Origin of the sequence: Pseudomonas xantholysinigenes (assembly GCF_014268885.2) — a bacterium.
Taxonomy (GTDB): domain Bacteria; phylum Pseudomonadota; class Gammaproteobacteria; order Pseudomonadales; family Pseudomonadaceae; genus Aquipseudomonas; species Aquipseudomonas xantholysinigenes.
Map to the genome: position 1 here is coordinate 4,587,376 of NZ_CP077095.1, position 57,671 is coordinate 4,645,046.

34 protein-coding genes and 1 pseudogene (2 of these 35 only partly in view) are annotated in these 57,671 nt (G+C 65.1%); 15 read left to right on the forward strand and 20 right to left on the reverse strand.

The genetic code is table 11. The annotated features are described in order from the left end of the window. Positions 1-795, forward strand: partial view of a hypothetical protein gene (locus HU772_RS20560; RefSeq protein ID WP_186658817.1) — the 3' portion only. It extends 189 nt beyond the left edge of the window; 795 of the gene's 984 nt are visible here — the last part of the coding sequence; its start codon lies beyond the left edge, outside the window; the stop codon is at positions 793-795. Between the two features lie 1,384 nt (positions 796-2,179). Here HU772_RS20560 and HU772_RS20565 read toward each other — a convergent pair. The 10 genes from HU772_RS20565 to hmpA all read right to left on the reverse strand — a co-directional run bounded on the left by HU772_RS20565 (position 2,180) and on the right by hmpA (position 28,853). Continuing rightward, the gene (locus HU772_RS20565; protein WP_186658820.1) at positions 2,180-18,757 is read right to left on the reverse strand and encodes an autotransporter-associated beta strand repeat-containing protein; all 16,578 of its coding nucleotides are present in this window, start codon (positions 18,755-18,757) and stop codon (positions 2,180-2,182) included. Between the two features lie 297 nt (positions 18,758-19,054). Continuing rightward, entirely contained in the window at positions 19,055-19,438 is a 384-nt protein-coding gene (locus tag HU772_RS20570; protein WP_186658823.1) for a YkgJ family cysteine cluster protein, read from the reverse strand. A gap of 256 nt (positions 19,439-19,694) precedes the next feature. Then, a complete protein-coding gene (gene alaC / locus HU772_RS20575; RefSeq protein ID WP_186658826.1) occupies positions 19,695-20,903 on the reverse strand; it encodes an alanine transaminase in 1,209 nt (402 codons plus the stop codon). Between the two features lie 333 nt (positions 20,904-21,236). Beyond that, on the reverse strand, positions 21,237-22,124 hold the full coding sequence (gene cyoE, locus HU772_RS20580; protein ID WP_186658830.1) for a heme o synthase: 888 nt from the start codon (positions 22,122-22,124) through the stop codon (positions 21,237-21,239). A gap of 11 nt (positions 22,125-22,135) precedes the next feature. Continuing rightward, entirely contained in the window at positions 22,136-22,468 is a 333-nt protein-coding gene (cyoD, locus tag HU772_RS20585; protein ID WP_186658833.1) for a cytochrome o ubiquinol oxidase subunit IV, read from the reverse strand. Next, a complete protein-coding gene (gene cyoC, locus HU772_RS20590) occupies positions 22,468-23,091 on the reverse strand; it encodes a cytochrome o ubiquinol oxidase subunit III (protein ID WP_186658836.1) in 624 nt (207 codons plus the stop codon). The genes cyoD and cyoC overlap by 1 nt, the downstream gene beginning before the upstream one ends. Positions 23,092-23,094: 3 nt before the next feature. Next, positions 23,095-25,116 carry a cytochrome o ubiquinol oxidase subunit I gene (gene cyoB, locus HU772_RS20595; protein ID WP_186658838.1) on the reverse strand — a complete coding sequence of 674 codons (2,022 nt, stop codon included), beginning with the start codon at positions 25,114-25,116 and terminating at the stop codon, positions 23,095-23,097. Between the two features lie 3 nt (positions 25,117-25,119). Further along, entirely contained in the window at positions 25,120-26,064 is a 945-nt protein-coding gene (gene cyoA / locus HU772_RS20600) for a ubiquinol oxidase subunit II (protein WP_186658841.1), read from the reverse strand. 561 nt (positions 26,065-26,625) lie between these two features. Next, positions 26,626-27,132 (reverse strand): disulfide bond formation protein B, encoded by a 507-nt coding sequence (locus HU772_RS20605; RefSeq protein ID WP_186658843.1) that lies wholly within the window; start codon positions 27,130-27,132, stop codon positions 26,626-26,628. Positions 27,133-27,674: 542 nt separating this feature from the next. Further along, positions 27,675-28,853, reverse strand: coding sequence for an NO-inducible flavohemoprotein (gene hmpA, locus HU772_RS20610; RefSeq protein ID WP_186658846.1), 1,179 nt, complete (start codon positions 28,851-28,853; stop codon positions 27,675-27,677). A gap of 154 nt (positions 28,854-29,007) precedes the next feature. Here hmpA and norR point away from each other — a divergent pair, with 154 nt between their 5' ends. The 4 genes from norR (at position 29,008) to HU772_RS20630 (ending at position 32,828) form a co-directional block, all read left to right on the forward strand. Beyond that, positions 29,008-30,558: a nitric oxide reductase transcriptional regulator NorR gene (gene norR / locus HU772_RS20615; RefSeq protein WP_186658849.1), complete on the forward strand. Its 1,551-nt coding sequence runs from the start codon at positions 29,008-29,010 to the stop codon at positions 30,556-30,558. A 236-nt stretch (positions 30,559-30,794) separates the two neighbouring features. Continuing rightward, positions 30,795-31,694, forward strand: coding sequence for a chemotaxis protein (locus HU772_RS20620; protein ID WP_186658852.1), 900 nt, complete (start codon positions 30,795-30,797; stop codon positions 31,692-31,694). 88 nt (positions 31,695-31,782) lie between these two features. After that, on the forward strand, positions 31,783-32,097 hold the full coding sequence (locus HU772_RS20625; protein WP_186658855.1) for a hypothetical protein: 315 nt from the start codon (positions 31,783-31,785) through the stop codon (positions 32,095-32,097). Next, the gene (locus HU772_RS20630) at positions 32,094-32,828 is read left to right on the forward strand and encodes a YkgJ family cysteine cluster protein (protein ID WP_186658858.1); all 735 of its coding nucleotides are present in this window, start codon (positions 32,094-32,096) and stop codon (positions 32,826-32,828) included. Before HU772_RS20625 ends, HU772_RS20630 begins: the two co-directional genes overlap by 4 nt. Before the next feature lie 296 nt (positions 32,829-33,124). On the opposite strand, the gene HU772_RS20635 is transcribed toward HU772_RS20630, so the two are convergent. Next, a complete protein-coding gene (locus HU772_RS20635) occupies positions 33,125-34,708 on the reverse strand; it encodes a methyl-accepting chemotaxis protein (protein WP_186658861.1) in 1,584 nt (527 codons plus the stop codon). Between the two features lie 221 nt (positions 34,709-34,929). Here HU772_RS20635 and HU772_RS20640 point away from each other — a divergent pair, with 221 nt between their 5' ends. The 6 genes from HU772_RS20640 (at position 34,930) to HU772_RS20665 (ending at position 43,288) form a co-directional block, all read left to right on the forward strand. Continuing rightward, positions 34,930-36,093, forward strand: coding sequence for an efflux RND transporter periplasmic adaptor subunit (locus HU772_RS20640; protein WP_186658863.1), 1,164 nt, complete (start codon positions 34,930-34,932; stop codon positions 36,091-36,093). After that, positions 36,090-39,182: a multidrug efflux RND transporter permease subunit gene (locus tag HU772_RS20645; protein WP_186658866.1), complete on the forward strand. Its 3,093-nt coding sequence runs from the start codon at positions 36,090-36,092 to the stop codon at positions 39,180-39,182. Before HU772_RS20640 ends, HU772_RS20645 begins: the two co-directional genes overlap by 4 nt. A 9-nt stretch (positions 39,183-39,191) precedes the next feature. Further along, positions 39,192-39,866: a heavy metal response regulator transcription factor gene (locus HU772_RS20650; RefSeq protein ID WP_186658869.1), complete on the forward strand. Its 675-nt coding sequence runs from the start codon at positions 39,192-39,194 to the stop codon at positions 39,864-39,866. Between the two features lie 127 nt (positions 39,867-39,993). Beyond that, a complete protein-coding gene (locus HU772_RS20655; RefSeq protein WP_225923064.1) occupies positions 39,994-41,418 on the forward strand; it encodes a heavy metal sensor histidine kinase in 1,425 nt (474 codons plus the stop codon). 130 nt (positions 41,419-41,548) lie between these two features. Continuing rightward, positions 41,549-41,773, forward strand: coding sequence for a hypothetical protein (locus HU772_RS20660; RefSeq protein ID WP_186658872.1), 225 nt, complete (start codon positions 41,549-41,551; stop codon positions 41,771-41,773). A gap of 204 nt (positions 41,774-41,977) precedes the next feature. Further along, entirely contained in the window at positions 41,978-43,288 is a 1,311-nt protein-coding gene (locus HU772_RS20665; RefSeq protein WP_186658875.1) for an OprD family porin, read from the forward strand. Between the two features lie 145 nt (positions 43,289-43,433). On the opposite strand, the gene HU772_RS20670 is transcribed toward HU772_RS20665, so the two are convergent. The 3 genes from HU772_RS20670 to HU772_RS20680 form a co-directional block, all read right to left on the reverse strand. After that, entirely contained in the window at positions 43,434-43,685 is a 252-nt protein-coding gene (locus HU772_RS20670) for a DUF3077 domain-containing protein (RefSeq protein WP_186658878.1), read from the reverse strand. Continuing rightward, positions 43,682-43,921 carry a hypothetical protein gene (locus tag HU772_RS20675; RefSeq protein ID WP_062575113.1) on the reverse strand — a complete coding sequence of 80 codons (240 nt, stop codon included), beginning with the start codon at positions 43,919-43,921 and terminating at the stop codon, positions 43,682-43,684. The genes HU772_RS20670 and HU772_RS20675 overlap by 4 nt, the downstream gene beginning before the upstream one ends. A 379-nt stretch (positions 43,922-44,300) precedes the next feature. Beyond that, positions 44,301-45,104 (reverse strand): RHS repeat-associated core domain-containing protein, encoded by an 804-nt coding sequence (locus HU772_RS20680; RefSeq protein WP_225923065.1) that lies wholly within the window; start codon positions 45,102-45,104, stop codon positions 44,301-44,303. A 295-nt stretch (positions 45,105-45,399) separates the two neighbouring features. On the opposite strand from HU772_RS20680, the gene HU772_RS20685 reads away from it, so the two are divergent. After that, the gene (locus HU772_RS20685) at positions 45,400-46,896 is read left to right on the forward strand and encodes a GGDEF domain-containing protein (RefSeq protein WP_186659044.1); all 1,497 of its coding nucleotides are present in this window, start codon (positions 45,400-45,402) and stop codon (positions 46,894-46,896) included. Positions 46,897-47,040: 144 nt separating this feature from the next. Here the strand turns inward: HU772_RS20685 and HU772_RS20690 are convergent, their stop codons facing one another. Further along, entirely contained in the window at positions 47,041-47,517 is a 477-nt protein-coding gene (locus tag HU772_RS20690) for a ferritin-like domain-containing protein (protein ID WP_186658884.1), read from the reverse strand. A gap of 203 nt (positions 47,518-47,720) precedes the next feature. Here HU772_RS20690 and HU772_RS20695 point away from each other — a divergent pair, with 203 nt between their 5' ends. Then, entirely contained in the window at positions 47,721-47,942 is a 222-nt protein-coding gene (locus HU772_RS20695; RefSeq protein ID WP_186658886.1) for a DUF3820 family protein, read from the forward strand. A 156-nt stretch (positions 47,943-48,098) separates the two neighbouring features. Here the strand turns inward: HU772_RS20695 and HU772_RS20700 are convergent, their stop codons facing one another. From HU772_RS20700 to ptsP, 3 genes are read right to left on the reverse strand one after another with little or no spacing between them, the layout of a single operon-like run. Then, positions 48,099-49,820 carry a PTS fructose-like transporter subunit IIB gene (locus HU772_RS20700; RefSeq protein WP_186658889.1) on the reverse strand — a complete coding sequence of 574 codons (1,722 nt, stop codon included), beginning with the start codon at positions 49,818-49,820 and terminating at the stop codon, positions 48,099-48,101. Then, positions 49,820-50,764 carry a 1-phosphofructokinase gene (pfkB, locus tag HU772_RS20705; protein WP_186658893.1) on the reverse strand — a complete coding sequence of 315 codons (945 nt, stop codon included), beginning with the start codon at positions 50,762-50,764 and terminating at the stop codon, positions 49,820-49,822. The genes HU772_RS20700 and pfkB overlap by 1 nt, the downstream gene beginning before the upstream one ends. A 1-nt stretch (position 50,765) precedes the next feature. Continuing rightward, complete coding sequence (ptsP, locus tag HU772_RS20710) at positions 50,766-53,615, reverse strand: phosphoenolpyruvate--protein phosphotransferase (protein ID WP_186658897.1); 2,850 nt, start codon at positions 53,613-53,615, stop codon at positions 50,766-50,768. A gap of 297 nt (positions 53,616-53,912) precedes the next feature. On the opposite strand from ptsP, the gene cra reads away from it, so the two are divergent. After that, positions 53,913-54,908, forward strand: coding sequence for a catabolite repressor/activator (cra, locus tag HU772_RS20715; protein WP_186658900.1), 996 nt, complete (start codon positions 53,913-53,915; stop codon positions 54,906-54,908). A 2-nt stretch (positions 54,909-54,910) separates the two neighbouring features. After that, positions 54,911-55,687: a TatD family hydrolase gene (locus HU772_RS20720; protein ID WP_186658903.1), complete on the forward strand. Its 777-nt coding sequence runs from the start codon at positions 54,911-54,913 to the stop codon at positions 55,685-55,687. A gap of 35 nt (positions 55,688-55,722) precedes the next feature. Here HU772_RS20720 and HU772_RS25330 read toward each other — a convergent pair whose 3' ends face one another. Both HU772_RS25330 and HU772_RS25335 read right to left on the reverse strand, forming a co-directional pair. Continuing rightward, a complete protein-coding gene (locus HU772_RS25330) occupies positions 55,723-56,652 on the reverse strand; it encodes a methyl-accepting chemotaxis protein (RefSeq protein WP_437182453.1) in 930 nt (309 codons plus the stop codon). Continuing rightward, positions 56,629-57,671: pseudogene (locus HU772_RS25335) on the reverse strand (methyl-accepting chemotaxis protein) (its annotated part continues 31 nt past the right edge of the window); the annotation flags it as partial. The gene HU772_RS25330 and the pseudogene HU772_RS25335, both read right to left, overlap by 24 nt.

The window sequence follows — 57,671 nt, forward strand, 5'->3', positions numbered from 1 at the left end:
CTAGACCCCGAACACAAAAAGCATCTCGTACAATGGCCTGACATCTTCAACGGTCTCAAGATCGAACTGGAAAATGATCTCGCAAAAGCTGTAGTGGGCGGGAGCGCGGTAATTGACTATGAAATCGCACCTAACCTCAAGTCCTATCCACTGGACATCACTGTGATCGATGGCACACCCGAACCAGAACTCAACGCCCCTGAAGTCATAGAAGCCATTGGCTCAGTTTTGAGTCCGGACCGAGTGAAAGAAGACGGGGCGACCGTAATGATCAAGACAGTAGCACCTATCGTGGAGGGTGATGAAATCCTGCTGACCGTCGTCGCAACCGATGGTACTGGAGCGCCTATTGAACTTAAACCAATGGCTGAAGCGGGAGCACAACATACAGCATTCAGCATTGCCAAGGGCCTGGTCGAAGCGATCGTCGGAGGCTCGCTAACACTCCGCTATACAATAAAAGGAGAAACCTCACCGACTTTGGAATTAAGCGTTGACTACGGAATCATTCCTCCAAAACTTGAAGGTGAACTACATCCACCGCAAGGCGCTCCCGTCAAGATAATCGTGCCCAAATACACGGGTATGAAGGGAGACAAGATAGCGATATCTATTGATCTGCCACACTTGAGCTATCGTTCATCGCAAAAAGAAGCCAGCAAGCTGGAAGATCAGGCATTTGAGATACCCTTTGGTGTTTTCATAGCCCCCCTGAGCACGACTGCAATCGTTCATTACCATGTCTGCCGCCAGATAGATGAGAACAATAAAAGACGTGGACCTCACACCCACTGAATATACAGATAATTGGTCACCGCACAAATTTAGCACCGCCAGCCTACCTGTCATTCGCAGACACCGCCCCCAGATATAATTTGTCTTACCATGGCATTAGCGTAGGCAGTAAGGTTCAGGTCTACTGGCATGCAGAGGGTAGCGCGCCAAGACAAACAGAGCTTACGATAACCCCTGATGGAAAATATTACTATGTATCCATCCCCAAGAACTGGCTGACGGCAGATAAAGGTAGAACCGTCTGCAGTAGCTACTCCATTCTTCAGAATAAAGATACTTCAAGACAGTACTCGCCCGGCGTGATTTTCCAAGCATAAAATCAGGGGGCGCTTGATAATGGTTTCTAGAGCAACCACCAGCATCCTTCTCACAGACAAGGGTGGCAGCCGTACGCGAGGTGAGAAGACCGTGTCCTGACACCACGGCCAGACCGAAGTCTGCGCGCGCACGGCTGCCATAATAGGCAACCTGAATCTGGACATGGACGGGCTTCTCACACCCGGTCGCCAAATGTGACGACCCAGTGACGGTACCCCTGATGTATTTCCCGGCCAATTCAGAGCCTTCCGGCTAGCGCGCAGGATAGGGCCGGAGCACTGGCTGGCTGAAGAATTTAGTTTCAAATTCGGAAATATCTTACGGGGTTTGGGGCGAGTTTTTGATCGCGTTATGGCGACCAGGTGCTTGGCGATGGTCTTGCAGCGCCTACAAGATCGAGCGCCGCTCCCGCAACGACCCCGCTAGCTTTAGCAGTTGAGCAAGACAGCCGCTCCCACAGCGACCGCGCCAACCTTGGGGCATGCACCATACCTGTGGGAGCGGGTTTACCCGCGAAGCAAGCGAAGCGGTGCCTGGCACCGGCTGTGCCGGTGTTCGCGGGCAAGCCCGCTCCCACAGGGTTCGCGCTAGCTTTAGCAGTTGAGCAAGACAGTTGCTCCGACATTTGTTTCGGGCCAATTATTCCTGTGAATGAGGCGGCGCCCGCCTTGGTGCATGCCTCAAGTCGTGCGCAGCGGCAGTGGTGCCCATGCTGAAATTTCGTCGGACCAACAAGGCGGCCCAGGTCATGGCACAGGATTGACTGGCCCGAAACAGATGTAGGAGCGGCCTTGCGTCGCGATGCGCCGCGCGGGCGGCGCTCGATCTGATAAGCGCTACAAGATTTGCGGCGAACACCTGGTGGCCCTGATGCGGTCTCGCCCCCAAAGACCAAGAAAAGGCCGGGCTTGAGAATGCCAGGGGCGCTTTGCGCCCCTTTCCGGCCGATCCGACGCCTCGGCAAGGCCGCTCCTACAGATACAGCACAACCCTCAAGGGCATTGCTGTATCTGTAGGAGCGGCCTTGTGCCGCGAAAGGGCTGCAACGCAGCCCCGGCGATCTACCTCAGAACCCCATGCTGAAGCTCACCACTACCCCATGGTCGCGGTTCTCATTGGACAGCTGCCCAGAGTAGCCAACCCCAAGCTTGCCGCTCGCGCCCACCGACAGGTCGACCCCGGCCTCGACCACCGCCGCGTCCTTGGCAATCGGCACGCCCTCGGTGCTGAACCCGGCGCCACCGTCGATGAAGCGCAGGTCGGCATCGGGCTTGTCATCACCGAAGGCATGGCGCCAGCCCAGCGACACGCGCGGGGTGATCTGGCTGCCGTTGTCGAGGGTGATGCGCTTGCCGGCGCGCACGCCAAGGGTGGAGAAGGTCACATCCTGCTTGACCTTGCCCTGCAGGCGCCCTGCCCCACCCTTCTCATGGGCGGTGTCGCTGTCGTAGTTGACATAGGCCAACCCAGCGAATGGCTCCAGGGCGATACCGCCGGCGTCGATGGCATAGCCCACCTCGCCGAACACCTGGGCGCTGCGCGCCTTGTACTTGGCTTTCAGGCGGTCGCTGTAGCTGCCCACTTCGACATCGCGCTTGCTGTCGATGTCATGCCAGCTGTAGGCCACGCCCAGGCGAGCGGCGAAGGCATCCAGCTGGTAACCGAGGTAGGTGGTCAGGTGGTAGCTGTCCACCGTGGCGTCGGAACGGCGACGGTGCGCGTCGATGCTCGAGCGGGTGTAGCCAGCGGCGGCGCCGACTTTCCACTGGTCATCCAGGGCGCGGTCGGCGCCGAGCATGAAGCCGGACAGGTCGCGGTCGACACTGGCATGGCTGCTGCTGCCGTCGTAGGTACCCCAGCCGCCGATGGCGCGGATCCAGCCCACCGCCTGGCCTTGGCAGCCTTCGCTGGTGAGTTGCTGGTTGGCGGTCGGCGCCAGGGTCCGACGTGGGTCGTCCTGATTGCTGCAGTCAGCCTGGCGCAGACGGTCGTTGACCGCGTCGCGGACATAGCGCGAATCCTCGATCAGCACGGTCGCGGTACTGGCGTGGATCTCGCCGGACAAGCTGTCGAACGCGGCCTGGGCGCCCTGACGGTCAAGCGGCAGCAGGTTGTTGACCAGCGTCGTCGGTGCCCCGGCACTGCTCAGGGCATTGGCCACGCCGCGCTGGTTGCCGGTGGCGGCGACATCGGCGAACGAATTGCCGTTGCGGCTGACCGACAGGGTCACCTGGTTGGCGCCGTAGCCCAGCGAACTGTTGAGGAACGCCGAGTTGGCCAGGTTGGTGGTGGCGAAGGTGCCGTTCACCCCGCCTGCGGCATTGACCACGGTGTACTGGCCGTTGCCACTGGCGAGGTTGGCCACTTGCAGGCTGCCGCCCAGGTTGGCGGTACCGCCGACGTTCAGGTAGTTCACCGGCGAGGCGCCGAGGTCGACCACCAGGGTCCCGCTGGAACCATTGGTGAAGTTGCCCGACACGTTCAGGTTGCCGGCAGGCCCCGGCAGCACGGTACCGTTGTTGGTCAAGCTGGCGACGGTGCCGTTGCCGGTCAACGCGGCGCCATTGGCGACCGTTACCTGGGCACCGAGGTTACTGCCGGGGTGGGCCGCATCGCCGACCTGGAGCACGCCCTGGTTGACGTTGAAGGCGCCGCTGAACGGCTGGTTGCCGGTCAGCAACAGGCTGCCGCCACCTTGCTTGGTGGTGGTGCCGGTGCCGCTGAGGGTGCCGTTGAAGGTGCCGTTGCTGCCTTGGGCGAAGACCAGGCTGGCGTTGTTGGCGATGTTGCCCTGCAGGCTGGTGGTGTTGCCGACCAGAGTACCGCCGCTGACGGTGGTGCCACCGCTGTAGGTATTGGCACCGGCGAGCACCAGGGTACCGGCATCGAGTTTCTCGATACCACCGTTGCCCACCAGCGGCGCGCTGACCGTGGCGCTGGCGCCGGCATTGACCCGCACCGACGCCAGGCTGCCATCGGTGGCGTTGACCGGGGTCAGGCTGCCATCGGCAGCGGCGACCAGCTGGTAACCGTTGCTGAGGAACTGCAGCCCTTCGAAGGCCTGGTTGCCGGCCACCGTGACGGTGCCTGGCGCGCCGCCAAACACGGCGTACTCGCCGCTCCAACCTTCGGCCGTGGTGCCGGTGGCGTTGGTCCAGTTGCTGCCCGGGCCCCAAGTGCCGCTGCCGCCGGCGATGGTGCCGTCCGGGGTGGTCTTGCTGCCGTTCCAGAACTGCAAGGTCTCACCGTAGTTCTGCACCACCAGGTTGATCTGGTTGGCGATGGCGGTCTGCAGGCTGAGGTCGCCCAGCACCACGCTGCCTGGAATGGCGCCGAACACCAAGCCGTTGTCGGTCAGCGTGCCGCCGTAGTTGAACAGCTGGTAAACCCCGGTGCCGAAGCCGCCGGCATCGGTGATGTTCAGCGTGCCGTCGAGCACCAGGTTGCCGTTGACCTTGACCACGGTGGTAGAGGCCGCCGGAGCACCGAGGGTGAAGTCCAGGGCGCTGCCCGAGGCCAGGTCGAGGCTGCCGACGGTGAGTGGCGTGGCGCTCTGCCCGGCGGCCAGGGTAGCGCCATTGGCGATCTGCACCGCGCCGCCGTAGGTGCCGCTGCCGCCCAGGCGGGCACCGGTGGCGACCTGCACGCTGGCGCTGTCGAGGCGGCCGTTGACCAGCAGGCTGCCGGCGTTGACGCTGGTGGCGCCGGTCAGGCTGTTGACGCCGGTCAGCAGCAACTCGCCAGTGCCGTTCTTGGCCAGGGTACCGCTGCCGGACAGGTTGCCTGCGTAGGTGCCGTTGCTGTTCTGCTCGAAGCTCAGCGCTGCGTTGTTGACGATCGCTCCCTGCAGGCTGCCGGTGTTGCCCACCACGCTGCCGGCGTTGATCTGGGTGCCGCCGCTGTAGCTGTTGGTACCGCCGAGGGTCAGCAGGCCGGCACCGTTCTTGACTAGGCCACCGGCGCCGCTGATGGCGCCGTTGAGGGTCAGGGCGTTGCTGCCGGCGATGGCCAGGGCGCCGTTGAGCACGGCGTTGTTGGCCAGGGTCACCGCGGTGTTGCTGTCCAGGGTGGTGCCGGCGGCGGCGGTCAGGGTGCCGCTGCCCAGGGCGCTGTTGTTGCCGACCACCAGGGTGCCGCCGTTGAGGGCGGTGCCACCGCTGTAGCCGTTGGCGGCGTTGAGCACCAGGGTGCCGGCATCCTGCTTGGCCACGCTGCCGGTGCCGTTGAGAGCAACGTTGAGGGTGGCGGTGACGTTGGGGTCGACCCGCAGGTTGGTGGTGCCATTGCCGAGCAGTTCACCCGCGGCGCCAGCGTTGAGCACATAGCCATCGGTGACGAACTGCAGGCCGGTGATGGTATGGCTGCCGTCCACGGTGACGGTGCCAGCGGCGCCCTGGAACACCGCGAAGGTGTCGTTCCAGGTGCTGTTGAGCACACCGTTGGCGTCGGTCCAGTTGGTGTTGGTGGCATTCCAGGTGCCGCTGCCGCCGTCGATCAGGCCGTTGGCGACGCTTTGGCTGCCATCCCAGAACAGCACGTTGCTGGCCCCGCCGACCACCAGGTTGACCTGGTTGGCAATGGCGGTCTGCACGGTCAGGTCGCTGGCCGGCACCGGCGTGGTGCCGATGGTCATGCCATTGTTGACCAGGCTGCCGCCGTAGCTGATCAGGTTGTACACCCCGGCGCCGAAGCCGCCGATGTCGGTGACATTGAGGGTGCCGCCGAGGGTCAGGTTGTTGGCCACGTTCACCAGCGGGCCACCACCACTGCCCGGCGCGCCGAGCGAGGCGTTGAAGTTGGCGCCGTTGTCCAGCGTCAGGTTGCCGGCGCTGAGGGTGCTGCCAGAGATGACATTGAGGTTGCCGCCGCTGGCCACCGCTACCGTGCCGCCCAGGCTGCCGGCGCCGGCCAGGTTGGCGCCGCTGGCGACGTTGACCGTGTTGCTGGCCAGGCTGCCATCGACCTGCAGGCTGCCGGCCTGCACGTTGGTGATGCCGCTGTGGCTGTTGCTGGCGCTGAGCGCCAGCACGCCGCTGCCGAGCTTGTTGAGGGTGCCGCTGCCACCGATGTTGCCGGCAAAGTTGCCGCCTTCGACGTTGAGGCTGTTGCCGGCGGCGATGTCGATCGCGCCGTTGCCGCCGATGTCGCCGAGGGTGGTGTTGCCGTCGAGGTTGAGGGTGGCGCCGCTGCTCACGTTCAGCTCGCTCTGGCTACCCAGGGCGGTGGTGCCGATGGTGCTGAGGCTGCCGGACAGCAGGTTGAGGATACCGCTGAAGGTGTTGTTGCCCGACAGCGTCAGGTCGGCCAGGCCGCTCTTGTTCAGGGTGCCGCCGCCGCTGAGCACGCCGGCCAGGTGCAGGTCGTTGCTGCCCAGCACATTGAGCACGCCACTGACGTTCACCGGATTGGCCAGGGTAACCACGCCGCTGGTGTCGAGGTTGGCATTGCCGGTGACATCCAGGCCACCACTGCCAAGGGCAGCGTTGTTGCCGAGCATCAGCGTGCCGGCCTGCAGCTCGGTGCCACCGCTGTAGGTGTTGACGCCGTTGAGGGTCAGGCTGGCAGCGCCGGCCTTGATCAAGCGACCGGCACCGGCCAGGACGCCGTTGAGGGTCAGCGGGTTGCTGCCCAGCACGTTGAAGGCGCCGGCCAGGTTGACGTTGTTGGCCAGGGTCACGGCCTGGCTGCTGTCGAGGCTGGTCCCGGCAGCTGCGTTGAGCACGCCGGTGCCGAGCGCGGTGTTGGAACCCAGCACCAGGGTGCCGCCGTTGAGCGCGGTATTGCCGGCGAAGCTGTTGTTGCCGGACAGCGCCAGGCGCGCTGCGCCGGCCTTGACCAGGCCTCCGGCGCCACCGATGGCGCCACTCAGGGCCAGGTCATTGCTGCCGGCGATGTTCAGCGGGCCGGCCAGCGTGATGGCATTGCCCAGGGCGACAGCCTTGTTGGCGTCCAGCGTGGTGCCGGCAGCAGTGTCGAGCGCGCCGCTGCCCAGGGCGCTGTCGCTGCCCAGTACGATCGTGCCGCCGCTCAGGGTGGTGCCACCGCTGTAGCTGTTGCTGCCGTTGAGCACCAAGGTGCCGCTGTCGAGCTTGTTGAGCTTGCCGCTGCCGGTCAGGCCGACATCGAGGGTGGCGGTCACACCGGGGTCGACTCGCACGCTGGTATCGCCGCCACTGCCATTGACCAGGTCGAGCACGCCGCCGGTGCCGGCCAGCAGGCGATAGCCGTCGCTGACGAACTGCATGCCGTTGAGGGTCTGGCTGCCGTCGACGGTGACATCGCCCGCGGTGCCCTGGAACACCGCGAAGGTGCTGCCCCAGGTGCCGTTGGTCACGCCGTTGAGGTCGGTCCAGTTGGTGTTGCCGGCATTCCACACGCCGCTGCCGCCATCGACCTGGCCGTTGGGCACGGTCTGGCTGCCATCCCAGAACTGGATGTTCAGGCCCGCGGCACTGACCAGCAGGTTGACCTGGTTGGCCAGGGCGGTCTGCAGGCTCACGTCGCCCAGGCCCACGCCCAGCGGCAGGCTGCCGAAGTCCAGGCCGTTGTCGGTGAGCGTGCCGGCGTAGTCGAAGATCCGGTACACGCCGTTGCCGAAGCCGCCGATATTGCTGACGTTGAGGGTACCGTCGAGGGTCAGGTTGCCGCCGACGTTGAACACTGCGGTGGTGCCGGTGGACGGTGCGCCGAGGCCGACATCGACGATCGAGCCGCTGTTGAGCAGCAGGCTGCCGAGGCCCAGGGTGCTGCCGCTCTGCCCGGCCAGGTGGCCACCATTGTCGATGATCACCGAGGCGTTGGCATTGCCGCTGCCGGTCAGGGTGGCGCCGCTGGCCACTGTCAGCAGGTTGCTGCCCAGCGTGCCGTCGACCTTCAAGGTGCCAGCGTTGACCAGGGTGTTGTCGGCCAGGTTGCTGGTGCCGGTGAGGGTCAGGGTGCCGCTGCCGACCTTGGTCAGGCCGCCCAGGCCGTTGAGGCCACCGGCGAAGGTGCCGTCAAGGTTGTTGCTGCCCAGGCTCAGGGTACTGCCGATGCCGATATCGACCTGGCCGCTGCCGGTCAGGCTGCCGAGGCTGGCATTGCCGTTGAGGTTGAGCTGGCCGCTGGCGCCGACGTTGAGGGTGTCGACGTTGGCCAGTACACCGCTGCCCAGGGTGGTCAGGGAGCCGGCCTGGATATCGACGTTGCCGGTGAAGGTCTTGACGCCAACCAGGGTCAGGTCGTCGACGCCGGTCTTGACCAGGTTGCCGGTACCGCCGAGGTCGCCGCTGAGGATCAGCGCGTTGGCGGCTTCGACGGTCAGGTTGGCGCCGTTGCTCAGGGCAATGGTGTTGCCCAGGGCCATCGGCGCGGAGTTGGCCAAGGTGGCATCGGCGGTGACCGACAGGGTGCCGGTGCCCAGCGCGCCGCTGTTGCCCACGGTCAGGCGCCCGGCGTTGAGCTGGGTGCCGCCCTGGTAGCCGTTGTTGCCGTTGAGGGTCAGGTTGCCACTGCCGTTCTTGGTCAGGCCGGCGGTGCCATTGAGCACGCCATTGAGGGTCAGGTCGTTGACGCCATCGACGCTGAGACCAGCGTTGAGGGTGACGTTGTTGGCCAGGGTGACATTGCTGCCTGCGCTCAAGGTCGAGGCCCCGGCGACGGTCAGGGCGCCCTGCCCCAGTGCGTTGTCGTTGCCGACCACGAGCTGGCCAGCGCCGAGGGTAGTGCCGCCGAGATAGTTGTTGGCGCCGTTGAGGGTCAGCGTGGCGGCACCCGATTTGTTCAGGCCGCCGACGCCGTCGAGCACGCCATTGAGGGTGAGGTTGGCGCTGCCCGGCACGTTGAGCGTACCGCCCAGGTGCACGGCGTTGCCCAGGGTGACGCCCGCGCCGCTGGCATCGAGGCTGGTGTTGGCGCCGGTGCTCAGAGCGCCGGTGCCCAGGGCGGTATTGCTGCCCACCACCAGGGTGCCGCCGTTGAGGCTGGTGCCGCCGCTGTAGGTGTTGTTGCCGTTGAGGGTCAGGCTGGCGGCGCCGTTCTTGACCAGGCCGTTGTTGCCGGACACCACGCCGTCGAGGGTCAGCGCCTGGCTGCCGTCGAGAGTCAGGTTGCCACCGGCAAGGTTGATGGCATTGCTCAGCGCCAGCGCCAGGCTGGTATCGAGGCTGGCGGCGCCAGTGACGGTCAGCGCACCGCCGCCCAGGGCCCCGGCATTGCCCAGCAGCAAGCTGCCGGTCTGCAGCGAGGTACCGCCTGCGTAGGTGTTGTTGCCGTTGAGCACAAGTTGCCCGGTGCCCAGTTTGTTCAGCGCACCGGCGCCGCTGATCACACCGTCGAGGGTCAGTGCCTGGGTATTGTTCAGCGCCAGCGTGGCGTTCGTGCCAAGGCCGATGGCATTGGCCAACTGCAGTACGCCAAGGGTCGCCAAGGTGCTGTTACCGGTCACCGACAGGTTGCCGCTGCCCAGGGCGGTGTTGTTGCCCAGGGTCAGGGTGCCGGCGCCAAGGGCGGTGGTGCCCTGGTAGGTGTTGGCGGCGCCCAGGGTCAGGTTGCCGCTGCCGGTCTTGGTCAGGCCGCCGCTGCCGCTGATCACACCGTTGAGGGCCAGGTCGTTGTTGCCGGGCAGGCTCAGGGTGTCGTTCAGCGTCACCTGGTTGGCCAGGGTCAGGGGGCCGCTGGTGGCCAGGTTGCTGGCGCCGCCGACGGTCAGGGTACCGGTACCCAGCGCCTGGTTGTTGCCCAGGGTCAGGGTGCCGGCATTGAGAGTCACGCCGCCGGTCAGGGTGTTGGCACCGCTGAGCGTAAGATTGCTGGCACCGTTCTTGGTCAGGCTGCCGGCCCCGGTGACCAGCCCGCCCAGGCCCAGGTCGTTGCTGCCGGCGATGATGAGGTTGCCGCCCAGGTTGACGGTGTTGCCGATGCTCAGCGCGGTGTTGCTGTCCAGCGTGGTGCCGGCCGCCGCGTTGAGCTGGCCGAGACCGAGGGCGTTGGCGCTGCCGAGCACCAGGGTGCCGGCATTGAGGTTGGTGTTGCCCAGATTCCCATTGATGCCGTTCAGGGTCAGGGTGCCACTGCCGGTCTTGGTCAGGCCGCCGACACCGTTGACGTTGCCGCCCAGGGTCAGGTTCTGTGCCCCGGCGATGGTCAGGTTGCCGGCCAGGTTGAGCTGGTTGGCCAGGGTGACGTTGGCGTTGCTGCTCAGGGTGGTGCCACCTACGGCATTGAGCGCACCGCTGCCCAGCGCCGTGTTGCTGCCCACCACCAGGGTGCCGCCGTTGAGGCTGGTGGCGCCCTGCTGACTGTTGCTGCCGTTGAGGGTGAGCGTGCCGGTGCCGCCCTTGACCAGGCCAGCGGTGCCGCTGAGCGCGCCGTTGAGGGTAAGGTCATTGCTGCCCGGCAGGCTCAGGTTGGCGTTCAGGGCGATGGTGTTGCCCAGGGTCAGGTTGGCCGTGGTGTCCAGGCTGGCGGCGCCCGTCACGGCCAGGCCACCGCTGCCCAGGGCGGCGGCGTTGCCCAGGGTCAGGGTGCCGGCGCCCAGGGTGGTGCCGCCACTGTAGGTGTTGGCGTTGCCCAGGGTCAGGTTGGCGCCGCCGTTCTTGACCAGGCTGCCAGTGCCAGAGACCACGCCCGACAGGCCCAGGTCGGCGGAGCCAGCAACGCTCAGGGCCCCGGCCAAGGTGAAGGCGTTGCCGAGGGTGACCGCGGTGTTGCTGTCCAGCGTGGTGCCGTTGGCAGTGCTGACCGCGCCGCTGCCGAAGGCGGTGTTGTTGCCGACCACCACCGTGCCGCCGTTGAACAGGGTGCCACCGGTGTAGCTGTTGGCGCCATTGAGCACCAGGGTGCCGCTGTCGAGCTTGGCCAGCTGGCCGCTGCCCGAGAGGCCGACGTTGAGGGTCGCGGTGACGCCCGGGTCGACCCGCACGGCGAAGGCGCCGTTGCTGCCGTTGACCAGGTTCAGGCCGCCGCTGCCGATCAGGCGATAGCCGTTGCTGACGAACTGCAGGCCGGTGGCGGCCTGGGTGCCGACCACGGTGACATCGCCCGCTGTGCCCTGGAACACCGCGAAGTCGCTGGCCCAGCTGCCGTTGAGCACGCCGTTGACGTCCGTCCAGTTGGTGTTGGTCGAGTCCCAGGTGCCGGTGCCGCCGTCGATCACGCCGTTGGGCACGCTCTGCGCGCCGTCCCAGAACTGCACGGTGCCGGTGGCGCCACCGACCAGCAGGTTGATCTGACTGCCGATGGAGGTCTGCACCTGCAGGTCGCCAGGCAGCATGGTACCTGGCACGTTGCCGACCAGCACGCCGTTGTCGACCAGCGCGCCGGTGTAGTCGAACAACCGGTAGATACCGGTGCCGAAGCCGCCGATATCGGTGACGTTGAGGGTGCCGTCGAGGGTCAGGTTGCCGTTGACGTTGACCAGCGCGGTGCCGCCGGTGGCAGGCGAGCCCAGGCCGAAATCGAGGATCGAGCCGCTGTGCAGGGTCAGTGCCCCGGTGTTGAGGGTCGCGCCACTGTTGGCCAGCAAATGCGCGCCGTTGGCGATATCGACCGCGCCGAGCAGGCTGCCGGTGCCGCCCAGGCTGGCGCCACTGTTGACCTGCACGCCGGCACTGGCCAGGGTGCCGGTGACGTTGAGCAGGCCGCCATTGACCGTGGTGTTGCCCGCGAGCACGTTGACCCCGGACAGCTCGAGGCTGCCACTGCCTTGCTTGATCAGGCCGCCGCTGCCGGCCAGCACGCCGCTGAACACACCGTTGAGGTTGTTGCTGCCGACGCTCAGGTTGCTGCCGCCGGCCACGTTCACCGTGCCGGCGCCGGTCAGGCCGCCGATGCTGGCACTGGCGCCAAGATTGAGGCTGGCGCCGGCGCCGACATTGACCCCGGAGGTATTGCCCAGGGCCGTGCCACTAACGGTGGTCAGGCTGCCGCCGATCAGGTCGACAGCGCCGGTGAAGCTGTTGTTGCCGCTGAGTGTCAGGTCGGCCAGGCCATTCTTGATCAAGCCGCCGTTGCCGCTGATCACACCAGCGAGGGTCAGGTTGTTGCTGCCGCCGAGGGTCAGGTCGGCGCCCAGGTTGACGTTGTTGCCCAGGCTCAGCGCGGTGCTGTTGTCCAGGCTGCCGGGGCCGGCCACGTTCAAGGTGCCGGTGCCCAGCGCGGCGCCGTTGCCGACCACCAGCCCACCGGCATTGAGGGTGGTGCCGCCGCTGTAGGTGTTGACACCGTTGAGGGTCAGGGTGGTGCCGCCGTTCTTGATCAGCTGGCCCGTGCCGCTGACCACGCCACCGAGGGTCATGGCATTGCTGCCGGCCAGGGTGAGGTCGGCGTTCAAGGCGATGTTGTTGCCCAGGTTGACGGCGGCGCTGCTGTCCAGGCTCGCGGCACCACCGACGGTCAGGGCACCGCTGCCGATGGCACTGGCGTTGCCCAGCACCAGGCCACCGGCATTGAGCACGGTGCCGCCAGAATAGGTGTTCAGGCCGCTGAGGGTGACCGTGGCGCTGCCATTCTTGATCAGCCGGCCAGTGCCGTCGATCAGGCCGCCAAGGGTCAGGTCGTTGCTGCCGCCCAGGGTCAGGTCGGCGCCCAGGGTGATGGCATTGCCGACGCTCAGCGCGGCACTGGTGTCGAGGCTGCCGGCCCCGGCCACGGTGAGCTTGCCGGTACCCAGCGCGGCACCGTTGCCCAGCACCAGGCCGCCAGCGTTGAGGATGGTGCCGCCCACATAGACGTTGGGGCCGGACAGGGTCAGGGTCGCGTTGCCGTTCTTGATCAGGCTGCCGATGCCACTGACCAGCCCGCCGAGCCCAAGATCAGCGGTACCGCCGATGGTCAGCGCGCCGGCGAGGTTGACCGCGTTGCCCAGGTTGACCGCCGTGCTGGCATCGAGGCTGGTGCCGGCGGCGGCGTTCAGGGCGCCGCTGCCCAGTGCGGTGTTGCTGCCGACGACGATGCCGCCAGCATTGAGCGCGGTGTTGCCCAGGTAAGTGTTGGCACCGCTCAGGGTCAGGGTGGTGTTGCCGTTCTTGACCAGGCCGCCGACACCGGCGATGACGCCGCCGAGGGTCAGGTTGTTGCTGCCAGGCAGGCTCAGGTTGCCGCTCAGGTTGATCGCATTGCCGATGTTCAGGCCCGTGACACTGGTGTCCAGCGACGTGTTGGCGCTGGCATTGAGCGCGCCGGTGCCCAGCGCAGTGTTGCTGCCCAGCACCAGCGTACCGGCGTTGAGCGTGGTGTCGCCGCTCTGGGTGTTGTTGCCACTGAGGGTCAGGCTACCGGCGCCGTTCTTGATCAGGCCACCGGCACCGCTGACCGTGCCGGCCAGGTTGAGGTTGTTGGCACCGGCCAGCGTCAGGTTGTCGCCGAGGTTGACGGCGTTGTTCAAGGTCATCGCCGTGGCGTTGGACAAAGTCGACGCGCCACCGACATTCAATGCACCGCTGCCCAGCGCGGCGGCGCTGGCCAGGGTCAAGGTACCGGCGTTGAGGTTGAGCCCGCCGCTGAAGGTGTTGGCCCCCGACAGGGTCAAGTTGCTGCTGCCATTCTTGGTCAATGCGCCGGCGCCGCTGATTACGCCGCTGAGGGTAGTGGTGTTGCTGCCTGGCAAGGTCAGGGTGGCGCCAGCGGCGAGGTTGATGGCGTTGCCCAGGTTGAGCGAGGCGCTGGCGTCGAGGCTGGCGTTGCCACCCACGCTCAGGGCGCCGCTGCCGATGGCGTTGTTGTTGCCCAGGGTCAGCAGGCCGGCATTGAGGGTGGTGCCGCCGCTGTAGGTGTTGTTGCCGTTGAGGGTCAGGCCGGCGTTGCCATTTTTGACCAGGGCGCCGCTGCCGCTGATCAGGCCGCCAAGGGTGGTGGCGTTGCTGCCCAGCACGGTCAGGGTGTTGCCGCCCAGGTTGATGCCGTTGGTGACGGCGACCGCGGTGCTGGCATCGAGGTTGGCATTGCCACCCAGGGTCAGGGCGCCGAGGCCGAGCGCGGTGTTGCTGCCCAGGGTCAGGGTGCCGGCATTGAGCTGGGTGCCGTTGGTGTAGAGGTTGTTGCCACTCAGGGTCAGGTTGGCGTTGCCATTCTTGACCAGCGAGCCAATGCCGCTGACCACCCCGTTCAGGGCCAGGTCGGCGCTGCCGTCGAGGGTCAGTGGGCCGGCAATGGTCACATCGTTGGTCAGGCTGACGGCGGTGCTGGCGTCCAGGTGGGTGCCCGCCAGGGTATTTAGGGTGCCGGTGCCCAGCGCGGTGTTGCTGCCGACCACGATAGTGCCGGCGTTCAGACGGGTGATACCGCTGTTGCTGTTGTTGCCGGTGAGGGTCAGGGTGGTGGCGCCGTTCTTGGTGATGCCGCCGTTGCCGGCGATGGCGCCGCTGAGGGTCAGGTCGTTGCTGCCGGGCAGGATGAAGTTGCCGGCCAGGTTCAGGGCATTGGCAAGGTTCAGGCCGGCGGCGCTGGTGTCCAGGGTCGTGTTGTTGGCGGCGTTCAGCGCGCCGCTGCCCAGCGCGGTATTGCTGCCGACCACCAGGGTGCCGGCGTTGAGCGCGGTGGCGCCGCTGTGGGTGTTGTTGCCGGTCAGGGTCAGGGTGGCGCTGCCGTTCTTGACCAGGCCGCCGGTGCCGCTGAGCGTACCGGCCAGGGTCAGGTTGCTGGTAGTGGGCAGTGTCAGGTCAGCCGCGAGGTTGACCGCGTTGTTCAAGGTCATCGCCGCCGAGTTGGCCAGGGTCGCGGCACCGCCAACATTGAGCGCGCCGCTACCAAGGGCGGCGGCGCTGGCCAGGGTCAAGGTGCCGGCGTTGAGGTTCAGACCGCCGCTGAAGGTATTGGCGCCACTGAGGGTCAGGTTGGTGCTGCCATTCTTGGTCAGCGCGCCGGTACCGCTGATCACCCCGCTCAGGTTGGTGGTGTTGCTGCCTGCCAGGGTCAGGGTGTTGCCGGCCAGGTTGATGGCATTGCCCAGGTTGAGGGTGCCGCTAGAGTCAAGGCTGGCATTGCCGCCCAAGGTCAGGCCGCCGGTGCCCAGGGCGTTGCTGTTGCCCAGGGTCAGCAGGCCGGCATTGAGGGTGGTGCCGCCACTGAAAGTGTTGTTGCCGTTGAGGGTCAGGCCGGCGCTGCCGCTCTTGACCAGCGCACCGGTGCCACTGATTTGCCCGGTCAGGGTGGTGGCGTTGCTACCCAGCACGGTCAGGGTGTTGCCGCCCAGGCTGATGGTGTTGGTTGCGGCGACGGCGGTGCTGGTGTCGAGGTTGGCGTTGCCACCCAGGGCCAGGCCGCCGATCCCCAGCGCGGTATTGCTGCCCAGTACCAGGGTGCCGGCGTTGAGCTGGGTGCCGTTGCTGAAGATGTTGTTGCCGCTCAAGGTCAGGCTGGCGTTGCCGTTCTTGACCAGCGAACCAAGGCCGCTGAGCTGGCCGCTCAGGCCCAGGTTGGCGGTGCCATCGATAGTCAGCGGCCCGGCGATGATCACATCGTTGGCCAGGCTGACCGCGGTGCTGGCATCCAGGTGGGTGCCGGCAGCCGTGTTGAGGATGCCCGTGCCCAGCGCGGTGTTGCTGCCGACTACCAGGGTGCCGCCGTTGAGGAAGGTCGAACCGCTGTTGCTGTTGGCACCGCTCAAGGTCAGCGTGGTGTTGCCACTCTTGGTGATACCGCCGGTGCCGGCGATGGCACCACTCAAGGTCAGGTCGTTGCTGCCCGGCAGGTTGAGGTTGCCGCCCAGGTTCACGGCATTGGCGATGTTCAGGCCAGCGACGCTGGTGTCGAGGGTGGTGTTGGCGGCGGCGCTCAGCGCGCCGGTGCCCAGGGCGGTGTTGCTGCCCAGCACCAGTGTGCCGGCATTCAGCAGCGTGGCGCCGCTGTGGGTGTTGTTGCCGCCGAGCGTCAGGCTGGCGCTGCCGTTCTTGGTCAGGCCGCCGGTACCGCTGAGGTTGCCGGCCAGGTTGAGGTTGTTGGCCCCGCTCAGGGTCAGGGTAGCGCCCAGGTTGACGCCATTGGTCAGGGTCATCGCCACGCTGTTGGCCAGCGTCGCGGCGCCGCCCACGCTGAGCGCGCCCGTGCCCAGGGCCGCGGCACTGGCCAGGGTCAGGGTCCCGGCGTTGAGCGTCAGCCCACCGCTGAAGGTATTGCTGCCGCCCAGGGTGAGGTTGCTGCTGCCGTTCTTGATCAACGCACCGGTACCGCTGATCACACCGCCCAGGGTGGTGGCGCTGGTGCCCGGCAGGGTCAAGGTGTTGCCGCCCAGGTCGATGGCGTTGCCCAGGTTCACCGCCACGCCGGCATCGAGGCTGGCATTGCCGCCCAGGCTCAGTGCGCCGGTGCCCAGGGCATTGTTGTTGCCCACGGTCAGCACGCCACCGTTGAGGGTGGTGCCGCCGCTGAAGGTGTTGCTGCCATTGAGGGTCAGCCCGGCGCTGCCGTTCTTGACCAGTGCCCCGGTGCCGCTGATCACGCCACCGAGGGTGGTGGCGCTGGTGCCCAGCAGGTTGAGGGTGTTGGCCCCCAGGTTGATCGCATTGGCCAGGCTGACCGCGGTACTGGCATCGAGACTGGCATTGGCGCCCAGGGTCAGCGCGCCGGTCCCCAGGGCATTGCTGTGGCCAACGCTGAGCGCGCCGCCGTTGAGGGTGGTGCCGCCACTGAAGGTGCTGTTGCCATTGAGGGTGAGCGCGCCGGCGCCGTTCTTGATCAGCGCGCCGGTGCCGCTGATCACGCCTCCCAGCGTGGTGGCATTGTTGCCCGGCAGGGTCAGGGTGTTGCCGGCCAGGTTGATGGCGTTGCCCAGGCTCAGCGCGGCGCTGGCATCGAGGGTGCTGTTGCCCCCCAGGGTCAGCGCGCCGGTGCCCAGCGCGGCGCTGTTGCCGAGGGTGAGCTTGCCGCCGGCCAGGCTGGTGCCACCGCTGTAGGTGTTGACGCCATTGAGGGTGAGGTCGGCGCTGCCGTTCTTGGCCAGTGCCCCGGTGCCGCTGATCACACCGTTCAAGATGGCGGCGTTGGTGCCCGCCAGCGTGAGGGTATTGGCGCCCAGGTTGACGGCGTTGCTCAAGGTCAATGCCGCAGTGCTGTCCAGGCTGCCGTTGCCGGTCAGGGTCAGGGCGCCCGCGCCGAGCGCGCTGTCATTGCCCAGGGTGAGCGTGCCGCCGGCCAGGGAGGTGCCGCCGGAGTAGGTGTTAATACCGTTGAGGGTCAGGTTGCCGCTGCCGCTCTTGACCAGCGATCCGGTACCGCTGATCAGGCCACCAAGGGCCAGGGCATTGCTGCCGGGCAGGGTCAAGGCCGCATTCAGGGTGATGCCGTTGTTCAGCACCAATGGCCCGCTGCCTTGCAGGCTACCGGCGCCGCTGACGGTCAAGCCGCCACTGCCGAGCGCCGCCGCGCTGGTCAGGTTGAGGCCACCGGCCGTCAGGTTGGTGCCGCCGCTGTAGGTGTTGCTGCCGCCGAGGGTGAGCAGCCCGGTACCGGTCTTGGTCAGGCCACCGACACCCGAGACCACGCCGTTGAGGGCCATGTCGGTGGCCCCACCAACGCTCAGCCCGGCGTTGAGGATCAAGGCATTGGCCAGGCTCACCCCACCGACGGTTCCCGCCAGCCCGCCGCCGTTGACAGTGATGGCACCGGCGCCGAAGGCATTGGAGTTGTCGAAGTTGACCTGGCCACCGTTGAGGGTGGTCAGGGTGGTGCCGTTGAGCACCTGGCCAATCAGCGACCAAGTACCGCTGTCGACGATCAGGCGATTGAAGTTGATGTAGTTGTTGGCGTTGATCGTGCCGCTGCCACTGGTACCGCTACCGCCGCCGATGGTGTTCTGCAGGGCCAGGGTGTTGGTGCCACCGGCACCGCCGTCGATCTTGCCCGCCGCCGCATAGGCGAGGTTGGGGTTGCTGGTGACCAGCAGGGCCACGCCGATACCGAGCCCGGCACTGACGCTGGAACCGGTAATGGCGTTGAAACGGTTGCTGCTGTTGGCCCCCATCGACAGGCTGCCGGTGATGCTGCCGGCGTTAGTGAAGGTGTTGCCCGCCGTGGACGCCTCGAAGGCTGCCCGACCAAGGATGGTGCCGGTGTTGGTGAAGTCCACCTTGCTGCCGCCGGTGACGGCGATCACCGGGGTATCCTCGCTGACCAGGGTCAGGCTGGCCAGCGCCGAAGAGCCGATGCTGCCGGCGTTGCTGATGGTGGTAGTGCCGCTGCTGCCATTGCGGGCGTCCAGCGCCATGCCGGTCAGGTTCAGCAGGTTGGCGCCGAGCAAGGCGCCGGTACCCTTGATCACGCCCGTGGCATTGTTGTTGATGGTGAGCGTGCTGCCGGTACCGGTATTGCCGATCAGCACGGCGGAAGACTGGATGCTCAACAGCCCGAGCAAGGTCGGGTCGATGGTGCCGGAGTTGTTCAGGGTGTTGTTGTTGCCAGCCAGCGACAGCGAGGTGCCGCCCACGCCCAGCAAGGTGCCTAGGGAAGCGCCCGGGTTGACGTTCACGGTCAGGCCGCTGCCGCCATTGGTATAGCTCGGCGCCAAGGGGTTGGCCGCGCCGTTGCAGGTGATTATCGACCCGGCCGCGCTGCACACGGCAAGCGCCTGCTCACTGGTCAGACCTAGGGCCATGCCCCCCACCGCCAGACTGACGGCCAGGGACAATTGGGAGAAACGGGCAGGCAAGCGTGCGGCGACAATTCTGTCCACGGAGAGCTCCTTCGTGGATCAGGCGATTCGGTCCCTGAATGCGTGAACAGCGCTTGTTGCAGTGAATCTGAGCACGCGAACGGCGAAACACCTGACCATGGCTACAAATTTTCCTTTGCAGAAATGTGTAGCCGCTCGCAGCCGCGTGGCAGGGCGTTGGCGCCGGTCAAATGGTGTTAATACTTTGTCGAGGCGGCACGTGTTTCGCGGGTTTCAGCCCGGCACAGGTTGGATCCAACCGACGAACGGTCATGGCGAATGGCCAGAACCTGACAAGTTGCCGAGGGCTGAAGCCCCTCAGGCAACCTCAGCGCCCTCCTCTGGCCAATGTGGCTCGTTGGCCCCAGGCGGGGTCAATGGCGGCAAGCCATAGGCGGCCCGGGCATCGTCACAGCTGGGGTTGTGCACGCCGTTTTCCCACGAGGCCTCGAACTCGCGGCAGGGGCTGGAGCGATTCTCGTAGATGGAGCACGCCACTTGCGTGCCGATCTCGCCGCCGAGGCTCACGCAACGGCAAGGCTTGGCGTCGGTGCCGATCATCGCGACCCGGGTCGGGTTGATCTGTACCACCAGATCGTCGGGCACCACGCCGCCGGCGGACTGGCATTCACCCCAGAAGAAAGACACACGAAAGTAGCCGCAGCAGGCGCCGCAGGTCAGGCAAGGATTCTGTTCGGACATGATGGCCAGGAAGGGAGGTTGTTGTTATCCGGGCGAGCGCCCGCGGCGCTATTTGTAATCCAGGCGCGATCGGCTGAGAAGAGGGGCGATGAAAAAAAGACGGCCGCTGGTCGCGGCCTCAAGCTGTTAGCGGCAAGCGGCAAGCGGCAAGCGGCAAGCGGCAAGAAAAAGCTTTGCGTCTTCCCTGCCCCGCTCATATGGGAGGCCGCAAGACGACTGTATTGCACAGGTCAGCTTGCGGCTTGCGGCTTGCAGCTTACTTGCTGGTCAACCCATCGGCCCGGAACATCTGGCGAATGCCGCGAATGGCCTGGCGGATGCGGTCCTGGTTCTCGATCAGGGCGAAGCGCACGTGGTCATCGCCATAGTCACCAAAGCCAATCCCCGGCGACACACAGACCTTGGCCTCGGCCAGCAGCTTCTTGGAAAACTCCAGCGACCCCAGGTGCGCATACTGCTCGGGGATCTTGGCCCAGACGTACATCGACGCCTTGGGGTTCTCGACCATCCAGCCCAGTTCGTGCAGGCCCTTGACCAGCAGGTTGCGGCGCTGGCGGTACTGCTCGGCGATATCGCGCACGCACTGCTGGTCGCCTTCCAGCGCGGCAATCGCCGCCACCTGCAGCGGGGTGAAGGTGCCGTAGTCGTGGTAGCTCTTGATCCGCGCCAGGGCGCTGACCAGCTCGGGGTTGCCGACCATGAAACCGATCCGCCAGCCGGCCATGTTGTAGCTCTTGGACAGGGTGAAGAACTCCACCGCGATGTCCTTGGCGCCGGGCACCTGCATGATCGACGGCGCCTTCCAGCCGTCATAGACGATGTCGGCATAGGCCAGGTCGTGCACCACCAGCACATCGTACTGCTTGGCCAGAGCCACCACGCGCTCGAAGAAGTCCAGTTCGACGCACTGTGCGGTGGGGTTGGACGGGAAGCCGAGGATCATCATCTTCGGCTTGGGGATCGACTCGCGGATCGCCCGTTCCAGCTCGTTGAAGAAATCCACGCCCGGCACCAGCGGCACGGAACGCACCTGGGCACCGGCGATCACCGCGCCGTAGATGTGGATCGGGTAGCTGGGGTTGGGCACCAGCACCGTGTCGCCGTGATCGAGGGTGCCAAGCATCAGGTGCGCCAGGCCCTCTTTCGAGCCGATGGTGACGATGGCTTCGCTTTCCGGGTCGATGTCGACCTCGTAGCGTTCCTGGTACCAGTTGGAAATGGCCCGGCGCAGGCGCGGAATGCCGCGGGAGGTGGAGTAGCCATGAGTATCGTCGCGCTGGGCGACCTGCACCAGTTTATCGACGATGTGCGGCGGCGTGGCGCCGTCGGGGTTGCCCATACTCAAGTCGATGATGTCCTCGCCACGGCGGCGAGCGGCCATCTTGAGTTCGGCGGTGATGTTGAAGACGTAGGGGGGAAGACGATCGATGCGCGCGAAACGGCGCGGCGAACCTGGGTTGGCCATGGTTTCCTCTGAAGACGTAAGCGCCCGGAACCGTCCGAGCGACGTTGGCCGATGTGGCGGCCTGAATCAGAAGATAGTGCCGAAACACCATTAATGCAAAAGATAATTTCCTGTTTTTATAGATTTTTTAGATGTTTTTTTTGAAAATTTTAGATCCATGTTTGCAACACCGGCCTCTTCGCGGGCAAGCCCGCTCCCACAGGTACAGTGCACGCCTCAAAGGCTGCGAGAATCCTGTGGAAGCGGGCTTGCCCGCGAAGAGGCCGGTACTGGAAAACAGGCATAAAAAACCCCGGCACATGGCCGGGGTTCTTGGTGTAGCAGCCCGCTGTATCAGCGCGCGTAGGTCATCAGCACATCGGCCGCGGTCTGGCTGTCCACGCCCATCATCACGCTCAAGGCAGTGACGGTGAGGATGGAAAAACCGAATACCTTGCGCGCCCACTTGCTGTCATCCTCGGCCTTGTAGCCACCCCAGGCCATGTACAGCCAGTACAGGCCCATGGCAGCCGCCACGGCGAGGTAACCCAGACCGGCATAGCCGCCCAGGGTCAGCATCAGGGTCGCCAGCACGAAGGCCAGCACGTACAGGACGATCTGCTTCTTCGCCGCGAGGATACCGCGCGCCACCGGCAATACCGGAATGTTGGCGGCGCTGTAGTCCTTGAAGCGGAAGATGGCGATGGCGAAGCTGTGCGGCATCTGCCACAGGCTGAACATCACCAGCAGGGTCACCGCGGCCAGGTCGAAGCTGTTGCTCACGGCGCAGTAGCCGATCACCGGAGGCATGGCACCGGACAGGCTGCCAACCAAGGTGCCGTGCACCGATTTACGCTTGAGCCACAGGCTGTAGAAGCCGACGTAGACCACGAAGCCGACCAGGGCGCAGAACGCCGCGAGCGGATTGGCTTGCACATACAGCAGGCTGAAACCCGCCACCCCGAGCAGGGTGGCGTAGATCAGCGCGAGGGGCAGCGACATGCCACCCTGCACCATGACGCGGTTCTTGGTGCGCTCCATCTTGTGGTCGATGTCACGGTCGATGCAGTTGTTGAACACGCAACCGGACGCCACCACCAGGGAAGTACCTACCACCACCGCCAGGAACAGGGCGAAGTCCACATGGCCCTTCGCGGCAAGGAAGAAACCGCCTGCCACGGAAAGCACGTTACCGAAAATGATCCCCGGTTTGGTGATTTGGATAAAGTGCTTCACGGACATGCAGTCTTACCTCACTTGGCCAACATTTCGAAGTGGATGCTGAACATGATCCACAGCGACAGGCCGACCAGCAGTGCAATTACCAGAACGGTGAACAGGAACGTCGACACATTGGAACGCTGCTCTTTCGAGCGGTCCATGTGCAGGAAGTACACAAGGTGCACAACCACCTGGATGACGGCCATGGCCACCACGATCAGGACGGTCAGGTTCTTCGGCAGGCTCGGGAACATCACCAGGCCGAACGGAATCGCGGTCAGGATGATCGAGAGCACGAAGCCGATCATGTACGACTTCACGCTACCGTGGTTACCCTCGTGATGAGTGTCGTGTGCGCTAGCCATTACAGAACTCCCAGCAGGTAGACGACGGTGAACACGCAGATCCAGACCACGTCCAGGAAGTGCCAGAACAGGCTCAGGCAGCTCATGCGGGTCTTGGCGGTCGGCGTGATGCCGTGCTTGTTGATCTGGTACATCATGATTGCCATCCAGATCAGGCCGGCAGTCACGTGCAGGCCGTGGGTACCGACCAGCGCGAAGAACGCCGACAGGAAACCACTGCGCTGCGGGCCGTAGCCCTCGGCGATCAGGTGATGGAATTCATAGATTTCCATCGCGATGAAGCCGGCACCGAACAGGAAGGTCACGGCCAACCAGCCCAGCACGCCTGCCTTGTTGCCGGCGAACATCTTCAGCATGGCGAAGCCGAAGGTGATCGAGGACAGCAGCAGGAACGCGGTTTCGACCAGCACGAAGTCGAGCTGGAAGATGTCGTGACCCGACGGGCCGCCGGCGAAACCGCCGGACAGCACCGCGTAGGTGGCGAAGAGCGACGCAAACAGGATGCAGTCGGTCATCAGGTAGAGCCAGAAACCGAGGACGGTCATCTGGCCCGAGTCGTGGTGGTGGTCATCATGCCCATGGTCGTGACCATGAGCAGCACCGTGCATTACTTGACTGGACATTGATTACACCCGTTCAAACGATTCGACACGTGCGCCGCCGGCAGGCAGTACACCAGCCTGGGCCAGCGCTTTCATGCGCTCGCCTTCGATGCGCGCCACTTCTTCGGCCGGAACCATGTAGCCCTGGTCGTCACGCGCGGCGTGGCGAACGAAGACAGCGATGGTCGCAACCAGGCTCGCACCCACCAGCCACCAGATGTGCCAGATGAAGGCGAAGCCGAACACGGTCAGCAGCAGACCCATGAACAGACCGGTGGAGGTGTTGCTCGGCATGTGGATCGCTTCGTACTTGGCAGGCGCCTTGTAGGCGGCACCGGCTTGCTTGGCTTCGTGCCAGGCGTCCAGGCCGACATGCTCAGGCATGTGAGCGAAGTTGTAGAACGGAGGTGGCGACGAAGTCGACCATTCCAGGGTACGGCCGCCCCATGGGTCGCCGGTGACGTCCATGTTGTCCTTGCGATCGCGAACCGAGACGTAGATCTGGATCAGCTGGCAGGCGATACCGAACAGGATCAGCACGGCGCCGACCACGGCCACGTACAGGTAGGGTTCCCACAGCGGGTTGTCGGAGTGGTTCAGACGACGGGTCATGCCCATGAAGCCCAGGGCGTACAGCGGCATGAACGCTACGTAGAAGCCGGAGATCCAGAACCAGAAGGCAGCCTTGCCCCACTTCTCGTTCAGGGTGAAACCGAAGGCTTTCGGGAACCAGAAGGCGAAGCCAGCGATGTAGCCGAATACCGCGCCACCGATGATCACGTTGTGGAAGTGGGCGATCACGAACAGGCTGTTGTGCAGAACGAAGTCGGCACCCGGAACAGCCAGCAGAACGCCGGTCATGCCACCGATCGAGAAGGTGACCATGAAGCCCAGGGTCCACATGATCGGCGCGGTGAAGCGCAGACGGCCCTGGTAGATGGTGAACAGCCAGTTGAACAGCTTCACACCGGTCGGAATGGAGATCAGCATCGTCGCCAGGCCGAAGAAGGTGTTGACGCTGGCGCCGGCACCCATGGTGAAGAAGTGGTGCAGCCAGACCGCGAAGCCGAGGATGGCGATCGCGCCCGAGGCGTAGATCATCGAGTGGTGACCGAACAGGCGCTTGCCCGCGAAGGTCGAGGTAACTTCCGAGAACACGCCGAAGGCCGGCAGGATCAGGATGTAGACCTCAGGGTGACCCCATGCCCAGAACAGGTTGACGTACATCATCGGGTTCCCACCAAGCTCGTTGGTGAAGATGTGGAAGTCCAGATAACGGTCAACAGTCAGCAGGGCGAGTGCGGCGGTCAGGATCGGGAAGGAAGCGACGATCAGCACGTTGGCCCAGGTGCAGGTCCAGGTGAAGATCGGCATGTCCATCAGCTTCATGCCAGGTGCGCGCATCTTCATCACGGTGACGAGGAAGTTCACGCCGGTCAATGTCGTACCCAAGCCTGAGAGCTGTAGCGCCCAGATGTAGTAGTCGACACCCACACCAGGGCTGTACTGAATGCCCGCGAGCGGCGGATAGGCAACCCAGCCGGTCTTGGCGAATTCACCAACGCCCAGCGAGATGTTGACCAGCAGCACGCCTGCCAGCAGCAGGTAGAAGCTCAGGGAGTTCAGGAACGGGAAGGCAACGTCACGCGCACCGATCTGCAGCGGAACCGCGAGGTTCATCAGGCCGGTGAAGAACGGCATCGCCATGAAGATGATCATGATCACACCGTGGGCGGTGAAGATCTGGTCATAGTGTTCAGGCGGCAGGTAGCCTTCGGAGCCACCGGTGGCGGCGGCCAGCTGGGTACGCATCATGATGGCGTCGGCGAAGCCGCGCAGCAGCATGACCATAGCGACGATGATGTACATCACGCCGATTTTCTTGTGGTCGACCGTGGTCAGCCACTCGGTCCACAAGTAGGTCCACTTGCGGAAATAGGTGATGGCACCAACGACGGCGATACCACCGAGCGCGATCATGGCAAGCGTCACCATGACTATCGGCTCGTGATAGGGTATCGCCTCCAGGCTTAATTTACCGAACATCTCTTACTCCTCTGCACCGGCAGCTGGTTGCATACTCGATTCCACACCCTTGGTCGTGGCCAGGTCTTTGCTGCCTGCTTCTTCGTGGCTCGGACGACCACGGTTCATGCCTTCGTACTTGTCGACGATCAGCTGGAACTGCTCAGGCGAAGCCTCGCTGTACAGCGCGACCGGGTTGTTTTCGCTTGGTTTGGCCAAGGCGTCGTATTCGGCCTTGTCCAGCTTCTTCGGCGAGGCCTTCACTTCAGCGACCCATGCATCGAAGTCGGCTTGCGAAGTGGCGGTTGCCTTGAATTTCATACCGGTGAAGCCGGCACCGCTGTAGTTGGCGGAGATACCGTCGAACTCACCGTTCTCGTTGGCGATCAGGTGCAGTTTGGTGGTCATGCCAGCCATTGCGTAGATCTGGCCACCCAGGCCCGGGATGAAGAAGGAGTTCATCACGGCGTCGGAGGTGACACGGAAGTTGACCGGGGTGTTGGCCGGGAAGACGATCTTGTTGACCGTGGCGATGCCCTGTTCCGGGTAGATGAACAGCCATTTCCAGTCCAGCGCGACCACATCGATCTGCACCGGCTTCACATCGGAATCCAGTGGACGATACGGGTCCAGCTTGTGGGTGGAGTGGTAGGTGAAGTAGCCCAGGGCGATGATGATCAGGATCGGGATGATCCACACCGCGGCTTCGATCTTGGTCGAGTGCGACCAGTCGGGGGTGTAGGTGGCAGCCTTGTTGGAAGCACGGTACTTCCAGGCGAACGCCAGGGTCATGATGATCACGGGCACGACCACCAGCAGCATCAGACCGGTGGCGATCAGGATCAGGTTCTTCTGCTCAATGCCCACCTGGCCCTTCGGATCGAGCAGGGTCCAGTTGCACCCACTGAGTAAAAGCATGCCTAAAAAGGGCAATATGCCAAACAGTCTGGGGTAACGCTTTTTACTCATCTCACGACCTCTAGATCAGCTTGCTTCAATGCAATTTGTGTTTTGGTAGCCAACACTTCGTCCTGCCAAGTGCGGCAATTGGCGCCCGTACTCGCCCCTGCCTGGGATCCGACTGCAGGATCTTGGCGTCAAGCGGGTTAGCGGTGCTTATGGTTTCGTAGGCAACAGGCCTGTACTTCAGACCAAGTCCATTTGGTGCGGGAAAACGCGGAGGGGTGTCCGCCCGGTATCGCCGTTGGGCGAAACTTGTCGAAGTCAGCAAATGGGAAAGCGCTGCGGCTCCCATCAATCCTGCGACTCGCAAGCAGTGCCGAACGGAAATTGGGGGCGATTGTAGATAGGTCAATAGACCTTGACTATGACTTATTGAGCAACAGTCTTTTACAGGATGCGTAACAATACTGCTCAAAAAATCAACTTCGCGACAGTTTGTCGCACCCCGCTTGATAGCCCTGAACCCCTTGTAGCGCAAGGGCCGAAGCCTGACCTGGATCAACCGGCGCGAGCGTTTTGCGGCTTATCTCGCCGCGCAATAGACCCAGGTCAATTCGGGACTTTGGTCTAAGCGCGACGGCGGTTCCGGTAGATCCCCAGCGGCACCAGCAGCGCGGTCAGCACGAAGGCCACCAGGGCCCATTGGGCGAGGGACAGGCCGAGAATCGGCGGATACGGAGTGGCGCAGAAGCCATCGACCTGGAACGCCAGCGGCCACAGCTTGGCCAGCGGCAGGTCATCGACGATGGGCTGCAGGGTATCGATACCGCAGCTGACCATCGGGTTGGCGAGTATATACACATGGTTGCCGGCTGCAACGATGCCGCCAATGGCGCTGAGTACCACCAGTGCCTCGAAGAAGGTCAGGCTGCGCCGCCCCGGCATGGCCGCGGCAATGAAGGCGAACACGGCGATGAACAGCAAGGCGTAGCGCTGCAGGATGCACAGCGGGCATGGCGCCTCGCCCAACACCACCTGCATGTACAGGGCGCCACCGATCAGCGCCAGGCAGATCACGCCGAGGAGCACCAGAAAGCGCCGTTCCCGATTCAGGCGCGATGAGAGTTCGTTCATTGCCGATTCCTTCGATGAAGTGTGGCAGCGTGGGCTGCCCGGGGGGCGCCAAGTCTACACGCTGGAGATGACCTTTGAATGCATCGAGGAAGGACGTGTGCGCTATCCACTGCTGACCTAGGACCGAGCGGGTCGGTTTCGGTTCAACGGCCGCGCGTGAAAAACACGGCAACCCGAGCGCCGGACAGGGGCAGGCCCCTCGACACTCGGGAGTGAAGGATACAGTGATTAAAGGAGGATTAAAGATGAACGCCGGTGTAGGTGCGTTCATCTCTTTCTATATAGAGAAGGGTGGTAGGCCCAATGGCTGGCAAGCCAGCCCCCGCACGGGGAATGCAACCGCCCGCTTCGTTCTCGATTACCCACGGTTGGGAGCATCCGGTACGAGAGCTGGCTTGCGAGCAATTGGGATGTCGGAGTCCGGGGGCGCTTTGCGCCCCGTTCGCGGCACAAGGCCGCTCCTACAGGAGTGCGCAATCCCTGAGCGGCCTTGCGTCGCGAAAGGGCTGCGCAGCAGCCCCGACAATTTCCAGCCGAACCGGTTACTCCAGCGCCGCCGCCGGCCCGAAGAACTCGTAGCGAGCTTGCCCTTCCGGCACCCCCAACCCCTTGAGCTGGCGCTTGATCGCGGCCATGAAGCCCTTCGGCCCAAGGAAGTAGGCATCGATGTCACGCTCACGCGGCAGCCACTCGGCCAGCAGCGCCTGGTCCAGCAGGCCCACGGCGTCGGCGGCCTGGCTGCCATCTTCCTCGGCGTAGCAATAGAAGCGCTTGAGCTGCGGGTGACGCGCCGCCAGGCCGTCGATCCAGTCGCGGAACGCATGCACCGCGCCATTGCGCGCACAGTGGATGAAGTGCACCGGACGCTCGGTCTTGAGCGCGGCCTCGAGCATCGCCAGGGTCGGGGTGATACCCACGCCGCCACTGATCAGCACCAACGGCTTGGCGCTGGCGGCCAGGGTGAAGTCACCGGACGGCGGGAACAGTTGCAGGGTGTCGCCCACCATCAACCCGTCGTGCAGGTAGTTCGAGACCTTGCCACCCGCCTCGCGCTTGACGCTGATGCGGTACTGTTCGCCGTCGCACAGGGCCGACAGCGAGTAGTTGCGGCGCTGTTCCTGCCCATCGATGTCCAGCTTGAGGCCAATGTACTGGCCCGGCTCGGCCTTGAGCACCGGCTTGCCATCGACCGGGGCGAAGTAGAACGAGACGATCTCGCTGCTTTCCTGCTCGCGGCGCACCAGGCGGAATTCGCGGGCACCGCGCCAGCCGCCGACGGCCTCTTCCTTCTGCTGGTACAGGTTCTCCTCGGCGCCGATGAGGATGTCGGCCAGCTGGCCATAGGCAGCGGCCCAGGCCGCGATCACTTCAGCAGTGGCGATCTCCTTGCCCAACACTTCCTCGATGGCGCGCAGCAGGCAGCTGCCGACGATCGGGTAGTGCTCGGGGAGAATCTGCAAGGCCACGTGCTTGTTGATGATCTGCCCGACCAGGCCGCCCAGCTGCTCGAGCTGGTCGATGTGGCGGGCGTACATCAGCACGCCATTGGCCAGGGCGCGGGGTTGGTCACCGCTGGCCTGGTGAGCCTGGTTGAACAGCGGGCGTACTTCGGGGAACTCGCTGAGCATCATCTTGTAGAAGTGGGTGGTCAGGGCCTCGCCGCCGCTTTCCAGCAGGGGCACGGTGGCTTTGATGATTGCACGTTGTTCGGCATTGAGCATTACGACAACTCCTGAGCCTATGGCTTCGAATGGTTGCGTAGGCTATTTCAGCAATCGTGCCAACTTTGATCGTCAATGAAACCGGGGGTTTTCATTGACCGGTGTCAAAAGGACACACCCAGGCGTATAGTCATTACGACCAACAGGAGTCCATATGACTGCAAAACCCCTGCTCACCGCCCTCCTCCCCCTGGTGAGCGACCTGTCCCGCGACCTCCCCGACCAGGAACGCTACCGCCGACTGCTCCAGGCCATGCGCGGCCTGCTGCCGTGCGATGCCGCGGCGTTGCTGCGCCTGGACGGTGAATGGCTGGTACCGCTGGCAGTGGACGGCCTGTCGACGGATACCCTCGGCCGGCGCTTCCGGGTCAGCGAGCACCCACGTTTCCAGGCCCTGCTCAGCCGTCCCGAGCCCACCCGCTTCCCCAGCGACAGCCCGCTGCCCGACCCCTACGACGGGCTGGTCGACGCCGCCCATGTGGACCTTGAGGTCCACGACTGCATGGGTTGCCCGCTGATGGTCGATGAACGGCCCTGGGGCCTGCTGACCCTCGACGCCCTCACCGCCGGCCAATTCCAGAGCCTTGAGCTCGAGGCCCTGCAAGCCTTCGCCAGCCTCGCCGCTGCCACGGTCACCGTGGCCGAGCGCATCGAGCACCTGGCCCTGCGCGCCGAGGACGAGCACCAGCGCGCCGAGGTGTATCGCCAGGCCAGCGGCCAGGACAAGGAACTGATTGGCCAGAGCAAGGCGCACAAGCGCCTGGTTGAAGAAATCCGCCTGGTCGGCGGCAGCGACCTGACCGTGTTGATCACCGGCGAGACCGGCGTGGGCAAGGAGTTGGTGGCCCAGGCCCTGCACCGCGCCAGCAGCCGGGCTGACAAACCACTGATCAGCCTCAACTGCGCCGCCCTGCCCGACACCCTGGTCGAGAGCGAACTGTTCGGCCACGTGCGTGGCGCCTTTACCGGCGCCCACGGCGAGCGCCGGGGCAAGTTCGAACTGGCCAATGGCGGCACACTGTTCCTGGATGAGGTTGGCGAATTGCCGCTGGCGGTACAGGCCAAGCTGCTGCGGGTCTTGCAGAGCGGGCAGTTGCAGCGCCTGGGCTCGGACCGTGACCACCAGGTGGATGTGCGCCTGATCGCGGCGACCAACCGCGACCTCGCCGAAGAGGTGCGCAGCGGCCACTTCCGCGCCGACTTCTATCACCGCCTGAGCGTATACCCGCTGCAAGTACCGCCGCTGCGCGAGCGCGGCCGCGATGTGTTGCTGCTGGCCGGGTATTTCCTCGAACAGAACCGCTCACGCCTGGGCCTTGGCAGCCTGCGCCTGTCGAGCGAGGCCCAGGCCGCGCTGTTGGCGTACGACTGGCCGGGCAACGTGCGCGAGCTGGAACACCTGATCGGTCGCTCGGCGCTCAAGGCCCTGGGGCAACACGGACAGCGGCCGAAGATCCTCACCCTGGAGGCGGCCGATCTCGACCTGCGCAACGTGGCGCCAACCCCGCAGGTAGAAACCGAGGTGCCGTCGCTCGACGTGCCATTGCCCGAGGGCGGGTTGCGCGAGGCGGTGGATGACTATCAGCGGCAGATCGTCGAGGCCTGCCTGAATCGCCACGGCGACAACTGGGCTGCCGCGGCGCGGGAGCTGGGGCTGGACCGGGCCAACCTGAGCCGGTTGGCCAAGCGATTGGGACTGCGCTAGCTTCAGGCCATGCGCAGTCCCTGTAGGAGCGGCCTTGTGTCGCGAAAGGGCTGCGCAGCGGCCCCTATATCGATGAAACGCTGAAACTGCCGGGGCCGCTTCGCGGCCCTTTCGCGACACAAGGCCGCTCCAGTTACAGCTTCGCGATGCACCGCAAATAGCAAACTAAGCTAAAGCCTGACGCCAAAAAGCCGATAACCCGGCATCCTCCCCCTCATTTATAGCGAAGGTTGCCCATGGCCACGCAAAAAGCCCGCGCGGACTCCTTGTCCCTGCTGCTGTTCACCCTGCGCAGCGGCAAGCTGATGGCAATCAACCTGCTCAAGGTCAGCGAGATCATTCCCTGCCCGCCGCTGACCAAGCTGCCGGAGGCCCACCCGCACGTCAAAGGCGTGGCCACCCTGCGCGGCAACTCGCTGTCGGTGATCGACCTGTCCCGCGCCATCGGCGAAATGCCCCTGGCCGACCCCGACGGCGGCTGCCTGATCGTCACCGAGATCAGCCGCTCGCGCCAGGGCCTGCATGTACAGGCGGTGAGTCGTATCGTTCATTGCCTGAGCACCGACATCAAGCCGCCGCCCTACGGCTCGGGCAACCGCTCGTTCATCACCGGCGTGACCCGGGTCGACAACACCCTGGTGCAGGTGCTGGACATCGAGAAGGTCATCCACGGCATCGCCCCGCCGCCGCACGAGCCGCACCCGGGCGAAGTCAGCGAGGAAGATGCCAGCCTGTTGGCCGCCGCCAACATCCTGGTGGTGGACGACAGCCAAGTGGCCCTGCAGCAGTCGGTGCACACCCTGCGCAACCTCGGCATCGACTGCCATACCGCGCGCAGCGCCAAGGATGCGATCAACGTGCTGCTGGAGCTGCAAGGCACCGACAGGGAGATCAACATCATCGTCTCCGACATCGAGATGTCCGAGATGGATGGCTTCGCCTTCACCCGAACCCTGCGCGAAACGCCCGATTTCCAGCATCTGTACATTCTCCTGCACACCTCGCTGGACAGTGCGATGAGCGGCGACAAAGCCAAGGCGGCCGGAGCCAATGCAATCCTCACCAAGTTCTCTTCGCCCGAGCTGACCAACTGCCTGGTAACGGCGGCGCGAGCAGTGGTGTTCGAAGAGCGCTGACATATCCAGTCAGGATTTTCCTGGCTTGATGCAGGAAAATGTTCGGGCATAATTCGCGCCCTTCGGATGTTCATTGCCGGTATCGCGTATGAAATATCTCAGCTCCGTCCTGATCACCTGCGCCCTGCTCACCAGCACCGCAGCCCATGCCTCCAGTAGCCAGGCCTGGAACGACCAGCGCCAGCAGATGCTCAAGGCCTGCCTCGCCGCCAGCCAGTTCAAGGACGCCCACGCCCTGGGCAAGCCCGCCGAGTTCGACGACCAGGTCGGCTACAGCGCGCTGCTGATCGAAGGTGTCTACCCACAGAAGCACATGAACAACCGCAGCGGTACCGAGCTGTGCCTGTACAGCCGCCAGCAACAGCATGCGGTCGTCACCGAGTGGAACCCAGGCAAGCCGTGAGCGACAGCATTCGTTTCGCTTGCACCGGATGCGGTAGATGCTGCACCGGCCACCACGTACCACTGACCCTGGCCGAAGCCCGGCAATGGGCGCTGTCCGGTGGCCAGGTGATCGTGTTGATCGAAGGCTTCATCGCCGATGGCCCGGGCATTCCAGCCGACCAACGCGAGCATGTGCTGCGCCGCTCATACCCGGTGTCCTGTGGCGCCGGGCAGTTGCACGTATCGGTGACCTTCGCCGCGTTCAACCCGGGGCGCTGCCGCAACCTCGACGCCGATGACCTGTGCAGCATCTACGACAACCGGCCACTCGTCTGCCGGATCTACCCGGCGGAGATCAACCCGCACCTGCCGCTGCGACCGGAAAACAAAGACTGCCCGCCAGAAGCCTGGGAACAAGGGCCAGAGCTGATCCATGGCAAGCTGCTGGTGGATGAGGGCCTGCGCGCCTTGATCGAGGCCTCGCGCCAGGCGGACCGTGAGGATATCGCGGCCAAGGTGGCGATCTGCGAGGCGCTGGGGATCACCACCAGTGCGTTGAAGGGCAACGGCTTCACCGCCTGGTTGCCGGACATGGCGGCGTTTTCGGCGGTGCTGGAACAGGTGCCAACTGCGGTTGATGCCCCTTGGTCAGTGCATGTGCAAGACGCCGAGCTGACAGCCCAATTGCACCAGCATGGACTGCAACTCACCGCTGATACTCCGCTTTATTACGCCTTCATCGGGTTCTAGTTCATCGCGCTCGCCCGGGCACCTCGGGGCATGTACTGCACCTGTGGGAGCGGGCTTGTCGGACCGCCGCACCGCCGCGAAGCAAGCGACGCGGTGCCTGGCACCGGCTACGCCGGTGTTCGCGGGTAAACCCGCTCCCACAGGGATCGCGCTAGCTTTAGCAGTTGAGCAAAACAGTTGCTCCCACAGCGACCGCGCCGGCTTCAGGGCATGCACCACACCTGTGGGAGCGGGTTTACCCGCGAAGCAGGCGCTGCGGTACATGGCACCGCTCCCACAGGAATCCAAGCAAAACGTCACTGACAACGGCGCCAGAACTCATCCGCCAACCGCCGCAGGTCCGTGGCCAGGTCGGCCACGTCACTGGCGCTGCCGTGGCTGCGCTGGCCCATGCTCACCGTCGCCTCGCTGGCCTGGCGAATGCTGGTGATGTTGCGGTTGATGTTCTCGCTGACCTGGCTCTGCTGCTCCACCGCCGCGGCGATCTGCAAGCTCATCTCGTTGATCTGGTTGACCCGCACGCTGATGCTGTCCAGCGCGTCGCTGGCCAACTGCGCCTGCTCGACGCTGTGCCCGGCATGGGCGCTGCTCTGCTGCATCACCTGCACCGCGGCACGGGCGCCGTCCTGCAGCGCGGCGATCATGCGCTGGATATCGTGGGTCGACTGCGCGGTGCGCTGGGCCAGGCCGCGCACTTCGTCGGCCACCACCGCGAAACCACGGCCCTGGTCACCAGCCCGCGCCGCCTCGATGGCGGCGTTGAGCGCCAGCAGGTTGGTCTGCTCGGCAATGCCGCGGATCACATCGAGCACCCCGGAGATTTCGCTGCTGTGGTTCTCCAGTTGCGCGATCACTTCGCTGGCCTCCACCAGCGAGCCGGCCAGGTCCTGGATCGCACAGCGGTTGCGGTCGACCAGTTGATGCCCGGCCTGGGTCTCGTCCTCGGCCTGGTCGGCGGCCATCGAAGCCATCTGCGCGCTGCTGGCCACCTGGGCGACACTGGCACTCATCTGCTGGATCGCGGTGGCCACCTGGTCCGCTTCGCCCTGTTGTTCCAGGCTGTTGGCATGGCTGCTGTGCAACGCCTCGGCCAAGGCGCCGGAATGCCCGGCCAGGCGTGACGAGGTATCACCGATACGCCCGACTACCGCGCCCAACTGCGCCTTGAGCATGCGCATGGCGAACTCGATCTGGCCCAGGCCATCGCGGCGGCCTGTGTACAACTGCTGGCTCAATGGGTTGTCGGCGATGGCCAGGGCCTGGCGGCGCAGGCGCTCGTAAGGGCGCAACAGCAGCTGGATCGCCAGGCCGCTAAGACCGGCGGCCAAGGCCATCTGCACCAGTGTCACCAGCCACGAGGCGCCATGCCACCACTGCCCGGCACCAATCACCAGCGCGCACACCGCTGCCACTGCCAGCGACAACCGCGCGGCCAGCCCGGCCACCGGCAAACGCGCGCGCCAGTCGCGCCGCCCCTGGCGCAAGCGTGCGTAGCAGCGTTCGGCGGCCTCGACCTGAGCCCTGCCAGGCTTGGTCCGCACCGACTGGTACTCCAGCACCTGCCCGCCGCTGCTGATCGGCGAGACAAAGGCGCTCACCCAGTAGTGATCGCCGTTGTAGCAGCGGTTCTTCACCAACCCCATCCACGAACGCCCGGCCTTGAGCGTCTGCCACATCTGGGCGAAAGCCTCGGGCGGCATGTCCGGGTGGCGGACGATATGGTGGGCGTTGCCCAGCAGTTGCTCGCGGGTAAAACCGCTGACCCGGACAAAATCGTCGTTGGCATAGGTGATACGGCTGTCCAGGTCGGTGGTGGACAGGATGTTGGCGTCGCCGGGGTAATCCACTTCGCGACCGGTAACAGGCATATTGCACTTCATCGGAGGCTCTCGTTGTTGTACGGGAAAATCGGCAGGGCGTACGACTCTAGGGGCAAACGCCGGGGCAATATTGATCCACGGCAGGATATTGGCACTTGGCCATCAATCCGCCGAAACTGACAGCCGTGACAGCCAGGCGTCACGCTGCCGACCCGATAGGCGCGCTATAACCTTGGCTAGCCCAGACCGTTTTCCAGCCCCCGGCCAAGGTACCCGCCCCGATGCGACGTCCGTCTCGCCCCCTCGTTCTTGCCGCCCTGGTCCTGGTGATCCTGGCTGCTGTCGGCTTCTGGCTCAGCCAACGCCGCGTCGCGCCGCCCAACCACATCGCCAATGCAGTGCCGGTACGGGTGGTGACCGTGGCTCAGCAGGATGTGCCGCGCTATCTCAGCGCCATCGGCGCGGTGCTGTCGCTGCACAGCGTCGAAGTACGCCCGCAGGTGGAAGGGGTGCTGAACCAGGTGCTGGTCAAGGAAGGCCAGTGGGTCAAGGCCGGCGACCTGCTGGCCAGCCTCGACGACCGGGCGATCAGCGCCAATCTCGACCAAGCCCGCGCCAGTCTCGGCCAGACCCAGGCGCAGTTGCAGGTGGCCAACGTCAACCTCAAGCGCTACCAACTGCTGAGCAGCGACGACGGCGTGTCGAAACAGACCCTCGACCAGCAACAGGCGTTGGTGAACCAACTGCAGGCAACCCTCAAGGGCAACCAGGCGGCCATCGACAATGCCGCGGTACAACTCAGCTACACGCAGATCCGCTCGCCAGTGACCGGCCGCGTCGGCATCCGCAACGTCGACCCCGGCAACCTGGTGCGCAGCAGCGACACCCAGAGCCTGTTCAGCGTGACCCAGATCGACCCGATCGCCGTGGAGTTCGCCCTGCCCCAACAGCAACTGCCGGTCCTGCAGGGCCTGCTGAAATCGGCCACGCCCGCTGAAGTCGAGGCCTACATGGACGCCAACGGCGAACGCAGCCTGCTCGGCACCGGCCAGCTGATGCTGATCGACAACCAGGTCTCGGCCAACACCGGCACGGTGCGGGTCAAGGCGCAGTTCGACAACAAGGACGGCCGCCTGTGGCCGGGCCAACTGGTGACCGTGCGCCTGCGCACGGCGGTGGACGAGGACGCCCTGGTGGTGCCGCCACCGGTGGTGCAGCGCAGCCTCGACGGCCACTTCGTCTACCGCCTCGAAGGCGACAAGGTGAGCGCCGTGCCAGTCAAGGTGCTGTACCAGGACAGCGCCTTGAACATCGTCGCCGGGGTCAAGGCCGGCGACCGCCTGGTGCTCGACGGCCAGTCGCGGCTCAAGCCCGGCGCCACCGTGGAAGTCGCGCCAGACGCCCCCGCACAGGCGGAAATGGCCGACCGTGGGAGCCAGCCATGAACACCCGCAACGGCGTCTCGGCCTGGTGCATCGATCACCCCATCGCCACCCTGCTGCTGACCTTCGCCCTGGTGCTGCTCGGCGCCATCGCCTTCCCGCGCCTGCCGGTGGCGCCACTGCCCGAAGCGGACTTCCCGACCATCCAGGTCACCGCCCAACTGCCCGGCGCCAGCCCGGAAACCATGGCTTCGTCAGTCGCGACGCCCTTGGAAGTGCAGTTCAGCGCCATCCCCGGCATGACCCAGATGACCAGCAGCAGCGCCCTGGGCTCGACCACACTGATCCTGCAGTTCACCCTCGACAAGAACATCGACACCGCCGCCCAGGAAGTGCAAGCGGCGATCAACACCGCCACCGCGCGCCTGCCTCAGGACCTGCCCAGCCCGCCGACCTGGCGCAAAGTCAACCCCGCCGACAGCCCGGTGCTGATCCTCACCGTCAGCTCGACGCAAATGCCCGGCAACGAACTGAGCGACTACGCCGAAACCCTTCTGGCCCGCCAGCTCAGCCAGATCGACGGGGTCGGACTGATCAACATCACCGGCCAGCTGCGCCCGGCGATCCGCGTGCAGGCGCAACCCGAGAAGCTCGCCGCCATCGGCCTGACCCTGGCCGATATCCGCCAGGCCATCCAGCAGACCAGCCTCAACCTGGCCAAGGGCGCGCTGTACGGCGAACACAGCGTGTCGACCCTGGCCGCCAACGACCAGTTGTTCCACCCCGAGGACTACGCACGGCTGATCGTCAGCTACCGCAATGGCGCGCCGGTGCACCTGTCTGATGTCGCCAAGGTGATCCAGGGCGCCGAGAATGCCTACGTCAAGGCCTGGTCTGGCGAGCAGCCGGGGCTGAACCTGGTGATCTTCCGCCAGCCCGGGGCCAATATCGTCGATACCGTGGACCGGGTGATGGAGGCCCTGCCCCGCCTGCAGCAGATGCTGCCAGCCGCGGTCGAGGTGTCGGTGTTGCAGGATCGCACCCAGACCATCCGCGCCTCGCTGCACGAAGTCGAGCTGACCCTGATGATCGCCGTGGCCCTGGTGATCGGGGTGATGGCGCTGTTCCTGCGCCAGTGGTCGGCGACCTTCATCGTCTCCAGCGTGCTCGGCGTGTCGCTGATCGCCAGTTGCGCGCTGATGTACGTGTTCGGTTTCAGCCTCAACAACCTCACCCTGGTGGCCATCGTCATCGCCGTGGGCTTCGTGGTGGACGACGCCATCGTCGTGGTGGAGAACATCCACCGTCACCTGGAGGCCGGCGACGACAGCCGCACCGCCGCGCTCAAGGGCGCCGGCGAGATCGGCTTCACCGTGGTGTCGATCAGCTTCTCGCTGATCGCCGCGTTCATCCCACTGCTGTTCATGGGCGGGGTGGTCGGCCGGCTGTTCAAGGAGTTCGCCCTGACCGCCACCGCGACCATCCTGATTTCGGTGCTGGTGTCGCTGACCCTGGCGCCGACCCTCGCCGCGCTGTGCATGCGTCGCCCGCCCGCCGAGCAGCACGGCGGCCTTGGCCAGCGCCTGGTGCGCTGGTACGAAAAAGGCTTGGTCCGGGCACTGGCCCACCAGCGCATCACCCTCGCGGTGTTCGGCGTCACCCTGGCGCTGGCGGTGGCCGGCTACGTGGCGATCCCCAAAGGCTTCTTCCCCCTGCAGGACACCGGCTTCATCCTCGGCACCAGCGAGGCGGCGGCGGACGTGTCCTACCCGGCGATGATCGAGAAACACCAGGCCCTGGCCAAGATCATCGAGGCCGATCCTGCGGTGCGCGCCTTCTCCCACTCGGTCGGCGTCACCGGCAGCAATCAGACCATCGCCAACGGCCGCTTCTGGATCGCCCTCAAGCCCCGAGGCGAACGCGATGTGTCGGCCAGCGAATGGATCGACCGCATGCGCCCGAAACTCATGCAGATCCCCGGCATCGTCCTGTACCTGCGTGCCGGCCAGGACATCAACCTCAGCTCCGGCCCTTCGCGCACCCAGTACCAGTATGTGCTCAAGAGCAACGACGGCGTGGCGCTTAACCTATGGACCCAGCGCCTGACCGAGCGCCTGCGCGCCAACCCGGCATTTCGCGACCTGTCCAACGACCTGCAACTGGGCGCCAGCGTCACCCGCATCGACATCGACCGCCAGGCCGCCGCGCGCTTTGGCCTGACCACCACCGACGTCGACCAGGCGCTGTACGACGCGTTCGGCCAACGGCAGATCAGCGAATTCCAGACCGAAACCAACCAGTACAAGGTGATCCTCGAGCTTGATGCGCGCCAGCGCGGCAAGGCCGAGAGCCTCAACTACTTCTACCTGCGCTCGCCGCTGTCCGGCGAAATGGTGCCGCTGTCGGCCCTGGCCCATGTCGCGCCGCCCAGCACCGGGCCGCTGTCGATCAGCCACGACGGCCTGTTCCCGGCGGCCAACCTGTCGTTCAACCTGGCCCCGGGCGTGGCCTTGGGCGATGCGGTGCAGATCCTCGAACGCACCCAGCGCGAGCTGGGCATGCCCGATTCCATCGCCGGCAACTTCCAGGGCGCGGCCCAGGCCTTCCAAAGCTCGCTGTCGAGCCAGCCCTACCTGATCCTCGCCGCGCTGGTGGCGGTGTACATCATCCTCGGCGTGCTCTACGAGAGCTTCGTGCACCCGCTGACCATCATCTCCACCCTGCCCTCGGCAGGCCTCGGCGCGCTGATATTGCTATGGGCCATGGGCCAGGACTTCACCATCATGGGCTTGATCGGCGTGGTGCTGCTGATCGGCATCGTCAAGAAGAACGGCATCCTGCTGATCGACTTTGCCCTCGACGCCCAGCGCCACCAGGGCCTGACGCCTGAGCAGGCGATTCGCCAGGCATGCCTGGTACGCTTCCGGCCGATCATCATGACCACCCTGGCCGCGCTGCTCGGCGCCGTGCCGCTGATGTTCGGCTTCGGCACCGGCGCCGAGCTGCGCCAGCCACTGGGCATCGCCGTGGTCGGCGGGCTGCTGGTGAGCCAGGCGCTGACGCTGTTCACCACCCCGGTCATATACTTGGCCCTGGAGCGCCTGTTCCACCGCCGCCGGGCCGCCGTTGCCCCCGCGCCGACCGCCAGTTGAGACAAGACCATGCGTGTGCTGATCATCGAAGACGAAGAAAAAACCGCCGATTACCTGCATCGCGGCCTCACCGAGCAGGGCTTTACCGTCGACCTGGCGCGCGACGGTATCGACGGCCTGCACCTGGCCCTGGAAGGCGACTACGCGGTGATCGTGCTCGACGTCATGCTGCCGGGCCTGGATGGCTACGGCGTACTGCGCGCGCTGCGCGCGCGCAAGCAGACGCCGGTGATCATGCTCACTGCCCGCGAGCGGGTCGAGGACCGCATCCACGGCCTGCGCGAAGGCGCCGACGACTACCTGGGCAAGCCGTTCTCGTTCCTCGAACTGGTCGCCCGGCTGCAGGCCCTGACCCGGCGCAGCGCGATCCACGAACCCTTGCAGATCCAGGTTGCCGACCTGTGGATCGACCTGATGGCGCGCAAGGCTACCCGTGCGGGATCGCGCCTGGAACTGACCGCCAAGGAGTTCTCGCTGCTCAGCGTGCTGGCCCGGCGCCAGGGCGAGATCCTGTCCAAGACCGCCATCGCCGAACTGGTCTGGGACATCAACTTCGACAGCGACGCCAATGTCGTCGAGGTGGCCATCAAGCGCCTGCGCGCCAAGCTCGACGGGCCGTTCGACAACAAGCTGCTGCATACCATTCGAGGCATGGGTTATGTCCTTGAGAACCGTGGCCAGTGACGGTCCTGTGGGAGCGGGTTTACCCGCGAAGAGGCCTCCTCGGCGCCTGGCACCGGCTGCGCCGGTGTTCGCGGGTAAACCCGCTCCCACAGGGGCTGCGCCACGGCATCCAGCGAGTAGGCGGTAAATGATGATTCCAAGCCTTTTGCCCAGCAAACCCGGCAACTCCATCGCCCTGCGCCTGTCGGCGCTGTTCACCCTGGTGGCGCTGGCCGTGTTCGTGCTGATCGGCAGCGCCTTGTACCGCCAGGTCGACCGCAGCCTCGACCTGCTGCCCGAAGCCGAGCTGGACGCACGCTTCAGCGTGCTCGAATCCACCCTCAACCGCTACGGCACCGCCGAGCACTGGGCCAAGATCAACAACAAGCTCAACCTGCTCAGCGAAGAAGACCGGCGCATTCGCTTCTGGGTAGTGAGCAGCGACCCGGCCTTCGAGTACGGTCATCCCACCGAGCAGGTGCGCGGCTTCGCCGAGGGCGCGCCGGGCATGCGCGACCTGCGCCTGAGCGACAGCCCCTACCCCTACAAGGTGCTGGTCAGCGAGCTGCCGGCGCTGGGCGAGCGCCCGCCGCTGCGCTTTCTGATCGGCATCGACACCGAAACCTTCTGGCAGGCCCAGCACAGCCTGCTGGTGGCCATCGTCGGCCTGGCGGTGCTGGGCGTGCTGCTGGCCTCGCTGCTCAGCTACTGGGTCGCGCGCATCGGTCTCAAGCCCTTGCAGGCCCTCTCGGACGAGGCCCAGACCCTGGCCCCGCCACGCCTGGACGGACGCCTGCAAACCCACGACCTGCCGCCGGAACTGGCGCAGTTCGCCGGTGCCTTCAACGCCGCCCTCGACCGGGTCAGCCAGGCCTACACGCAACTGGAGGCGTTCAATGCCGACGTCGCCCACGAACTGCGCTCGCCACTGACCAACCTGATCGGCCAGACCCAGGTCGCCCTGACCCGCGGACGTAGCGCCGAGCATTACTTCGAGGTGCTGCAATCGAACCTCGAGGAGCTGGAGCGCCTGCGCAGCATCATCAACGACATGCTGTTCCTGGCCAGCGCCGACCAGGGCAGCAAGGCCACCGCGCTGACCCAGGCGTCGCTGGCCGAGGAAGTGGCCACCACCCTGGACTACCTCGACTTTATCCTTGAGGACGCCCAGGTCAGTGTCCGGGTCAGCGGCGACGCCCAGGCCTGTATCGAAAAAGCCCAGTTGCGCCGGGCGCTGATCAACCTGCTGAACAACGCCGTGCAGCACACCGCGCCGCACCAGGTGATCGAGGTGCGCATCGATGCCGGTGAGCAGGAGGTGAACATCGCCGTCAGCAACCCCGGCCCGGCGATCGCCGACGAACACCTGGCGCTGCTGTTCGAGCGCTTCTACCGGGTCGATGCCGCCCGAAGCAACAGTGGCGGAGGTAACCACGGCTTGGGCCTGGCGATCGTCAAGGCCATCGCGCGGATGCATGGCGGCGATGTTTTCGTGCGCAGCCAGGCCGGTGCCAATACCTTCGGCATCAGCCTGCCGAACGCTCAACTACGCGGGTTTGCGGTAAAAATCTGAAACATTTACCGGCCACCATTACCTTTTATGCAACAGTGCTTATCCAAACAGACGCTGTTTCCCGGGTATTTACAGGACTAACTTTAGCCCCGTCATCACTCGCACTTGCTTTGCAAGAAGGTTGCATCAAATGTCCAACAGTATGGGTATTGCCAGCGTATTCGTCCTGTCTTCCCTGTTGTTGTCGCCCCTGGCCATGGCCGAAGAATCCCCGGCCTTCGTCGCCCGTAACGCCGAACTTGCCGCCGTCCATCAAGAGGCGCGCGAAGCCTATGCCGCGAAGCAGGCCGACACGGTCAAAGACTCGCAGCAGACAGCTTCCAAGGTTTCCGCCAACAGCGATGCCGATAGCTGAAGCACCACCGCCGATTTCGAAGTTTTCCCTTGGCTACACCATGGGCACCGCCTGTGACGATATGTTAGCCTTTCAAAGCCGCTGCCAATCAGCGGCTTTTTTTATGTGTCGAAAATATCAGCCAGGCTATTACGTCTCTCATTAGAAGCTCACAGACACGACAATAAAAACTGCCCCATCGCTTGACCAAAGGAGTTTGTACCGGTGCTTTCCGCGTTTCGTTTCACCCCGTTGTTCGTTGCGTTGGCCGCAACGATTCCCGTCGCCGCCCAGGCCGAAGAAGAGAAGGCCGAAGGTTTCATCGAAGGGTCTTCGCTCAACCTGCATTTTCGCAATGCGTACTTCAATCGCAACGAGAAGAACCGCCAGGTAGAGGACAAACGTGAGTGGGGCCAGGGCGCCGTGGCGCGCTTCGAGTCCGGCTACACCCCAGGCACCATCGGCTTTGGCCTCGACGCCCACGCCATGATCGGCCTGAAGCTCGACGGTGGCTCCGGCCACGCCGGCACCTCGATCCTGCCGAGCGAGCCTGGCGACAAAGCCCGCCATGCCTTCTCCACCGCTGGCGGCGCGATCAAGATCAAGGGCTTCGACACCGAGTTCAAGGCCGGTGACCTGTTCCTCACCAACCCGGTGATCGCCGGTGGCGAGACGCGCATGCTGCCGCAGACCTTCCGCGGCGTCGCGGTGACCAACAACAGCATCGACGGGCTGATGCTCGAAGGCGGCAAGGTCAGCTTCACCAAGCCGTACAACCAGAGCGGCCACCGCCGCATCAACACCTACTACAGCAACCAGACGCCTGAGCAGGACAGCCAGAACCTGAGCTGGGCCGGCGCATCGTGGAGCGGCACCGAGAACATCACCGCCAATGTCTACGCCGCCGAGCTGAAGGACATCTGGAACCAGTACTATGCCGACTTCGACTACACCTACGCGGTCAACGACCTGGTCAGCCTGAACCCAGGCGTGCACTTCTACCACACCCAGGACACCGGCCAGTCGAAGCTGGGCAGCATCGACAACAACACCTGGAGCGTGCACTTCACCGTGGCCGCCGGGTACCACAGCGTCACCGCCGCCTACCAGCGGGTCAACGGCAACACCCCGTTCGACTACATCAACCTGGGCGACAGCATCTTCCTCGACAACTCGCGCATGTACTCGGACTTCAACGCGCCGAACGAACGCTCGTGGAAACTGCAGTACGACTACGACTTCGCCGGCCTTGGCGTGCCAGGCCTGACCTCGTCGCTGTCGTACTCGCGCGGCAAGGCCGACCTGACCAAGGCCAGCCAGAACACCGAGTTCTATGACTTCTACAATCCCGACGGCAAGAACGGCCGGCACTGGGAACGTGACTTCGACCTGAAGTACGTGTTCCAGGAAGGCCAGCTCAAGGACCTGTCGGTGCTGCTGCGCTATGCCACGCACCGGGCCAACGCGGCGTATGCCAGTGAGCAGGACAACGACGAATTCCGCGTGATCGTGGATTACCCGCTGAACGTGTTCTAACGCGGCCCCTGTGGGAGTAGGAGCGGCCTTGTGTCGCGAAAGGGCCGCAACGCGGCCCCAGCTTCCAAAGTGATGCACAGAATGCTGGGGCTGCTTCGCAGCCCTTTCGCGACGCAAGGCCGCTCCTACACCAGCGCTCCCTGCTTCAACAGTTTCTGTTCAAGCCGATCTCCAGGTCATTGATCAGCGCCTTGGCCATGGCGCTGAGCATCCGCGCCGCACTCCCCGCTTTAAGGTCCCCTTCCATTTCCGCCTCGGTGGTCAGGTGCAGGATGCAGTCCTGCAACACCGACAGCTCATCGAATGCCCGGCTCAAGGGCACACCCGGCAGCACGCGATAACACTCCAGGAACGTCTCGTCGCCCGCGGTGACGGGCATATCGGGCTGCTCGCTCATGGCTGCACCTCCAGCGACCTGGCGTGGGCCATCAGGCAGCTCAGCAGCCGGCTGAGGATGGAAATGTTATCCACCAGGATCTCGGGACGCTCATCCACGGGAAAGGCCATGTAGACGTCGCAGGTGCGGGTCATCATGGTCATCAGGACAGCGGCATGCTCCCAGACTTCGGCCAGCGGCAGGTGGTCGATGATGGAGATGTAGGGGATGGGGGGATCAGGTACCAGCTTTTTCATAAGCAATTTCCAATGTCGTTAAAGGAAACCGCCAGCACATCCTTTCTCACCAGATAAGGGTGGCAGCCGTACACGGGGTGAGAAAACCGAGGACATTGGAACCCGGCCAGACCGAGGTCTGCCCATGCACGGCTGCCGTAACAGAATGCGGAACCAACATCGTTCGGGTTTCTCACGCCCGGTCACCAAATTTGGCGACCCGACGACGTTAGCCCTGATGCATTTCCCGGCCTATCCAGACCCTTCCGGCAAGCGCGTAGGATAGGTCCCAAGCACAGCCCAACTGAAGCAGTTGGTTTCAGATTCGGAAATGTCGTACGACAAATCACACAAAAAGCTCAAAACACTCCATCTCGAAAAATTTCGGGCGAATGCTCTGCTACAGGGCAGTTCGAATCATGCCCATGGCTTCATCATAGGAAGGCCGGTCGGCGTAACCCGGTGGCGGGTCAATAGTCTCCGCGACATTTCGATGAGGCGGGTCCATTGAGCTTTGATCACCCGCAGTCCCCCAGTCGGGCAGCGGTAAACCGCGCTGTACAAACTCAACAGCGTAGTCGAATCGAGCCTTTTCAAGCTTGTCGAAACTCTTGGCGATCTTGTTTTTGTTTCGCTCGAATCGCCGCCATGAATTCGATGTATCCATAGATAGGTGGTGATCTGGATGATCATCTACGTGCTTGGCGAACTTTTTGGCTTTCTCAATCCTACTCGTCAGCTTGCCAATGTGGCGTTTAGCATCCTTGCTCAAGGTTGGGTAGTTTTTCCAATCAGGATGGTACTGAAGCGGATTCTTGAGTAGTGCATCTTTATGCAGTTGGTCCCTTAGGTTACGCGACTGCCCAGAATCATCCCGATAGTTCACAGGGTCACCGGCACAGTACGCATAGGCATTGGTCCCACCCGCATCAAACGGGCTCAGACTATCCGCTGAGATAAAACGCATGAGCTGAGGGTTATAGATACGGTGCCCCCGCCCCAAAAAATAAGAATCGAAAAGTGGTGTACGTGGGTATCCATCGAAACCGAGCAACGCCCCCATGCTGTTGCCAACCGCTTCAAATCCATAGCATGTATAGACAAACGCCGGGCGCCCCGCCTCTAAAACGTGTTGCTGAATAGAATGCTGGCGGTCGGTTGCAAGCAACGCAATCGTCTGATTAGCTTTGGCTAGAAGAGTCACGGACATGCACCATTGAACAGAGGTCGTTGGACTCTGCTCGCCAAACTTGCCGCTGACAACTGATAGAAATACCAGGCCATTGGGGCCGAGTACCCCTACGTATCCAAACCTGCACGTTGCGCTACGCAATCTCGCGGTTGGCGCAGGCCCGCTTGTAACTGCTCCGACTGAATCATTTCCGTCGAGCGGAACACCTTTGATCTTGTCCGACAATCCCTGCTTGCCTAGAATATCGCCGCCGCTTTCCGGCCCACTCCCCATGGATCCCGGGGCTTATGCAGTTGCGAGCATGACGTTGCCCACCCGATCACCCCGATCCGCCCTGTACAAGTCACACCCCGAGCTGGTCCTCAACCTGGGCAGCTGCCTTGCCGTGCTCGCCATCGTGGCCATCGTCAGCTACCTGCTGGTTCGCGAACGCGACAGCGTCGAACAATCGGCCATACGCTCGTCGAGCAATATCGTGCAACTGATCGAAAGCGACATCCTGCGCAACGTCGAACTCTACGACCAGTCGCTCAAGGGCCTGATCTGGGCCGTGCAGCACCCCGAGCTGCTCAACGTGCCGCCCATGCTGCGCCAGCAGATCCTTTTCAACCAGGCCTTCTCCGCACCCGTACGCGGCGACATCCTCTGGCTCGACGCCAAGGGCGACGTACTGGGCGATTCCACCAGCGTCGTGCCGCGCCAGGCCAATTTCGCCGACACCACCCCCTTCCAGGCCCACCGCGATCACCCCGGCCTGGGCCTGTTGATCAGCCCACCGTTCAAGGCGCGGCTGGGCAACCTGGACTGGTGCATCAGTTTCAGCCGGCGCATCTCCGGGCCCAACGGCGAGTTCCAGGGCCTGGCCGCCGGAGCCCTGCGCCTGTCCTACTTCAACGCGTTGTTCCAGCGCCTGGACATCGGCGTGGACAGCAGCATCAACCTGCTCAACAGCGACGGCCAACTGCTGGCGCGCCAACCGACCCGAGCGCAGGATCCGTTGATCGGCAGCAGCTTCAGCGAGCGTCCCAACTTCAAGCGCATCCTCGGCGAGCGCAGCGGCAGCTTCACCGCCCGCTCGACAGCCTACGAAGGCCAGCGCCTCTACACCTTCGCCCGGGTCGCCGACCTGCCGCTGATCGTGCTGGTGGCGCACTCGGCCGACGAAGTGTTCCAGTCATGGCGACGCACCGCGATCGTGGTCAGCGCCGCCACCGGCGTGCTGTGCATCGGCATCCTTTGGCTGACCCTGCTGCTGGGCCGCGAACTGCGCCGTCGCCACGACGCCGAGCAGGGCCTGGCGGCGCTGGCCGCCACCGACAGCCTCACCGGCCTTGCCAACCGCCGCCGACTCGACCAGGTGCTGCGCCAGGAATGGGCTCGCGCCCAGCGCAACCGTAAGCCGCTGGCCGTGCTGATGGTGGATGTGGACCATTTCAAGGCGTTCAACCAGCGCCATGGCCACGCCGGCGGCGACCATGTGCTGCGCGAGGTGGCCACCACCCTGGAGCTGTGCATCCGCCGGCCGGCCGACCTAGCGGCACGCTATGGTGGCGAGGAGTTCCAAGTGGTGCTGCCGGAGACCGAACTGGCCGGCGCGCTGCTGCTGGCCGAGCGCGTTCGCGCCAGTGTCGAGGCGATGCCGCCGTTCGGTGATGATGAGCGTTCGGTGACCGTGAGCGTGGGGATTGGCCTGCATATACCGGGTAGCGCGCAGGACCTGGCGGGATTGCTGGGGGATGCCGACGAGGCACTGTACCGGGCCAAGGCCAATGGCCGCAATCGGGTGGAAGGGCCGCAGGTTTGAGCGATTGGGGCCGGCAAGCCGGCTTATGTAGCAACCTGTGGGAGCGGGTTCAGCGGTGCTTGGCACCGGCTGCGCCGGTGTTCGCGGCTAAAGCCGCTCCTACAGGAATCGCGTCAGGCTGAGAACACCCAGCACCCTGCAATCTTACGAGCGCGCGCGGGCCGCGTTACGCAGCGCCTTCACCTGGTCATGATTGCGCTGCACGCCTTGCAGTTGCTTCTCCACCAGCGCGTAGGAAGAATCATTGGCCGTACGGCCCAGCTTGACCAGCTTCTCACGCCCATCCTTGTAGGCCTTGAGCGCGTGGTCCTCACCGCGCTCCACCTCGTTGAGCACGGCCTCTTCATCCTTGCCGGTCACCATCGACTTGAGGTTGACCCAGCCACGGTGCAGGTCGCCGCTGATGCTGGTACTGGTTTCCGGATCGCCACCCAGGCGCCGCACTTCGCCCTGCAACTCGGCCGCGGCGCTGGCACATTCCCCGGCGCGCTGTACGAAGAACGCCTTCAGTTGGGGGTTCTTCACATCATCCGCAGACGCCTTGAAACCCTTCTCACCATCCTTGCTGTACTCGATCAGGTCGTTGAGTACGTCGATCGTGTCTTTGTTGGGATTGCTCATGGCTACAACTCCTTGGCAGGTGATAGACACCTTTACCGGAGCAGGCTTCATGCCAAGCCATATAAAGAAAAAATATCCTTAAAAATCAGTTACATATAAAAAACAAAACACAGCCGAGAAACGGTGTTCTGCATGATTGTCGCTTGGGTCGTCGTGCAGTTTGCAGTATGGTCCGTGCTTCACCTGCCACAGGCCGATGCCCGATGAAACCCGAATCCCTGCAACTGCTGGTCATCCGCACCATGCCCTTCGGCAAGTACCAGGGGCGGATCATCGCCGACCTGCCCGGCGATTACCTGGCATGGTTCGCGCGCAAGGGCTTTCCGCCCGGGGAGCTGGGCGGGTTGTTGGCGTTGATGCATGAGATTGACCACAACGGGTTGGGTGATCTGTTGAAGCCGTTACGGGGCAAGACGCGGGGCTGACCGCACCCTCTGTAGGAGCGGCCTTGTGTCGCGATCGGGCCGCAAAGCGGCCCCTGGATTTCAGCGTTCATGCAACAATCGCCGGGGCCGCTTCGCGCCCCTTTCGCGACACAAGGCCGCTCCTACAGGGACAGCACAGGGCCTGGGTAGGCGTACCTACCCCTTGGCCGGTGCCACCACCATCTCTGCCTGTTCGCTCTTCTTGATCACCGCGTACACCACCGCCGTCAGCAGGCTGCCGGCGACGATCGCCAGCAGGTACAGCAGCGCATGGTTGATCGCGTTGGGGATCAGCAGCACGAACAAGCCGCCGTGGGGCGCCATCAGCTTGCAGCCGAAGTACATCGACAACGCGCCGGTCAGCGCGCCGCCGACGATGCTCGCCGGAATCACTCGCAACGGGTCCTTGGCGGCAAACGGGATCGCCCCTTCGGAAATGAAGCACAGCCCCAGCGCCAGCGCCGCCTTGCCAGCCTCGCGCTCGCTCTGGGCGAACTTGCGCCGGGCCATGAAAGTCGCCAGGCCCAGGCCGATCGGCGGCACCATGCCGGCAGCCATGGTCGCGGCCATCGGTGCATAGCTGGACGATGCCAGCAAGCCCACCGAGAACGCGTAGGCCGCCTTGTTGATCGGCCCACCGAGGTCCACGCACATCATGCCGCCAAGCAGCAGCCCGAGCAGCACCGCGTTGGCGGTGCCCATGCTGTCGAGGAACTGCGTGAGCCCTGCAAGCATCGCCGCCACCGGCTGGCCGACCACGTAGATCATCACCAGGCCGGTGAACAGGCTGGCCAGCAACGGGATGATCAGGATCGGCTTGAGCGCGTCAAGACTGCTTGGCAAACGCACCCAGCGGGCGATGGCCTTGGCGCTGTAGCCTGCGAGGAACCCGGCGACGATACCGCCGATGAATCCTGCACCCAGGGTACTGGCCAACAGGCCGCCAATCATCCCCGGCGCCAGGCCAGGACGGTCGGCGATGGACCAGGCGATGTAGCCGGCCAGCAACGGCACCATCAGCTTGAACGCCGCTTCGCCGCCGATCTGCATCAACGCGGCAGGCAAGGTTCCGGGCTCCTTGTAAGCCTCGATGCCGAACACGAATGACAGCGCGATCAGCAAACCACCCGCCACCACCATCGGCAGCATGAACGACACCCCGGTCAGCAGGTGCTTGTACACACCGGTTTTCTCCGCCTTTTGCCCCGCGCCGGGCGTAGCACCGGCAGTTTCCACCTTGCCTTCGGCCAGGGCTTTGTCCAGCGTGGCGCGGGCCTGCTTGAGGGCGATGCCGGTGCCGCAGCGGTAGATGCGCTTGCCGGCAAAGCGCGCGGCGGGCACTTCGATATCGGCGGCCAGCAACACCACGTCGGCCTCGGCAATGGCCTCGGCAGGCAAGGGGTTGCGCGCACCGACCGAGCCCTGGGTCTCGACGGTGAGCTGGTAGCCCATGGCCTGCGCCGCCTGCTGCAGCGCCTCGGCGGCCATGAAGGTGTGGGCCACACCGGTTGGACAGGCAGTGACCGCGACGATCTTCGGCGCCGTGGCAACCGCTTGCGGGCTTGCCACATGCAAGGTCGCCTGGCGCGCCGCCTGGTCAAGGAAACTGTCACGGTCGGCCAGGGCCTGGGCCGGCGTGCTCTGGTACACACGCTTGCCGCTGAAACGCGCCAGGTCGACTGAACCGGTGCAAACCACCAGCACCCAGTCGGCTTCCATGATCTGCGCCGGAGTCAGCTGCCGTTCGGGGTGTTCGGCATCGTGCACTTCGACGCAGGTTTGCCAGCCGCGGCGCTGGGCCGCGGCGGCCAGCAGGCGCGCGCTGAGCACGCTGGACACCTGGCCGTTGGGGCAGGCGGTGACAATGGCAATGTTCATCAGCGGCCCTCTTGTTGTTCTGTCAGGCACACGGCGGCTTCCAGGCGCGCCAGTTGTTCGCGGTCGTGGATACCGAAGCCGACCTGGGTCACCGCTTGCGCGGCAATCGCCGTGGCCCGGCGCAGGGTGGCGGCGGGCGCCTCGGCCTGGAGCAAGCCATGAACCATGCCGGCAACCAGGGAATCACCGGCGCCGACGGTGCTGGCGATGCGCACTTTCGACGGTTGCGCATGCAGTACCAGGTCAGCGGCGAACCAGGTCACGCCCTGCTCGCCCTGGGACACCACCACATGCTCGACACCGCTGGCCAGCAACCGCTGCGCGGCGGCACGCTGGCCGGCCAGATCATGCACAGGCAGCCCGAGCACCTCGCCCAGCTCCTCGGTGTTGGGCTTGACCAGCCACGGCGCGGCCTCAAGGCCGGCGCGCAAGGCTTCGCCGCTACTGTCCAGGGCCACCTTCAGGCCCTGCGACTTGAGCATCAGCAGCAGCTCGCGCAGCCACTCGGGGCTGATTCCGCGCGGCAAGCTGCCGGCCACCACCACCGCGTCATGCCCTGGGGCCAGCTGGGCCAGACGTTGCAGCAAGGCCTCGCGGGCAGCCTCGTCGACCTGCGGCCCAGGCCCGTTGATATCGGTGACCCGGCCGTCGGCCTCGACCAACTTGATGTTGCTGCGGGTCTCGCCCGGCACGCGGACGAAGCAGTCGACGAATCCGCGCCAAGCGATCAGCGCCTCGAACGGCGCCAGGTTGTCCTGCCCGAGGAAGCCGCCGACCGTCACTTTATGACCCAGGTCGGCCAGTACCTGGGCGACGTTCAGGCCTTTGCCGGCGGCGTGACTCTGCTGGGCCTGGCTGCGATTGACCGCGCCAGCGCGCAACTGGTCGAGGCTGATGGTGATATCCAGCGCCGGGTTGAGGGTAAGGGTGAGGATCTTGGCCATCTCAGTAACGCTCCAGCAACGCCCGCACTGCCTCGGCGCTGTCTTGTTGCAGGGCCTCGCGCGCCAGGGCGCGGGCCGTGGAAAGGTCGGCCTGGCGCACCAGGGCCTTGACTTCGGCGACGCTGCGGGCGGCGACGCTCAACTCGTCCACCTCCAGCCCCAGCAGCACGGCGACCGCCTGCGGGTCGGCCGCCAGCTCACCGCATACGCCCACCCACTTGCCCTGGGCATGGGCGGCGCGCACGGTCATGTCGATCAGGTTGAGCACTGCCGGGTGCAGGCCGTCGGCCTGGGCCGACAGGCTCGGGTGACCACGGTCGATGGCCAGGGTGTATTGGGTCAGGTCGTTGGTGCCGATGCTGAAGAAATCCACCTCGCGGGCCAGCTGCGGCGCCAGCAAGGCAGCGGACGGCACCTCGACCATGATGCCCACCTGCAGGTCGGCCACCGGGATCTCTTCGCGCAGGCGCTCGACCATGGCCTTGGCGGCGCGCCACTCCTGCATCTGCCCGACCATGGGGAACATGATGCGCAGCGGCCGATCATCGGCGGCGCGCAGCAACGCTCGCAACTGGTCCTCCATCACCTGGGGACGCTGCAAGGTCAGGCGCACGCCACGCACGCCAAGAAACGGGTTTTCCTCGACCGCGATCGGCCAGTAGGGCAAGGGTTTGTCTCCGCCGACATCGAGGGTGCGCACCACCAGCGGGCGCCCGCCCAGGCCGTCGAGCACGCGGCGGTACTCGGCCTCCTGGGTGGCCACATCGGGCAGTTGCGGGTGGGCCATGAAGATCAGTTCGGTACGCAGCAGGCCGATGCCTTCGGCGCCCTGCTCCACCACCTTGTCGATGCCATTGCTCTCGCCGATGTTGGCGAACACTTCGACCGCATGGCCGTCGCGGGTCAGCGCCGGTTCATGGCGGTTGGCCCAGGCGATCTGCAAGCGCCGCTCGCGGGCATCACGCTCGGCCAACGCCCGTTGCAGCTCATCGGCGGGCGGATCGACAGCGACCCGGCCACGCTGGCCGTCGAGCAGCAACGGCGTGCCGTTGTCCAGCAACAGTACCGCAGCGCCAGCGCCGACCACGGCGGGGATGCCCAGGGCGCGAGCAACGATGGCACTGTGGGCAGTGGCGCCGCCCTGGGCGGTAACGATGCCGGCGACCCGCGCCGGGTCCAGGCGCGCCACATCGGACGGGCCGACCTCGGCCATCACCAGCACGTAGGGTTGCTCAGGTTCGGCGGCGCCCTGCACGCCACACAGTTGCGCCAACACCCGGCGGCCGATGTCGCGCAGGTCGGCGGCACGCTCGGCCAGCAGCGCGTCGTGCAGCGCCTCCTGCTGGCGGGCGGCGGCCTCGATCACCGCCATCCACGCGGCAGCGGCGCTTTCGCCCTGGGCCAGGCGCAATTCGACTTCATCGGTCAGCGCCGGGTCGGCGAGCATTTCCTGGTGAGTGACGAAAATTTCGCCGATGGCCGCCGCACTGCGCTGCACCAGCCCATGCAATTCGCTGTGCACCTGGTCGATGGCCTGGCGCAGCCTGGCCCGCTCCTGGGCCGGGGACGCGCCACGCAGCGGGTAGTCGATCTCGCGCTCGACGCATACATGGGCGGGGCCGCTGGCGATGCCCGGTGCCGCCGCGACGCCTTGCAGCGTGCTGCCCGGCAACGGCGCGCGCAGGGCTTCGGCGGGCAACGCCTGCGCCTGATGCGCCTGCGGCAACGGCTCGACCTCCTCGCCCAGGCCTTGTTCGATGGCCGCCAGCAACACCGGCAGCGCCTCGGCGGCGATCTCCGGCTCTGCGATCAGTTCCAGCACCTGGCCACGCCGTGCGCCGAGGCTGAGCAGCTTGCTCAGGCTCTTCACCGACACTGCAGGCTGGGGGCTGTCCTGCAAGCGCACGCGGACTTCGCCGGCAAAACCCTTGGCCAACTGCGCCAGCACCTTGGCCGGGCGGGCGTGCAGGCCATGGGCATTGGCCAGCACCACGCGCACGCTCGGCCAATCGGCCGGCACTTCGCCGCCCAGCACTTCGAGCACCGCGCGGCTGCTGGTGGCCTGGTAGAGCATCTGCCCACGGCCTTCGATCAGCACCTCGCACAGCCGCTCGAGCAACGCCTCGTGGGCCGCGCCGAGGCTGGCCAGGCAGAACAGGCCATTGAGCGGTTGCTCACGGTAGCGCAACGGCTGCTGCGGGGTGAGGAAGGCCAGGCCCGGCTGGCGCACCTGACGTTCACTGTGCAGCCACCACAGGCCTTCGCCCAGGGGCAGTGGTTCGGCCTGTTGCAGCACTGCGGCGAAACCGCTGTCGACACAGCCTGCGCGTTGCAGCAGGCGCGCACCGCGCCAGGCCAGTTCGTCGAAATCCTCGGCGGCCAGGTTCAGGCCGACCAGTTGCGCGTCCAGCGCCAAGGCCTGCGGCGCGCCTTGCAGCAGCTTGAGCAGCGCCTCGGCGCTGCTGGCCCGGCGCAGCGCCTCGGCCAGGTCGGTTTCGCCCAGGGCGCGGGTGAGCAATTGCAGGAGGCGCAGGTGTTCATCGGAACGGGCAGCGATGCCGATGGCCAGGTAGACGGTCTGGCCGTCGCCCCAGTCCACCCCCTCGGGGAACTGCAACAGGCGCACTCCGGTGGCGAACACCAGGTCGCGAGTCTGCGGCGTGCCGTGGGGGATGGCGATGCCCTGGCCGAGGAAGGTCGAGCCTTGTGCCTCGCGGGCTTGCAGCCCGGCCAAATAGCCCTCGGCCACCAGGCCATCGGCGACCAGCCGGTCGGCCAGCAATGCCAGTGCCTCGCCCTTGTCGGCGGCGCGCTGGCCCATGGCAATTTGCTCCACGGCAAGCTCGAGCATGACCCTCTCCTTTTGCGACGCCCACACCGGGCGCCTAGGTATTGTTGTGAAATTGACTGGCCAAAGTCGTGACAACGTCCAGCGCCAGTGGCGATTTCAGCTATGCAGGGCAGGAAATTTCGCCTTGCTGAAACGTTTAATCTGACCAAGCGGCCACGTTACTCGATAATCTGCCGACGAAAAAGCCCCATCCTGTCGGACAATTGCGACAATGGTCGTCTGCGCGCGGGCTCGCCAATGGGTGAAACTACCCGGTCAAGCCACGCAGCCAGCCCCGGAAATAACAAGGAAAATTCGGTGAAACTCAGCGATATCGCCCGTCTGGCCGGTGTGTCCGTGACCACCGCCAGTTACGTCATCAATGGCAAGGCCGAACAGCAGCGCATCAGCAACGCCACCGTCGAGCGCGTGCGCGCGGTGGTTGAGGCCCACGGCTTCACGCCCAACCCCCAGGCCGCCGGCCTGCGCAGCCGCCACACGCGGACACTGGGCTTCATTCTCCCGGATCTGGAGAACCCCAGCTACGCCCGCATCGCCAAACAGCTGGAACAGGGCGCCCGGGCCCGTGGCTACCAGCTGCTGATCGCCAGCAGCGACGACCAGCCCGACAGCGAACGCCAACTCCAGCAACTGTTCCGCGCCCGCCGTTGCGACGCACTGTTCGTCGCCAGTTGCCTGCCGCCGCAGGACGACAGCTACCGTGCCTTGCAGGCCAAGGGCCTGCCGGTGATCGCCATCGACCGGCGCCTGGATCCGGCGCACTTCTGCTCGGTGATCAGCGACGACCGCGACGCCAGCCGCCAGCTGACCCAAAGCCTGCTCAAGACCCAGCCACGCAGCATCGCCCTGATCGGCGCGCGCCCGGAACTGTCGGTCAGCCAGGCCCGCGCCGGCGGCTTCGACGAAGCGCTGCTGCAGTTCGACGGCGAAGTGCGCCGCTACCAGGGCGAAGCGTTCAGCCGCGAATGCGGCCAGCAGTTGATGGCGCAACTGATCGACGAACTGGGTGGCCTGCCGGATGCCCTGGTGACCACCTCCTATGTGCTGCTGCAAGGGGTGTTCGATACCCTGCAGACACACCCTGAAGGCTCGCGCCAGTTGCAACTGGGTACCTTCGGCGACAACCAGCTGCTGGACTTCCTGCCACTGCCGGTCAACGCCATGGCCCAGCAGCACGGCCTGATCGCCGCCACCGCGCTGGAACTGGCCCTGGCCGCCATCGAAGAAAATCGCTACGAACCTGGCGTGCATGCCATCGGTCGCACCTTCAAGCAACGGATCGACAAGGCCTGAACATGCGCCTGATCGACACCCACACGCACCTGGACTTTCCCGACTTCGACGCCGACCGCTCGCGCCTGTTGGCCAACGCGACGGCGCGCGGGGTGGAACGCATGGTGGTGCTGGGTGTGTACGAGGGCAATTTCCAGCGGGTCTGGGACCTGGCCTGTGCCGATGACCGTATCCATGCGGCATTGGGCCTGCATCCGGTCTACCTGGAACAGCACCGCCCCGAGCACCTGGACCAGTTGCGCCAGTGGCTGGAGCGTCTGCGCGGCGACTCGCGGCTGTGCGCGGTGGGCGAGTTCGGCCTGGACTATTACCTGCCGGAGCTGGGCCCGGATCGCCAGCAGGCGTTGTTCGAGGCGCAATTGCAGATGGCCTGCGACTTCGAGCTGCCGGCGCTGCTGCATGTGCGCCGCAGCCATGCCCAGGTGATCGCCACGCTCAAGCGCTACAGGCCGGCACGGGCAGGGATCATCCATGCCTTCGCCGGTAGTTACGAAGAAGCACGCGAGTACATCAAGCTGGGCTTTCGCCTCGGCCTCGGTGGCGCCGCCACCTGGCCGCAGGCGCTGCGTCTGCGCAAGACCTTGCCGCGCCTGCCGCTGGACAGCGTGGTGCTGGAGACCGACGCGCCGGACATGGCCCCGGCCATGTACCCCGGCCAGCGCAACAGCCCGGAACATCTGCCGGAAATCGCCCAGGCACTGGCCGAAGTGATGGGGATCGACGCCGATCTGCTGGCCGAGGCCAGCAGCCGCAATGCCTGCGAGTTGTTTGGCTGGTAAGCCCCCGAGCCCCTACAGGGGCAAGTCGTCCTTGATCACACCCTGAACGCGCCGATCAAGCGCTTGAGCTCCACCACCTGCGCCGACAACGCCCGGCTGGCGTCCTCGGTCTGGCAGGCGCCGTCGGTGGTGTCCTGGGCGGCGCGATTGATCGCCACGATGTTCTGGTCGATGTCATGGGCCACGGCCGTCTGCTGCTCCACCGCGGCGGCGATCTGCTGGTTCTGCTCGACGATCCCGCCCACCGCGCCCAGGATATTGCCCAGCGCCTGCTGCACCTGGCGCGCCTCGTCGACGGTGCCGGCGGCCATCTGGTGACTGCTGCCCATTACCCGCACCGCAGCGCCCACGCCTTCACGCAGGCGTTGGATCATCTGCGCGATCTCTTCGGTGGAATCCTGGGTGCGCTTGGCCAGGGTGCGAACCTCGTCGGCGACCACGGCAAAGCCGCGCCCCTGCTCTCCGGCCCGCGCCGCCTCGATGGCAGCGTTGAGCGCCAACAGGTTGGTCTGCTCGGCAATACTGCGGATCACCTCCAGCACCCGACCAATGGCCTGGCTGTCACCGGCCAACTGATTCACCGCGGCCACGCTCTGGTCGATCTCGCTGGCCAGGCGGGCGATGCTGCCCTGCTGGCTTTGCACCAGGTCACGGCCCGACGCGCTTTCGTGGTTGACCCGTTGCGCGCCCTCGGCGGCCAGCGCGGCGCTGCGGGCCACCTCCAGGGCGGTGGCGCTCATCTGGTTCATCGCCGTGGCCACCTGCTCGATCTGCTCGCGCTGGCCGCTGACCGCCTGGTTGCTGCGGCTCGATACCGACAGCACCTGGCCGGCCTGGTCCTCGACCGTGGTCACGGTCTTGCCCACCTGCTCGATCAGGCCACGAATGCGGCGCACGGTCTCGTTGAAACCGCGCCCCAGCTCGCCTAGTTCGTCCCGGCTGCTGGCCTGGAAGCTGACGGTCATGTCACCGGCGGCCACCTTGTCCATGGCACTGCCGAGCTTGCCCAGGGTTTCACGGGTGGAAACGTAGAAGCCGCCGTACAGGTAGATGATCAGCGCAAACACCGTGGCCAGGGCCGCGACCAGCGCGATCGTGCGCAGGCGGTGCTCGCCCAGGCGTTCTTCCAGCTGCCCGTGCAGGTGGGCGAGCACGGCGTCATTGAGGCGGTAGGTCTGTTCCATCAGCGTGCTGGTCTGCTGGTAGAAGCCGGACCAGGGCGCATCCAGGGTCTCGGCCACCACTACCTGGTCCTCGAACAGCGTCGCGGCCTGCTTGACCGTGGCCTGGCTGGCCTGGGCACTGGCCTCCAGCGCGGCCTTGGCCTGGCTGTCGGCGGCCAGGGCATCGCCCAGGCGCAGGCCATAGTCGGCGGACAACCGCTCCAGGCGCTGCAGCAGGTCTTCGAAGCGGGCGCTGCCGGAGGAATCCATGAAACCACGCCCCAGGGCCACCGCGCCCATTGCCCGGCCCTCGCCGAGGGCCTGGGTGACCTGCGCCGTGGCGCCGCCGATCAGCTCGCTGAGTTGGCGCACCGACGCCTGGCGATCCTGGCTCAGGCCCGACTGGCTGGCGATCAGCTTGCCCAGTACCTGGGCCTGGGCCAGCAGTTTGTCGAACAGCGCCGCCTTGTTCTGCAGCGAGGTCTCGCCCCGTGCGGCGGCAAAGGCGTCCGCCAGTTCGCCGCGCTTGGCCTCGAGCGCCGGGTCGCTGCTCCTGAGTGAGTCGAGCTGGCCCTGGACCTTGTCCTGCAAGGCGGCGATGCGCGTCTCGATGTCCCCGGCCTGGCCCGACTGGCCGAGCACGGCGTTGATCTGCAGCAGGTTGCCCAGGGTTTCCAGGTCGCCGCGCAGGGCCAGGCTCTCAGCCAAGGGTGCCAAGCCCTGCAACTCGCCACGGGCGGCCTGGAGCTGCTGGTAGGCATCGCGCACCAGATAGAAGCTGGTGACCAGCATGGGCAGGAAGAACAGGACGCTGATCAAGC

What these genes read in the sequence shown, in the direction of transcription:
- HU772_RS20570 (WP_186658823.1), bottom strand. Translation starts at nt 19,438, where the DNA reads ATGTCCGAACAGAATCCTTGCCTGACCTGCGGCGCCTGCTGCGGCTAC.
- alaC (WP_186658826.1), bottom strand. Translation starts at nt 20,903, where the DNA reads ATGGCCAACCCAGGTTCGCCGCGCCGTTTCGCGCGCATCGATCGTCTT.
- cyoE (WP_186658830.1), bottom strand. Translation starts at nt 22,124, where the DNA reads ATGTCCGTGAAGCACTTTATCCAAATCACCAAACCGGGGATCATTTTC.
- cyoD (WP_186658833.1), bottom strand. Translation starts at nt 22,468, where the DNA reads ATGGCTAGCGCACACGACACTCATCACGAGGGTAACCACGGTAGCGTG.
- cyoC (WP_186658836.1), bottom strand. Translation starts at nt 23,091, where the DNA reads ATGTCCAGTCAAGTAATGCACGGTGCTGCTCATGGTCACGACCATGGG.
- cyoB (WP_186658838.1), bottom strand. Translation starts at nt 25,116, where the DNA reads ATGTTCGGTAAATTAAGCCTGGAGGCGATACCCTATCACGAGCCGATA.
- cyoA (WP_186658841.1), bottom strand. Translation starts at nt 26,064, where the DNA reads ATGAGTAAAAAGCGTTACCCCAGACTGTTTGGCATATTGCCCTTTTTA.
- HU772_RS20605 (WP_186658843.1), bottom strand. Translation starts at nt 27,132, where the DNA reads ATGAACGAACTCTCATCGCGCCTGAATCGGGAACGGCGCTTTCTGGTG.
- hmpA (WP_186658846.1), bottom strand. Translation starts at nt 28,853, where the DNA reads ATGCTCAATGCCGAACAACGTGCAATCATCAAAGCCACCGTGCCCCTG.
- norR (WP_186658849.1), top strand. Translation starts at nt 29,008, where the DNA reads ATGACTGCAAAACCCCTGCTCACCGCCCTCCTCCCCCTGGTGAGCGAC.
- HU772_RS20620 (WP_186658852.1), top strand. Translation starts at nt 30,795, where the DNA reads ATGGCCACGCAAAAAGCCCGCGCGGACTCCTTGTCCCTGCTGCTGTTC.
- HU772_RS20625 (WP_186658855.1), top strand. Translation starts at nt 31,783, where the DNA reads ATGAAATATCTCAGCTCCGTCCTGATCACCTGCGCCCTGCTCACCAGC.
- HU772_RS20635 (WP_186658861.1), bottom strand. Translation starts at nt 34,708, where the DNA reads ATGAAGTGCAATATGCCTGTTACCGGTCGCGAAGTGGATTACCCCGGC.
- HU772_RS20640 (WP_186658863.1), top strand. Translation starts at nt 34,930, where the DNA reads ATGCGACGTCCGTCTCGCCCCCTCGTTCTTGCCGCCCTGGTCCTGGTG.
- HU772_RS20645 (WP_186658866.1), top strand. Translation starts at nt 36,090, where the DNA reads ATGAACACCCGCAACGGCGTCTCGGCCTGGTGCATCGATCACCCCATC.
- HU772_RS20650 (WP_186658869.1), top strand. Translation starts at nt 39,192, where the DNA reads ATGCGTGTGCTGATCATCGAAGACGAAGAAAAAACCGCCGATTACCTG.
- HU772_RS20655 (WP_225923064.1), top strand. Translation starts at nt 39,994, where the DNA reads ATGATGATTCCAAGCCTTTTGCCCAGCAAACCCGGCAACTCCATCGCC.
- HU772_RS20660 (WP_186658872.1), top strand. Translation starts at nt 41,549, where the DNA reads ATGTCCAACAGTATGGGTATTGCCAGCGTATTCGTCCTGTCTTCCCTG.
- HU772_RS20670 (WP_186658878.1), bottom strand. Translation starts at nt 43,685, where the DNA reads ATGAGCGAGCAGCCCGATATGCCCGTCACCGCGGGCGACGAGACGTTC.
- HU772_RS20675 (WP_062575113.1), bottom strand. Translation starts at nt 43,921, where the DNA reads ATGAAAAAGCTGGTACCTGATCCCCCCATCCCCTACATCTCCATCATC.
- HU772_RS20690 (WP_186658884.1), bottom strand. Translation starts at nt 47,517, where the DNA reads ATGAGCAATCCCAACAAAGACACGATCGACGTACTCAACGACCTGATC.
- HU772_RS20695 (WP_186658886.1), top strand. Translation starts at nt 47,721, where the DNA reads ATGAAACCCGAATCCCTGCAACTGCTGGTCATCCGCACCATGCCCTTC.
- HU772_RS20700 (WP_186658889.1), bottom strand. Translation starts at nt 49,820, where the DNA reads ATGAACATTGCCATTGTCACCGCCTGCCCCAACGGCCAGGTGTCCAGC.
- pfkB (WP_186658893.1), bottom strand. Translation starts at nt 50,764, where the DNA reads ATGGCCAAGATCCTCACCCTTACCCTCAACCCGGCGCTGGATATCACC.
- ptsP (WP_186658897.1), bottom strand. Translation starts at nt 53,615, where the DNA reads ATGCTCGAGCTTGCCGTGGAGCAAATTGCCATGGGCCAGCGCGCCGCC.
- HU772_RS20720 (WP_186658903.1), top strand. Translation starts at nt 54,911, where the DNA reads ATGCGCCTGATCGACACCCACACGCACCTGGACTTTCCCGACTTCGAC.
- HU772_RS25330 (WP_437182453.1), bottom strand. Translation starts at nt 56,652, where the DNA reads ATGACCGTCAGCTTCCAGGCCAGCAGCCGGGACGAACTAGGCGAGCTG.